The following is a 57031-nucleotide window of genomic DNA, read 5'->3' as shown; positions in this document are numbered from 1 at the left end:
CTCAGCGACAACCTGTTCGTGGTGCAGCAGGCTGCACGCGCCGGGCTGGGCGCAGCGGTGGTCTCGGCCTGGCTGGTGGCCGACGACCTCGCACAAGGACGTCTGGTGCAGCTGCTGCCGGACTGGCAGGCGCCGGCACTGCCGGTGCATGTCGTGTTTCCTGCTGCGCGCCAGCAGCCGCCGCGGCTGCGCGCCTTCATCGATGCGATGAAGGCCGCACTGCCGCAGCTGCATGGCATGCGGCCGGCACCGCGTTAGGCCAACGGCCGTGTCATCCACGCATGGCGTGGATGCCGTCCAACTCCATGGGTCGGATCCCTTCCCACTCGGGAAGGGCTCTGACCCTGTCGATCACTGCGTCTTCGCCGCCTCGGCATTCCACGCCGCGACCTTGGCCTTGGTCTCGGCCAGCATCTTGTCTAGTGCGGCGCGGTCATACACGCTGCCACGCAGGATCACGCTGTCGATCTTCCCGGTGGCGGCGATGTCCTGCAGCGGGTTGGCGGTCAGCAGCACCAGATCGGCGGCCTTGCCCTGTGCGACACCACCGTAGCGGTCCATCTGGCCGAACCAGGCCGGACCGGAACGGGTTGCGGCGGACAGCGCCTGCGGCGCGGTCAGGCCTTCCTTCACGAACAGCTGCAGTTCCTGGTGCAGCGCGATGCCCGGGAAGTTGAACGAATTGAGGAAGCCCGCATCAGTACCGGCGATGATCGTCACGCCCGCCTCCTGCAGCAGCGGCAGCACCGCGGCCACCTGGTGGTACTGCGCGTGGCGCGCTTCAATCTGCGCCGGCGTGGCCTTGGCTGCGCGGTCCACGCGCCACTGGTAGGTCGCGCGCAGGCCAGGGCCGATGTAGGCCAGGTACGGATCGTTGGCGTGGTCATCCTGGTCAAGGAAGTCGAGGATGCGGCCACCGTTGAGGGTCGGGGTCACGAATACGCCGCGCTTTGCGAAATCACGGTAGGCATGCATCGCAGTGTCACGGTCGAAGCTGGCGTCGAGGCGCCGGTTGGCTTCGGCACGGTCGATGCGGCCTGCGCCGAAGTCGGCGGCGATCTGCGCTTCATCCTTGCTGCCGGCCTTGAATGCGTAGTCCAGATGCTCGATCGAAGCCAGGCCGGCATCGACCGCCTGCTCCACGGTCAGTGCCATCGGAATATGCCCCGAGGCTTTGAAGCCGGCCTTTCGCGCAGCGCTGGCCGAGTACAGGAACAGTTCCGGCTTCAGCGTGCTGTCGGTGATCTTCACGAAATCGACCTTGTCATGCTGCAGGCGGGCGATCGCCTTGTCGGCGTCGGCCTCGCTGCCCACTTCGATCGTGCCCTTCCAGACCGGCTTGATGCCTTCGATCTTCGCACCGGAGCTGAGCAGGCGCGGGCCGAACAGCGTGCCCTTGGCGATCTCGCCGCGCCACTGCAGCACCTGCTCGGGCAGGTCGCCGGAGCAGTCACGCACGGTGGTGATGCCGTGCGCGATGTACAACGGCAGCAGCGCCTTGTTCTCTTCGATCAGCGCCGGACCACCACCGAAGTGCACGTGCATGTCCCACAGGCTCGGAATCAGGTACTTGCCCTTGGCATCGATCTGGCGGGCCGCACTCCATTGGCTTCGCAGCTGCGCGTCCGGGCCGACGGCGACGATGTCCTCGCCACGGATCACCACGCTCTGCCCGGCCAGCGTGCTGGCGTGCTCGACATCGACCACGGTGGCATTGCGGATCAGCAGGTCGGCGCGCTCGGCGGCAGACGCCGACAGCGGTGCTACCGCAAGGAGGATGGCAAGGGACAACGGACGGGAACGGAACATGGACAGCATCCTGATGGGCACGCCCAGCGTGCGGGTGGAAGGGGTTTGCATTCAACGCACCGCGCCGTGCTGGCGCAGCAGGGTCTCAATTCCGGTATAGCCGCGCTGGCGCGCGTGCGCCAGCGGCGTCACGCCGTCGCCGTCGGCAAGCTCCGGGTCGGCACCGGCCTCCAGCAGCAGCTGCACGATCTGCACCTGGCGCGCACCGCCATCGCCGAGCAGGATCGCTTCCAGCAGCGCGGTCCAGTGCAGCCGGTTGACATGGTCCACCGCCACACCGGCCCGCAGCAGCGTGCGCACAGTGGCGACGTGACCGCGCTCGGCGGCCGGAATCAGCGCGGTGCCGCCATAGCGGTTGGTGCTGCGCAGATCGGCGCCATGCGCCAGGGTCATCGCCAGGATCTCGTCCAGGCCGCGCGCACCGGCGTACAGGTAGGCGCTGTCCTGCAAAGCGTCCTTGGCGTTGACGTCTGCCCCGGCCTCGATCAGCTCACGCGCGGCATCCACGTTGTTGCCATGCGTGGCCAGCAGCAGCGCGGTGCGGCCCTGGCCATCGCGCGCCTCCAGCGTGGCGCCATCCTCGATCGCCTGTCGCACCGCATCGGCGTCGCCGCGGCTGGCGGCATCCCGCAGGCGCGCGTCTGCGTCGGCCCTGGACGTGGCGGTGCAGGCAGGGGTGACCATGGCCAGCAGGCACAACAGCAGCACGCGCGTGAACGGCGCAGGCCAACCAGCGGAATGATGGACGCGCATGACAGTGTCTCCTCATGTCCGTCGCCACGGAACGCCGTGCGACGGTAGCAACAGCCGGGCGTTGCCGGCCCCTGCCCTGCATGGTAGAAGTCGGCCTGGGTATCCAGAAGTGAAATGTTCAAATGCAAGACAGTGCCAAATCGAATAGAACCCTGTTCGAACTGGACCTGCTGCGGGCGCTGGTGATGGTGGCCGACTGCGGCAGCTTCACCACGGCGGCCACGCGCCTGCATTCGACCCAGTCCACGGTCAGCCAGAAGGTGCGCCGGCTGGAGGAACTGGCCGGGCATCGCCTGCTTGAACGCGGCCATCGCGACGTGCACCCCACTGATGCCGGCCACACCCTGCTCGGCTACGCGCGGCGCATGCTCGACCTGAACGAGGAAATGGCGCAGGCGCTGGCCGGTGCGATGGTGGAGACCGCAGTCCGCATCGGCGTGCCCGAGGATTTCGTCAACGCGCAGACCACGCGCATGCTGGCCGCCTTCAGCCGTCGCCACCCGCAGGTGAAGCTGGAGATCAGCAGCGGCCTCAGCCGCGACCTGGCGCAGGGCTTCGATCATGGCGAGTTGGATCTGGTGCTGGTCAAGCAGCGCCGCAACAGCCGCCAGGCCGTGCACTGCCGCCGCGAGCCGATGCACTGGATCGACAGCCTGCGCAGCAGCTGCCTGCAGCAGGACCCGCTGCCGCTGGTCACCTTCCCCCCGCGCGGGCTGTACCGCGACGAGATGATCCATGCCGTGGAAGCGCTGGGCCTGCGCTGGCGCATCGCCTTCACCAGCTCGTCGCTGAGCGGCATCCAGGGCGCGGTGGCTGATGGCATCGGCATCAGCCTGCTGCCACGCCGCGCGGTCAGCCGCGAGCACCGCATCATCGATGGCGAGCGCGAGCTGCCGGTGATCGACAACTACGAAATCGGCCTGCTGCACCGTGCCGACGCCGACGATGCCGTGCGTGCGCTGGCCAGCGAGCTGTGGCGGCAGGTGCAGCGCGAACCGGACTGACCACGGTAGATCCACGCCATGCGTGGATGCCTTTCGCGCATCACGCATCGAAACATGGTCACTCCGGCCGTATAGCGGGCAACAATCGCCTCGTAGAGTGCCTGTTGTTTCCGTGCCCCACGGCGCCCTGCCATGTCCGACGAAATCCCCACCCGCTTCGATCCCCTGCCCGCTGCCCTGCAGACGCATCTGCAGCACCAGCGCTCGCTGATCGCCGCGCGCGTGGCGGCCGGCTTCCCGACGTTGCCGGTGCAGTGGCCGCTGGCGGCCAGCACACTGCAGCGCGTGATCGATGCCAAGCTGATCGACCGTGCCGACTGCGATGGCTGGGAAGCGCTGGGCGTGGCATTCGGTGACACCCTGGCCCAGCGCGTGCCGGGCCTGGCCTGGATGCAGGTCACCGATGCATGGGGCATCGACGCGGTGCTGCGTTATGCCGACAGCAGCCTGCAGATCGGCGCCAGCACACTGCTGCTCAAGCGCGTCGAACAGGGCGAGATCATCGACATCGCCCACCTGCTTGCGTGGCTTGAGGAATTCGTCGCCACCCGCGCCGACGATTACGCCTGACGGTACATCGGGGTAGATCCACGCCATGCGTGGATGAATGAGACCACGCGATGGCGCATCCACGCCATGACGTGGATCTACAGCCAGCGGCCGTCGACCACCACGCGGCGCTCCACCGGCACCCCGGCCACAGCGGCCGGGCCGTGGTCGGCACGCACGGCCACGAACGTCGCCGGCCGGCCTTCGGCAATACCATGCTGCGGCAGGCCGATCGCCTGCGCGGCGTGGGTGGTGACCATGTCCAGCGCCAGCATCAGGTCGGCATCGGTGTAGAAGCCGGACCGGTAGCCCAGCAACATCGCCCGCTGCAGCAGGTCGCCGTTACCGTACGGCCACCAGCAGTCGCGGATGTTGTCGTTGCCTGCGAACACGCGCACACCGGCATCATGCAGCGCGCGCAGCGGCGGGAAAGGATGATCGCCCGGCGCGTTGCTCATGATCGCCACACCCGCCGTGGCCAGTGCTTCGCCCACCTGCAGCGCGCGCGCCAGCGGCACGTCGCCCAGCGAATAGGCATGGCTGACCGCAACCCGCCCCTGCAGGCCGGCGGCCCGCGTCCGCGCCGCGATGCGCAGCAGCTGGGCCAGGCCGGTTTCGCCGGGCTCGTGCAGATGGATGTCCAGCTGCACGCCGTAACGCTCGGCCAGGCCGAACAGCAGCGCCAGCTGGCCTTCGGCATCACCATCGAGCGTGGTCGGGTCGATGCCGCCGAGCACCTCCACGCCCGCGGCAAGCGCCTGCTCCAGTACGGCGGCGGTGCCGGGACAGGACATCACCCCGGCCTGCGGAAACGCCACCAGCTGGATCCGCATGATGTCGGCGCAGTGCAGTGCCGCCTCGCGCACCGCTTCGAGATGGCCGAGACCGGTGCTGCCGTCGATATCGACATGGCAGCGCATCGCCACCGTACCGAAAGCACTGCATTGGCGGATCAGCGCCTCGGCACGGTCCACCATCGGTGCCGCACCCGCCACCGCCGCCTTCTCCACCGCCAGCCGCTCACGCAGGCTGTTCACCGGCTGGTGCGGGTGCCAACGGTCGCCGACGAAGCTCTTGTCGAGGTGAATGTGGCCGTCGACCAGCCCGGGCAGCACCGCGAAGCCCTGCAGGTCGACGCATTCCGCCGCGTCGGCCGGCGCCGCCTCGCCATTGAGCCCGCTGATGCGGCCATCACGGATATGGAAATGCAGTGGCGCACCGTCGCGGTCGACACCGCCATGGACGAACTGGAGGGTCATCGGGAACTCCCGGAATGCCAAGAATGGCGCCATCGTGCGCCTCGCCGCAGCCATCGGCCAACGAAATATCTGGATGGCACGCATTCACCAGAACGATGACTGCCCTGCGACAACCGGTCGCAGCCACGCCGTGCACACCCCTGAACGGGTAACATGGGCGCCTGTTTCCGCTGTGATGCCGCATGGGCCCGTCCGACCGCCACGATCGTCTCCGCCGCTGGCAGGCCGCGTCCCTGCTTGCCGCCGCCCCGATCGCCAGCCTGTCCGCCACTGATGCGGCGGCCGCTGCGCCGCTGCAGTCGCCGCCGGGTCAGCAGCGCATTGCCCCGGCTGCACTGGTCGAGCGCCTGCACCAGCGCGTGCTGTCCGGGCAGAGCGCCACTGCCACGCTGGAACACTGGTGCGCCGAGCACGGCCTGGCCGAACAGGCGCGGGTGCGTGCAGTGCGCGTACACGGCCAGGACAAGCCTGCCCCCGCCGACGTGCTGCAGGCGCTGGGTGTGAAGTCAGGTGCCGAGCTGCGCTATCGCCGCGTGCAGCTGGTCTGCGGCAGCCGCGTGCTGTCCGAGGCCGACAACTGGTACCTGCCCGGCCATCTCAGCCCGGCCATGAACCAGGTGCTGGACAGCACCGACGAACCGTTCGGTCGCGTGGTCGGCCCGCTCGGTTTCCAGCGCCAGACCTTGGCCGACCAGACGTTCTGGCCGCCGCGGGGCGAAGGCGACCGAGGCGTGATCCTTGAAGTGCGCGCCCTGCTGCGCGACCGCCAGCAGCAGCCTTTCAGCTACGTCATCGAGTCGTACCTGCAACAGGCGCTTCCGTAACGCGCCGTGGCGCCGGTCATCCGCCGGCGCTACGGGCCCGTGATGCCGTTGGCGGCCGGATCCACCGAGAACACGAAGCGCCCGCCATGCTGGTCCCTGCCCCATGTCATCGGCGCCGTGGCCAGGCTGTAGACCGGGGCCACCTTGTCCATGCCGATCGCCTCGGACCAGGCACTGAAATCCTCATCGGTACGGCTGCGGATCTCGCCAACGCACAGGCTGTAGCCGCAGGCAAAAGACACCAGCGTGCCGTCGTTGCCGATGAGCCGGGTCGCGGCCGCCCTGTAGAGCCGGGTCAGGTCCTGCACTTCCAGGTGACCGGCTGCATCGCGCTCGAACTGGCTGATCGCCTGCGCGAAGGCCTTGTCGGAACCCAGCACCGCCTCGCTCTTCTGTGCGGACACCGCACCCTCGTTCAGCAGCATGCGCTCGCCCTCGAGGAAGTGACCCTCCGGTTGCGCGAGCCCAGGGGCAGCCGTCGTGGTACTCGATGCCGTTGGCACGCGCGCTGATACAGCATCGGTCGCGGGGTTGGAAAGGGACGGCGCAGGCGCGGCATTGGCCACCTCCGCGGCATCCTCCACGCTGGCCGCCTGCCTGCCACTGCAACCTGCAATGGCCAGCACGGCAATCACACTCCACCCCCTGACATCCATGCGCATCCTCCTCCGTGTATCGCCCAGCATGCCATGTGCGCGCCGGCAACACGGATGCACTGCACAAAGAAAAGCCCGGCAATGCCGGGCCTTTCGTTCGCCTGCCGGATCAGCGGAACCGGTAGTCCAGCTGCACCCAGTACTGGCGGCCATACGGATCGTAGTTGCCGACCGGATAGAACGGCCAGCCGCCACCGTTCTTGTCCGCCGGCGGGCGGCTGTCACGCAGGTTGTTGACGATCACGCCCACCGACAGGTTCTCGCCGAATTGGCGGAACACGCTGGCGTTGTAGGTCATGTACGGCGCGATGCGGCCACTGCCATCGGTCTTCGGCAGCGAGCCGAAGCGGTTGCCGTACAGCGCGGTGGTCCAGTCACCCTGGTTCCAGGTGATGCTGCCGTTGGCCTTGCTGCGCCACTGGTAGTCATCCAGCGAATTGCGGATGTCACGCTCCGGATCATCGGAGAACTGCCGGTATTTGTGCTCCAGCACCACGGTGTAGGCCAGGCGCGTGGTGAAGCGGCCATAGCGACCGGCATCGAAACGCCAGTTGCCCTTCAGGTCCAGGCCGCGAACCGATTCAGAGGCGGCGTTGATCGGGTTGATCAGCACACGGGTCACCTGGTCCGGCTGCACGGTTGCATTGGACGGGTTGCGGATCACACGCGACAGCGCGTCCTGGCACAGCGGTGAGCCGATGTCACGCGCCTCGCCGCCCAGCGTCTTGCCCAACCGGCAATCGGCCTCGTCGCGCAGGATGCGGCTGGTATCGAGGCTGGTCACCTCGTTGTCGATGCGGATGTCGTAGTAATCGGCACTGAAATCCAGGCCAGCCAGCGGCGACCAGACCACGCCGAAGCCATACGACTTGGCCGACTCCGGCTGCAGCTGCGGGTTGGCACGGTTGCTGTAATCGATCGACAGGCCGTTGTAGTCGCAGTTGTCATACGACTGGCCTGCGGTGCGGCAGCGCCAGTAGTCGGTCATGCCCGGGTTGTAACCACGCGTCTCTGTCGCGAACACGTAGTTCATGTCCGGCGCCCGGAAGCTGGTGGCAGCGGTACCACGGATCAGCAGGCTCTCGATCGGGCGGAACTCGACGCCGAAGCTCCAGGTCGCCTTGCCGATGTGCTCACCACCGGCTCGGTACTGGTCATAGCGCCCGGCCAGGGTGGTGGTGAGCGACTGCAGCAACGGCAGCTGCAGCTCCACGCCGGCAGCATAGCGGTCGCGCTCGCCACCGGCACCAATACCGGCGCTGGTGTTCCAGAATTCACCGGTGCCCAGTCGGGGGTCCGGTCGATTGCGATAGCCCTGGCTGCCAGCCTCGACCACCGCAGCCAGCGCAGCGTCGCCACCGGGCAGTGCGAACAGCCGGCCGTTGACGCTGGCGCTGAAGGTCTGCAGCCACGCCGCGTTGCGGCTCTCCTGGTAGCCGGACAGGCTCTGGTACTCGTTCGGGCTCAGCGGCTGGAACAGGCGCGCGGGATCCGGCGCATAGACCTCTACGCCATTGCGCACGCCCAGCTTCGGGCCCAGCAGGTATTCGTTGATACCGGCCAGCAGCACCGGGCGGCGGGTGCGGTTCTCGTAACGCGAACGGCTGTAGACCGCCTCATAGTCCCAGCCACTGTCGCCGATCTGGCCGCGCGCGCCGACGTTGAATGACCACGAGTTTTCCAGGAAGCGGTTGGCATTGCGCGGCAGGCCACCGATTTCCTCGGGCGCAAACCGGCGGTACCAGCTTTCCAGGTTGCCGGTGGTCTGGTTGTAGAAGTAGTTGCGGGCCGAGGTCCAGGTGGGCGCACGGGTGTTGTTGGTGATGCGTGCGCTGCCCACGGCCAGATCGGCGAACAGGTCGGTGGTCTCGTTGACGTGGAAGGTCAGCAGGCCGTAGCCGTTGAGGTTGCGCTTCTCGGTCTGCACCGTCCAGTAGCTGGCGGCGGCCTCGTTGCTGCCGCAATACCAGCCCTGGCGCGGGTTGAAGGCACGGAACACGCTGCCGCCATAGATATCCGACGCCGCGTCGCAGCCATTGGCGCCCGGATCGATGTTGCGACCGGTCGCGGCGTTGCGGCGATACGCGATCGCGGTCGCCTGCGGCGCCTTGCCGGCGGGGTCATCATCCAGCGAGTCCATGAAATCGCGCTGGCGCGCATGGATCGCCTTGCGCACATCGAACTCGAAGCCGAACAGGGCATCCCAGCGCTCGCCGGAACTGCCACCAACCACCTGCGCGCGCTGGTTGTCGCCACCGCCCTGCTGGGTGCCGCCGGCCCGCACGTTCACGTCCACACCCTCAAAGCGGTCCTTGAGGATGATGTTGACCACACCGGCGATGGCATCGGAGCCATACACCGCCGACGCACCGGCCGCCAAGACCTCGATGCGCTCGATCAGCGCACTGGGAATGTTGGCCAGGTTGACCACGTTCACCGAGCCCTCGTAGGCCAGCGGGTAGTCGGCCTGGCGGCGGCCGTTGACCAGCACCAGCGTGCGGTTCGGGCCCAGCCCGCGCAGGTTGATGGTGTTGGCGGCCGGGGTGAAGGTGTTGCCGAAGTCCTCCCCCTGCACGTTGCCGGTGTTTTCAGTCAGGGCGCTCAGCGCGTCGAACGCGTTGCGGTAGCCCTGCGCGTCGATCTGCTCGCGGCTGATCACGGTCACCGGCGACGGCCCTTCGACACTGGCGCGCGGAATGCGCGAGCCGGTGACCTTCACTTCCTGCAATGAGGTGGGTGCGCTTTCCTGCGCGAAGGCCGGCGACGAGACCAGCATCAGGGACGACAGCGCGAGCACCAGCGGACGCGGGCGCAGCGCCTTGTGGGAGGCAGACATGGGCTTCCTGGGGGAGTTGGACGGGTGGTATGGGACCGGAGGCCTGCGCGGCGCATAACGATCCCGTAACGAAAGTGTCCTGAATGGATGGTTTCAACGGAAATGACCAGCCCTGATGGACTTATGCCTGAACCGAATCAGGCTGCGCCCGGTGATCGTCGCGTTTTTGCAATCTTTTGAATGGTCTGGCGAACCGGGCATTGCCATCGTTCCGGGGATGATGACCCCGTACCCCACATCCCCCCTCCCCCCGCTGCGCCCGGTGTTGCGCCGTCACCTGCTGCAGCTGCAGGCCGCACCGGTCACCCTGCGCCCGTTCCCGCGTACCGACCTGCCGCGCTGGCGCCTGTTCGATGACCGCCGCCGGCGCGGCCGCCGCCATCCGGCCGGTATCGACGAAGAAGCCCGCTTCCTTGCCCACATGCATCGCTCGCGGCTGGAGCAGGACAACGACCAGCTGCTGCTGGGTGTGTTCGATGACGAGCACGGCACTGTCCTGGACCAGCTGCATGTCCGCCTGCAGTCCCTGCATACGCGCTGCGCCGAGCTTCTGTCGCTGCAGCACTGGCACCCGCACGTGGATGCAGCGCTGCGCGCGCTGTGCCCGTTCCTGTTCGAGGATGTGGGCGTGCACCGCCTGTTCGTGATGCTGCCACCGGACTGCAGTGACCCGTTCGCCACTGCGCTGCACGCCTTCGGCTTCGAGCACGAAGGCCTGTTGCGCGACCATCATCTGGATCTGGATGGCTGGCAGGACCGCCAGCTGCTGGCGCTGACTGCACCGGTCTGGCGCAGCCGCCAGCAGCCACCGGGTTAGCGGACCCGCTCTAACGCGTCGCCTGCGCCGGTCAGCACCGAGCAGGCGTGGTCCTGCAGTTCTTCGGCGCTGGCCTCGTTGCCGGTGCCGGCGTCCACCCGGGTCGCCAGCAGGATGAAGCCCGGGGCGCCCTGCACGGCGTCCCGGCCGGCCACGACCAGGCTCCACTGGCCCACGTCGTCCACGCCTGCGAGGTCGTACGCCAGCAGATTGAGCGGATTGGCGGTCAGTTCCGCGCCCGCCAGCAGGCGTGCCTGGTATTGATGGCCGCGCAGCAGCACCGGCAGCGGTGCCCAGCGGCTGCCGAGGGCGGCAGCATGCGTGTCCAGCGCCTGCAGCACGTCGGCACGCAGGCAATCCACGTGGATATGCAGCTGGTGCTGCGAGCGGCCGTGCGGCGAGTTCAACGCCAGGCTGGCGACGTTGCGCGGCAGCGGTTGCCGCAGGGCCTGTTCGGTGTGGCTGCGCGCCTGCCAGGCGGCAGCGAAGTAGTTCGGTGCACCACGCTGGTACAGGCTGCGGCTCTCGATACCGCTCACCTTGTCCAGCGGCATCAGCAGGAACTGATAGTCGCCGTGCGCATCCTTGACCAGCACATCGCGGCGGTCTGCGGTCGTCTCCACGCGCAGGCAGTCGCCGCGTGGACCTTCGGCGCCCCGGCAGTCACGTTCGATCAATCGCCACAATGCATCGGAATGGGCCGGCGGCGGCGGCGCACTGGCACAGGCGGACAACAGCAGCAGGGACGACAGCAGGAAGGGGCGCAGGGACACGGCAACGACTCACGGAGCAGGCACGGCAGACAGCGCCGCGCTGCATTCTAGCCAGTGCGAAGCTGCAATCAGTAGGTGCCGAACGGCACTTCAACCACGATCGGGGCGGCACCCTCGCCGGCCTGCAGGCTGTAGCGGTCCAGCGCCCCATCGTCATCGGCGTGCGGCTGGCGCTGGAAATGCAGCGGGTAGCGGGTGTCCCCCAGGCGCACGGCGCTGCCGTCGGCCTCCAGCGCGGCACCTTCCGGAATCAGCAGCCCTCCCAGGTCACTGTAGGCGCCAGGCACATCGGCGAAGCGGTAGTCGGCCAGCTCGTCCACCCGCTGCATCGCATAGACGTGCGGCACATAGGGACGTGCGGGGCTGCGGCCATTGCTCAGGTCGGTCACCCAGGCCTGCGGCAGGTGGTACTGCTCGCGCAGCGCGGCCACGCCCAGCGAGGGGCTGGCCACCTGCAGGCAGCACACCGTGCGCTTGCCTTCGCGGTCAAGAATGGCGAAACGGTCACCGCGGGTGGCCGCCTGCGGCAGCATGGCGAAGGCCAGGTTACGCTGGGCCGGTGCGTAGCCGGATTCGGTCTGCAGGTTGCGCCAGGCACCGAATACCGGGGTTTCGACCGGCGCGGGTTCCGGATCGGCAGCGGAGGCGGAGGCGGAGGCGGAGGCGGAGGCGGCAAACGCTACGCCCAGCAACGACAACACCAGCGCCGTCATCGTCTTGTCCTTGCCGCGGAAACTGCCTGCCGTCATACCGTATCCCGTATCCAACACCTGCGCCGGAAAGGCCCGGCCTGCCCGCTGGCGTATTGCCAGCCATTGCTCCCACTATGCAATGACCACGCTGTGCCGGCAATGACCGGGATGCTGACGCCTTTCGCACGCTCGGTGCTATCGTTCCCGCCATCTTCCCCTGCGCAGGAGCGCTCGCATGTCTGCATTCCGTCTGTCCCTGTTGCTGCCGGCCTCTGCCCTGCTGCTGTCGGCCTGCGTCAGCACCCCTGGCCCGGAAGTCAAAGGCAGCGGCCGCTGCGACGCCAGCCAGCTGGGCTGGGCGATCGGCCAGCCGGCCAATGAGCCCAACATCCGCCGCCTGTCCCGCGAGAGTGGTGCCGGCCTGGTCAACCCGATCGGCCCCAGCACCATCACCACCAAGGACATCCGCCAGGACCGCCTGCGCGTGTTCGTGGACAAGGACAACATCATCACGTCCACGCGCTGCGAGTAAGCGCCGCCACCGCTTTTGTAGAGTCGAGCTATGCTCGACTGGCTTTTCGCGCCGCCCATCCGAAGACCCGTCGAGCATCGCTCGACTCTACATTTCAGGGTTCGGTATAGCCGGCACAGTCCGGCAGTGCCTGGTCCGGGTGGAACATCCCCGCCCCGAAGCGGAACAGCCGGGTGTAGGTACACGCCGGGTCCTGTTCGATGCGCAGATCCTGCTTCTTCAGCGGCCCCCTGGCCAGCGAATCCTCGAAGCGCGAAACACCGGCCGGGTACCGGGTCGCCACGGTCTGGTAGCGCAGCACCGGCATGCCCTCGGCAACCGTATCCAGCGCCAGCTTCGCCGAGAACCCGTATTCGTCGTGGCAGGCACCGGCGCGCTGCTTGATGTCCTGCTCGCTGAAACAGGCGCGGATCATCGCATTGCCCAGCCATGGCACGGTCAGCACGTCGTCGTCCACCTGGATGTCGTCCTGCAGGTGACGCACGCGTGCCAGCTGCAGCGTGGACGCGTCGGCACCTCCACCGGAGTACATGGTGCTGAACTTGACGATGCCATCCACCAGCACATTCTGGCGGACGCGCTGCTGCGGGTCGGTCACCGGTTCATCGCTGCCCACGCCAGGGGCCAGCCGCACGATCCATGGCCACAGCGACAGCTCGCTTTCCTGCGGCACGTCGATGCTGACGTGGTAGGTGTGCGGCTTGCCCTGGCCCGGTGCCTTCTCAAGCACTTCCAGCACGGTCGGCCGGTTACCCTCCTCGGCAACCGGCTGCACGCGTACGCACCAGTTGCCGTCCCGCGTGCAGTCATAAAGCCCCGACGGTCCAGTCTCACTCGCGATCAGTACCTGTCCCAGCGGCTCCATCACGTTGCCGGCGGCATCGCGCTGCTGCGGCAGGATCGCGCTCTGGGCCAGCGCCAGCAGCGGGGTCGCCAGCAATGCAGTGCACAGCGTGGCGCGGACGGCGGCGGTGGGCATGGATGGCTCCTGCGGATGGGCTTCCGATGGTAACCGTTGCCCGGGCGGCGTCGAGCCATGCTCGTCTGCTGTCTGTCGGCAGGAGCAGCCGAGCATAGGGTCGGCTCTACATCATCCGCAATCGCAGCCACCCCAGCCCTTGGCTTTCGACGTCTGGCCAATGCCCGGATTGAACGTATTGCTCGGGTCCAGCTGCCTGTAGAACCCGGCCAGCGCCGGCTTGGCCGGGTACAGGTGACCGACATTGTGCTCGGCCGGGTACTCGGCACCACGCTGGTCCAGCAATGCCCACATTGCGTGCTCGATCGCCATCGGGTCTTCACCCTTGCGCGCGATGTAGTCCTGGTGGAACACGTGGCACAGGAAGTGCCCGTAATACAGCTTGTGCAGCAGGCGGCCGTCGATATCGGCCGGCAACTGCTCGAACCAATCGGCATCATCTCGGCGCAGGGCAATGTCCAGCGCCACGATGTCCTGCACCTGCCCGCGATGCACTTCGCGGTAGCGCACCGCGGCACCGGCCACGGCGAAGCGATGCAGGAACGCCTTGCGCCCCTCCTCGGCCGTGCAGTGGAAAAAGCCGCCTTCGTGCCCGGCGAAGAAGGCGCGCAACCAGGCCTCGGTTTCCGCAGCGTCCTGGGCAGAGACCTTCAGCAACAGGTGATGCTCGTAGCGCTGGCGGAACTCGCCCATGCGCTTGGGCAGGTGCGAGGGCAGCAGGCCGGTCAGAACCTGCATCACCCGGTCAGTCACCCCACGCAGGCCCAGCCGTTCGAACCAGCCGTCGACGCGGCTCTTCAATGCGAACGCGGCAGGTACACGTGCGGTGCCGAGGCGATCGATCAGCAGGAAGCTGTCCTTGCCGTAGCGCTCGCCGATGTCATAGGCATCGCGGTGGATGTACTCACCGGCAATCGGCACGCGCTCGAAGCCGGTCAGCAGCTCGCGACGGATCGCCGTGAGGCTGTCGGTGCGGTTGCTGCCGATGTAGAAGACTTCGGCGGCCTCCCTTTCGAAGGTATCCAGGCGCACCGCGAACACCGCCAGCTTGCCGGCCGAACCGGCAGCCTCGTAGTGGCGGCTGGGATCAGCATTGAAGCGCGCCGGGGTATCGGCGTCGACCTTGCGCACTTCGTCGGCGTAGCGCGGATCGGAGGCTGCGCGGCCGTCGCCGTCCCCCACATCCGACGCACTGTAGTCGCCGGCCTGCAGGCGCTGCAGGATCTGCTCGGGCGTATCGCCCAGCGCGATGCCGAGATGGTTGACCAGCTGCAGCTGGCCCTGCGCATCGACCCGCGCGTACAGCGCCAGCTCGGTGTAGGCCGGGCCACGGCGCACCAGCGCGCCGCCGGAGTTGTTGCAGATGCCGCCCAGCACCGAGGCGCCGATGCAGGACGAGCCGATCACCGAATGCGGTTCACGGCCCAGCGGTGCCAGCGTCTGCTCCAGGCGGTCGAGCGTGGCACCGGGCAGGCAGAGCACCTGGCGGCCTTCGTTCAACAGCTGGATGCCGGTCAGGCGCAGCGTGCTGACCAGCACGATCGGCCGGCCGTAGTCATCGCCGTCCGGGGTCGAGCCACCGGTCAGCCCGGTATTGGCCGCCTGCAGGATGATCGCCGCCCCACCCTGCACCGCTGCCTGCAGCACGCGCCACAGTTCCAGCAAGGTACCCGGGCGCACCACTGCCAGTACCGGGCCATCGCCGAAGCGGTAGCCGCGACGGAAGCGGCGCGTGGCCTTGTCGCCGGTCAGCACATGGCGGCTGCCGACGGCGTCGCGCAACTGTGCCAGCACGGCATCGTGGCCACTCATGGCAGGCTGACCAGCGAATCGCGGCCGATGTCGGCGATGCGACGCGCGCCGGTCAGTGTCATCGCCACGCGCATTTCCTTGGCGATCAGGTCCAGCAGGTTGGCAACGCCGGCCTCGCCCTGCGCGGCCAGCGCATAGACGAAGGCACGCCCCAGCAGCACGGTATCGGCACCGAGCGCCAGCATGCGCACCACGTCCAGGCCGGTACGGATGCCCGAATCGGCGAGAATCTTCAAATCACCCTGTACCGCGTCGGCAATCGCCGGCAGTGCGCGTGCGGTGGACAGCACGCCGTCCAGCTGGCGGCCACCGTGGTTGGAGACCACGATGCCATCGGCACCGAACCTGACCGCATCACGCGCGTCATCCGGGTCAAGGATGCCCTTGATCACCATCGGGCCCTTCCAGAATTCGCGGATCCACTCCAGGTCCTTCCAGGAAATGGAGGGATCGAAGTTGCTGCCCAGCCAGCCGATGTAATCCTCCAGCCCGGTCGGGTTGCCACGGTAGGTGGAGATGTTGCCCAGATCATGCGGACGGCCGAACAGTCCCACGTCCCACGCCCAGTGCGGATGGGTGATGGCCTGGCCGATACGGCGCAGCGAGGCATTCGGGCCGCTCATGCCGGAGTGTGCATCGCGGTAGCGCGCGCCCGGCACCGGCATGTCAACGGTGAACACCAGCGTGGTCACGCCGGCGGCCTGCGCCCGCTCCAGCGCATTGCGCATGAAGCCACGGTCGCGCAGCACATACAGCTGGAACCACATCGGCCGCTGGATGGCCGGTGCCACTTCCTCGATCGGGCACACCGATACGGTGGACAGGGTGAACGGGATGCCGCGGCTGTCGGCCGCGCGCGCCGCCTGTACTTCACCACGCCGGGCATACATGCCGGTCAGGCCGACCGGCGCCAGCGCCACCGGCATCGCCAGCTTTTCGCCGAACAGCTCGGTTTCCAGGCTCAGGTCGGACATGTTGCGCAGGATGCGCTGGCGCAGCGCGATGTCGGACAGGTCGGAAACGTTGCGCTTCAGCGTGTGCTCGGCATACGCGCCGCCATCGATGTAGTGGAACAGGAACGGCGGCAGCCGCCGTTCGGCAGCAGCACGGTAATCGGTGGAGGCGGAGATGATCATGGGGTCAACCGTGTGGGGAAGGTAGACGCGAGGCCCGCGCACGCCGGGCTTCGTTGTCATCGAGCGTGCGCAGCGTGGTGTGCACGAACTCGAGGTGGGCATGCGCGGCGGCGCGCGCGCGTTCGGGGTCGCCGGCCAGCACCGCGTCCATCATCTCGCGGTGCTGGTCGGACAACGGCGAGAAGGTCCTCGCCGAGGTATAGAGCTTCTCGCGGCTCTGCGAGATGTTGGTCTGCAGCAGCTCGAACAGTCCGCGCATCACCTGCAGCAGCACCAGGTTGTGCGAGGCCTCGGCAATGGACAAGTGGAAGGCCGCGTCGGCCTCCGCTTCACCGGTGGGGTCGTTCTTGCCGTGCGCGTCCATCATGGTCTGGAAGGCCTGCGCGATGCGCGTGCGGTCCTCGTCGGTGGCTCGCAGCGCCGCATGCCAGGCGGTGGCACCTTCCAGCGCGTGGCGGATCTCCAGCACGTCGAAGCGGTATTCCGGGTCGCCCTGGAACAGCGGCAGGTACGGCGCCAGCGGTTCATCCAGCGCCTGCCGCGCGCGCGCCGCCGGTTCGGCCACGTAGGTGCCGCCACCGACCCGTGCGGTCAGCAGGCCCTGGCTGGCCAGCTGCGCGATGGCCTCGCGCAACGCCGTTCGCGAGACCCCCAGCTGCACCGCCAGGGTGCGTTCGGCCGGCAGCCGGTCGCCCGGCTGCAGCCGCTGTTCCTGCACCAGGCCGCGCAGCTGTGCGGCCACCTTGTCCGAGATACGTTGCGTGCTCATGGCGCCATTGTGGCCCGAAGCGCGTAACAGGGGGTCAGGCCGCGCGGCATGGCTCAGGGAATCATCCATGTCAGCCAGTAGGCCTGGGCCAGGGTGATCAGGCCGACCATGGTGGTGAAGACCAGGCTGTGCTTGACCGTGAAACGGAACAGGTCCGATTCCTTGCCGGCCAGGCCAACCGCCGCGCAGGCAATGGCGATCGACTGCGGCGAGATCATCTTGCCGGTGACGCCGCCGGTGGTGTTGGCCGCCACCAGCAGCACGTCGGACACGCCGATCTGCTGTGCGGTGGTCGCCTGCAGCGCCGAGAACAGCGCATTGGACGAGGTGTCCGAGCCGGTCAGGAACACGCCCAGCCAGCCCAGGAACGGCGAGAAGAACGGAAAGGCGTCGCCGGTGTGCGCCAGTGCCAGCGCCAGCGTTGCCGACAGGCCCGAATAGTTGGCGATGAACGCGAAGGCCAGCACCATGCCGATCGAGTAGATCGGCATGCGCAGCTCACGCACGGTTTCACCGAAGGTCTGCAGCGCCGACCGGGCCGGCATGCGCAGCGCGATGATCGCGATCACCGCCGCGAGGATGATCGAGGTGCCGGTGGCCGAGAACCAGTCGAACTTGTAGACCGCCTCATAGCTGAGCGGCGCGTCCACGATCGGTGGCATCTTCTGCACCCTCTGGTCGAGGCCCGGCACCGGGAGCTTCAGCACCCAGCCTTCCAGCGGGCCGCCTGCCGCGAACAGCGACTTGAACGGCTTGATGCTCCACAGCGTGACCATCGCGGTGAGGATCAGGAACGGCGACCACGCCTTGGCGATCTGGCCGACGCTGTAGCGCGGCGCCTCCAGTGCCTGTGCGGCCGCCTCGGCGCTGGTTTCGGTATCGAAGCGGAAGATCCGTACCGGCTTCCAGCGGCGCAGGAACAGGGTCAGGCAGACCAGCGACGCCAGCGAGGCGGTGATGTCCGGCAGTTCCGGACCGATGAAGTTGGAGGTCAGGTACTGCGCGATGGCGAACGAGCCACCGGCCACCAGCACCGCCGGCCAGGTTTCCTTGATGCCACGCCAGCCATCCATGATCGCCATGATCCAGAACAGCACGATGACGGTCAGGAACGGCAGCTGGCGGCCGGCCATCTGGCCGATCTCGAAGGCATCCAGGCCGGTGACCTGCCCGGCCACGATGATCGGAATGCCCATTGCACCGAACGCCACCGGCGCGGTGTTGACGATCAGGCACAGGCCGGCGGCATACAGCGGCTTGAAGCCCAGCCCGACCAGTAGTGCCGCGGTGATCGCCACTGGCGCACCGAAACCGGCCGCGCCTTCCAGGAAGGCACCGAAGGCGAAGCCGACCATCAGCATCTGCAGGCGCTGGTCTTCGGTCACCGACAGGATCGAAGCGCGGATGATGTCGAACTGACCGGTCTTGACCGAGACCTTGTAGAGGAACACCGCGCCGATGATGATCCAGGCAATAGGCCAGAGGCCGTAGACGAAGCCGAAGCCGGCCGCACCCAGCGCCTGGCTCAGCGGCATGCGGTAGAACAGCAGCGCCACGCCAAGCGCGATGGCCACGGTGATCGTGCCGGCCAGCCAGCCCTTCATGCGCAGCACGGCCAGGGCAACGAAGAAGAACGCGATCGGCAGCAGCGCGATCAGGCTGGACAACCACAGGTTGCCGGCGGGGTCGTACAGGTGTTGCCAGGGCTGCATGAAGACTCTCGACTGGATGCGGAAGGTGCCCCACCGCAGGCGGTGGATCGCCGTGGCTATCGATTATTGGTCGTACCAATAATGGTTTCGATCAGACCACTTGCAGCGGATTTAACCGCCACTCCGGCGAGGAACCTATTAGACCATAAGGCTAGATGCCATATTGGTCCGACCATTCAGTCCGCATGGTAGTGCCGGCCGCTGGCCGGCAATTCGAGATTCCCTACGAGATCCTTTTCTCCAACCGCCGCATCACCGCCAGCACCAGCACGCACAGCACGCTCACCCCGATGGCGATCACGTACTTGCTGATCCCCACCGCAATCCCGATGGCCGCTGCCATGATCAGCGAGCTGGCCGTGGTCAGGCCGCTGACCTGGTCCTCGCGTGACCCACGCAGGATGGTGCCAGCGGCAACGAAGCCGACACAGGCCACCACCGCTTCGATCAGGCGTACCGGATCAACCTGCAGCAGGTCGCGGTAGCGCTCCTGCTGGAAATGCTCGGCCACCGAGTCGCCAAGGCCGACGATCAACGCGGCGGCCCCTGCGATCAGCATGTGCGTACGCAGGCCAGCGGCGTGCTTGCCCATCTCGCGCTCGACGCCGAGCACGCCGCCGAACAGCATCGCTGCGGCAACGCGCAGCAGGATCGAGACATCCTGGGTAAGTTCCATGGGAAAGCTCCGGAATTTTCCCGGAGCGTCGCGCGGCGATCGTGGGACGGCGGTGAAGGCGATGGCACGCCTTCTTCACCGCACGCATTCCTCCACGCATGGCGTGGATCTACTGACCGCATTCGCTCACTGCGCCAGGTAGCCACCATCGATGGCGTAGTACGCGCCGGTCGCGAACGACGCATCGTCGCTGGCCAGCCAGGCCACCAGCGCCGCCACTTCCTCGGCCGTACCCAGCCGCTTCAAGGCGTGACGGCCTTCCAGCGTGGCGCGCACCTTCGGGTCCATCTTCTCCAGCAGCGGTGTGCTGATGAAGCCCGGGCCGACCGCGTTGACACGAACGCCATCGGCGGCATGTTCCCAGGCGGCGGTCTGGGTCAGCCCGACCACGCCGTGCTTGGCCGCCGCATAAGCGGTGGAACCGGCATACCCCACCTGGCCCAGGATCGAGGCCATGTTGATGATGCTGCCGCCGCTTCCAGCGGCTCGCATTGCCCGGATCTGCGCACGCTGGCACAGGAACACGCTGGTCAGGTTGACGTCGATGACCCGCTGCCAGCCATCAATCGGATAGTCACCGCTGCTGGCGGCCGGCCCGCCGATACCGGCGTTGTTGACCGCCACATGCAGGCCGTCGAGTTCCTTGATCGTGCGCTGCACCGCCGCCTCCACCGCTGCGTCGTCGGTGACGTCCAGCGCGATGCCAATCGCCTGTGCACCGGCATTGCGCAACTGCGCCACGGTGGCATCCACCGCATCCTGCTTCAGGTCCCAGACCGAGATCCGCGCGCCGGACGCCGCCAGGGTCTGCGCCACGGCCAGACCAATGCCGGACACGCCGCCGGTCACGATCGCGGTCTTGCCGGTGAGTTGGTAATCAATCATCTGCGTTCTCCATCAGTGGGGGTATCGAAGTGGCCTGCAGCAGCCAACTACCCCACCCTACGCGCGTGCCTGTGATGGCCTGGCTGACACCGCGTCTACGGGTGATCGTTCCAGCCATGAAACCTCAACTCAAGTTGATGTATGGAATTACGTACGGATATGCATGCAAAACGCCGGCGTATGCTCGGCGGCATTTTCACTTTGGCCGTAATCGTCAATCGTTTTGACCCTATTGGAATCAAAAGCGCGCGAATCGAGGCGACAATGGGAAACGTTTCCAGTTTCTTCGACACACTCCATTCAACCTGGCGTTTCCCCAGCCATCCAGAGTGCCCACGCCACTGCTTCCCAGCATGCCTGCGCGGGTAACGACCGGATCTGCATCTGCGTTGCAGAGCGCGTGGGCGAGGTAATGCCAGCGTCCACCTCCAAAGTACGTGCCGAGCGATGTCCCGATACTTCACTTTTGCCGATTACCGCCGCTTCGGCCACCGTCATGGCTTCGATTACCGCGCTGACCCGGAACACCTGCGCGACGACCAGTGGGCCGGCCATGGCGAGGTCAACGAGCAGTTCCTGCGCGGCGGCATGAGCCTGATCGCCTCCGACGTCCATAATCGCTTTCCTTATGTAGCGACCGCCCAGCAGAGTCCCGGCCTGGCCATCCGCGTGATGCTGCAGGGCCAGGTCGATGTGCGCATTCCGCGACGCGGTGGTTTCACCCTGCGCGCCGGCACGGCGATGACCGCGCACCACCGCGAGCAGGTCGAGATGACCGGTGCGCATCCCGGCGAAACGCGCATGCGCGGCGTCAGCGTCATGGTGCCCGGCCAGATCGATCCGGATCTGTTCCATCTGCCGCAGCTGGAGACCGCGCTCAACAGCCACCTGGAATGCCGCCACTGGGCCATTCCGCATACCCTGCTGCCGGTACTCGGCCAGTTGTTCGACAGCCCATGGGAAGATGGCATCGACGCCTTGTGGCGCGAGGGCGTTGCTCTGCAGCTGCTGGCCGTTGGCCTGAAGGCCGAGGATCTGCAGACCGACCATGTACGAACGCTGCGGGCCGGCCAGCGCGAGCGCCTGGAGCGCGTGCGTGCCTACCTGCATGACGACCCCAGTCACGCCCACAGCCTGGTCGAGCTGGCCCAGCTGGCCTGCATGAGCCCCAGCTCGCTGCGCCGTCATTTCGCCCAGCAGTACGGCTGCTCGGTGTTCGACTACCTGCACGAGCAGCGCATGCGCTACGCCGAACAGGGCCTGCGCGAGGACGGCTGGACGGTGGAGCAGGCCGCCGCCGCCAGCGGCTACCGTCATCCCAGCAACTTCGCCGCGGCATTCCGCAAGCGTTTCGGCCTGGTCCCCAGCCGCTGGCGCACGGGCCCCTCGAAGGTGGGGTGAGGATCCCCGCTCCGGTAGGTGTCGACCTTGGTCGACACGCTCCCGCGCCATCGCGGATGCCGGCCAGCGGCCGGCACTACCGCAGCCGCCTGAATCGACCTGCCATGGCTCCGCTCTGGTGGGTGTCGACCTTGGCCGATCGGCATGCCATGGCCCAGCCTTGGTAGGTGTCGACCTTGGTCGACACGCTCCTGCACCATCGCGGATGCCGGCCAGCGGCCGGCACTACCGCGTGCTGCCGGGCTATGCCCGGCGTCATCCTCTCCGCCTCAATACACCGGCAGATCGATGTAGCTCGCCTGCGCCGCGCTGTGCCAGACCCGCTGCGTGGCCTTCTGGTAATCGCCTGGCTTGGCCAGGTAGATGTTCGGCACGTAGGTCTGCGGGTTGCGGTCGTACAACGGGAACAGGCTGGACTGCACCTGCACCATCACCCGGTGCCCCTTCTGGAAGGTGTGGTTGGCGTTGGGCAGGTCGAAGCGGTACGGCAGCACCTGGTTGGCGGCCAGCGGCTTCGGATCGCTGAAGCTTTCGCGGTAGCGGCCACGGAAGATCGCCAGCGACACAGGCAGCTCGTAGCCACCCATCTCCGGCGTCGATGCCTCCTGGTCCGGATACACGTCGATCAGCTTCACCACCCAGTCACTGTCGGTGCCACTGGTCGAGGCCTGCAGGTGCACTACCGGCGCGCCGCCGATGCGCAGCGGCGCGGTCAGCGGTTCGGTGATGAAGGTCAGCACGTCCGGGCGACCATCGACAAAGCGCTGGTCCTTGACCAGCCAGGTGGTCCACATGTCGCGGTCACCGAAGCGGACCGGGCGCGGCACGAACGGCACCGGCTTGGCCGGGTCGGACACGTACTCCTCGAAGTCGCCCTCGCCCGCCGCCGGCGCCTGGAATGCCAGCTTGCCGCCGGCCCGCAGGTACAACGGCTTGCTGCTGGCAGCACAGCCCTTGTCGCAGCTGCGCGGCCAACCCTTCAGGCGATCCCAGTGGTTTTCGCCAGTGTTGTAGACCAGCACCGGCGGCGTGTCCGCCTTCGGCGCACCGTCCACCAAATACTGGTCGAAGAACGGCTTGAGCACATCACGGCGGAACTGCAGCGCGGTATCGCCATCGAACTTCAGCGCGCCCAGTTCGCTGCCGCTGTAGTTCACCTGGCTGTGCCGCCACGGCCCCATCACCAGGTAATTGCGGTTGTTGCCGCTGTCGCGCCCTTCCATTGCCTGGTAGGCGTGGTTGGCGCCCCACATGTCCTCTTGGTCCCACAGGCCCTGCAGCCACATGGTCGGCACCTTCAACGGTGTTTTCGCCATCACCGCGTCCAGCGCCTGACCCTGCCAGAAGCCGTCATAGGCCGGGTGCTCGACCAGCTTCTTCCACCAGGTCAGCTGGTCCACGCCGGTGAAGCGCGCGTAGTCGCCAGCCGAACCGATCCGCAGGAAAGTGCTGTAGTCGTCATAGCCGAGGCTGGGCAGCGGCGTACCCTTGCCGCGCTTCTCGGTCTGCATCGCGAAATAGTTGAAGTTGACCTGGCGGAACGCACCGTAGTTGAGCCAGTCGTCGCCCATCCAGCCATCGACCATCGGGCTCTGCGGTGCGGCCACCTTCAGCGCCGGATGCGGGTCGGTCAGCGCCATCACCACGGTGAAGCCCTCGTACGACGAGCCGAGCATGCCGACCTTGCCATTGCTCTCCGGCACGTTCTTCACCAGCCAGTCGATGGTGTCCCAGGCGTCGGTGGAGTGGTCGACTTTGGTGTTGTTCAACGGCCCGCGCAACGGCCGGGTCATCACGTAATCGCCTTCGGAGCCGTACTTGCCACGGATGTCCTGGAACACGCGGATGTAACCGCCGTCGACGAACACCTCGTCGCCCTGCGGCAGCAGGTCGCGCATGCGCGGCGAATCACTGCGGCTGGCGCGGCCAGCGGCATCGTAGGGGGTGCGAGTCAGCAGGATCGGCGCATTGCGGGCGCCCTTGGGCACCACGATCACCGTATACAGCTTGGTGCCATCACGCATCGGCACCATCACCACGCGCTTGTCGTAGTCACGACCGACATCGGGGGCAACGAAGGGCTTGCCGCTGATGTCCGGGGTCATCGGCGGGGTATCGGCGGCCAGCACGGTGCTGGACAGGCAAAGGGCAATGGCTACAGCGACGGCACGCACACGCATGGACAACCCCTCCCGGCAGGAAAGCCTCAAGCCTACTCCTGCCTTGAGCCTTGAGGTGTGGGCGGGCTTTGCATTCTGCGGCGGATGCAGGCAGGACTGATGGCACATGTGCCCGCGGTGCCGCCGCGCTCGCCAACGACCGGTAGTGCCGGCCGCTGGCCGGCAACTTCATGATCCTGGGGCGCGTTACGCGGTTGCCGGCCAGCGGCCGGCACTACCGGTCAGGCCATCGGTACTTCGTGCAACGCAAGCCAACGCCAACGCCCCTGCTCCTGGCGCAGCACCGCCAGCGACTCTCGCCATGTGGGCTGGCCGCAATCGAGCGAATGCCCTTCGCGATAGCGCAGCACCGCCAGCGGCAACGGCGCATCCACTACCTGCACGGCGCCGATGGAAATCTGCAGCCCTGGGCGCGCGCCATGACCACCCGCGAACAGTGCCTGCACGGCACTCCGGTCCAGCCTGCGACCCGCGATGCCGACCATGCTGAAGTCCGCGCAGAAATGCGCCATCAGATCATCCAGCGCATCCGCAGCCACCTCGGCCCGGAACCAGGCCTGCAGTTTGTCGTGCAGGTGGTGGATTTCATGTTCTGCGGTCGTAGCCATCAAGTGTTCTCCGGTTGCGAAAGGGTGATCCTCTGGGGCCGACGCAGCAACGCCATTGGCAGCAGGGTAAGTACGGCGGCCAGACCCAGCGCCACGCCGGTGGAATGGGCCGGCAGCCATTGCATGGCCAGCGCCAGCAACAGCGCAATGGCGGCAGTACCAAGGCAGAAACTGAGCTGACGGTTGAGGTTCCAAAGGGCACTGGCATCGCCCAGCGCTTCACCCTCCACGCCGTGGAAAGCCAGCGTCTGCGCGGTACTGCTGCACAGGCTGCCACCGGCGCCCATCAGCGCGAACAGCAGCCCGGCCAACGCGAAGGCCGGCTGCGGCAGCATCGCCATCAACAGCAGGCCGCTGGCCTGCAGGAGCATGCCCATACGCAGTACCGTGGCCGGGCCGAAGCGCGCCAGCAGGCGCTTGCTGGCCGTGATCGCAATGGCCGAGGCCAGCGCCCAGGGCAGCATCAACCCGCCGATGCGTGCCGCGCTGTAACCGGCCTGGTGCAGCTGGAGCGTACTGACCAGCTGGCTGCCGATGAACACACCGGGCACTGCCAGATAGACCAGCATCGCCAGGCGCAGGCCCCGATGGGACAGCAGCGACCAGCGCAGCAGGGGCTGCGCCTGCTGCCGTGCATGCCGCAGGTGGGCCGCCGCCAACAGCATTGCGATCAACAGCAACACGGCACCTGCGCCGCGATGTCCGGACTCGCCCAGCCAGGTCAGCGCCAGTAGCAACGCGCCCAGCGCCAGCATCGCGGTGGACAGCGCATAGCCCTGCAGGCGTGGCGCACTACGCCCGCCATCGGCCGGCATCCACGCCAGCACCAGTCCAATCGCCACCACGGCCAGTGGCAGGCTGGCCCAGAGCACGCCGCGCCAGGACAACCACTGCACCAGCAGCCCGCCCAACGCGGGCGCCAATGCCGGCACCAGCAGCGCCACCAGCAGGATGCGCCGGGTCAGCGCGCCACGCTGGTCGGACGTGCATTGTCGGTACGCTGCCGCCTGTGCCACCGGAATCAGCAGGCCACCGGCCAGCCCCTGCAGCAGGCGCCAGCCCAGCAGCCAGCCGATACCCGGTGCGGCGCCGGCCAGCACAGCGGCAACCGCGAACAACAGCAACGCCACCAGCAGCAGGCGACGCTCACCACAGCGCGCGGCCAACCAGGGCGCCAGCGGAATCACCACGCTCAGGCCCAGCATGTAGGCGGTGCCCACCCAGGCCAGGGTACCGACATCAGCGTGCAGTTCCGCTGCCAGTGCCGGATAGGCCACCGTGGCGATGAACATGTTGACCAGATCCAGGGCGAACACCAGCAGGAAGATCGCCTCATGGCGCAGGCGGGGGGACGGCATCGGCGGCGCTCCAGCAGGGAAGCGGCCAGCATGCCGTGCGGGCCTTGTTGGAAAAACACGACAGCAACTGCAACACTGTCAAATCCACTTTGACAATGAATTGCCATGGTCAGCCTCGATCGCTTCGACATCTTCCGCGCCGTGGTCGAGGCCGGCAGCCTCACCGCAGCAGCCGATCGGCTCGGCCTCAGCCGTGCGGTGGTCAGCTTCAACCTGAAGCGGCTGGAGCAGGAGCTGGGCGTGACCCTGCTGTTGCGCAGTACCCGCCACCTGGCCCTGACGGACGCTGGCGAGCAGTTCCTGCAGCACTGCGTGCAGGCGCTGGATGCCGCACAGGCAGCGATCGATGCCGCGCGCCGCGACCAGCACCAGCTTCAGGGCGTGCTGCGCCTGACCACCACCCCGGAGTACGCGCAGCTACGCTTGATTCCTGCGCTGGAGGCGTTCCGTGCGCGGCACCCGGCGCTGCAGCTGCACCTGTCCACGTCTCCCGCGCCGGCGGACCTGATTCCCGAGCGCTTCGACCTGGCGATCCGTCTTGGCCGTCTGCCCGATTCGGGCCTGCACGCCAGCGAACTGGAACGCCATCCACTGTGCCCCGTGGCGGCTCCGTCCCTACTGGCACGCCTGCCCTCTGCCGATGCTGCCGATGACCCCGTGCAGCTGGGCACCCTGCCCCGCCTGGGCTACCCACGCCTGGCCGACGTGCCGGTGGTGGCGCCGGATGGCAGCGACGCCCTGTTTGCCACCAACCCGGGCAATGCGGTGGTGCGCGTAGATGGTGCCAGCAGCCTGCGTGCCTTCGCCGTGGCCGGCGCCGGGGTCACCGTGCTGCCACGCTGGCTGATCGAGGACGACCTGGCCCAGGACCGGCTGCGCCCGGTGCTGCGCCAGCACCGCTTCCCGCAGCAGAGCGTATACGCGGTCTACCCGCACAGCACGCAGCCCTCACCGAAGGTGCGGCAGCTGATCGATTTCCTGCGCGGGTGGTTTGGCAAATGAAAAAAGGGGACGGAGGGGATTAAGTCGTTTGTGCATAAGCGACTTAATCCCCTCCGTCCCCTTTTTCAGACACGGCCCTGTGCGGGCCGTGTCTTCAGGCATCAGCGCAGCACCTGCTCCACCAGCCGCACGTCCACCGTCTGCAGCGGCTCGGCGGCGTTGCGCGACAGCTGCACCTGGTAGGTGCCGCCGTCGATCTTCCACTGGCGCGCCTGTGCATCGTAGTGGGCCAGGGTCTTCGGCTCGGCTTCGATGCGGATGCGGCGCTGTTCGCCCGGCTGCAGGTTCACCTTGTCATAGCCGATCAGGCGGATCGGCGTGGTGCTGCCAGCCGGAAGCTTCAGGTACAGCTGGGCCACGTCGGCACCGGCACGCTTGCCGGTGTTGCGGATGTCGACGCTGGCGACCAGGCGCGAGCCCTCCACGCTCACCTTCAGATTTTCATAGGTGAACGAGGTGTAGGACAGCCCGTGGCCGAAGGCGAAGGTCGGGGTCAGGCCCTTGGCCGCCATCCACTTGTAGCCGACGTTGGCGCCTTCGATATCGAAATCGAACACATCACCAAACGGCTTGGCCGGCTTGAAGCCGAGGCCGTCGATGTGCGGGCGTGGCAGCTGCGATTCGTCCGTCACCCAGGTCACCGGCAGGCGGCCCGACGGATTGACCTGGCCGGTCAGCAGCGCGGCGATGCCTTCGCCACCGCGGATGCCCGGGTACCAGGCCTGCAGCATCGCCGGCACCTGCGCCAGCCACGGCGTGCGCACCGGGCCATTGGTTTCCAGCACCAGCACGGTCTTCGGGTTGGCCTTGGCCACTGCCGAGATCAGGGCATCCTGGTTGTCCGGCAGCTGCATGTCCGGCAGGTCCACCGATTCGGCGGCCCACTGGGTGGCGAACACGATGGCCACGTCAGCCTGCGCGGCGGCCTTGGCCGCAGCGGCGGCATTGGTCCCGTCCACATACTCGATGGTCGCGTCCGGGCGCGCGGCGCGCAGCGATTCCAGCGGCGAGGACGGGTGGAAGATCACCGGGCCCGGCCAGGTGGTCGGCATCACGCCCGGCACCGCATTGGTGCCCTTTGCGGTCACGCCCACCATCGACGAACCACCGCCACCGACCACGCCCTTGTCGGCATGGCCACCGATGATGACGATGCGCTTCACGCTGTCGGCCAGCGGCAGCAGGTTGCCCTCATTGCGCAGCAGCACGCTGCCCTCTTCCACCGTGCGCTGGGCAACGGCGAAGCCGGCCTCGGCATCGACCTTCTGGTGCTGCGGCGGGTTGTCGAAGTTGCCATGCAGGAACATCGTGCGCAGGATGCGCGCCACCATGTCGTTCAGGCGCGCCTGCGGCACCACGCCACCGTGCACGGCCAGGCGCAGCGGTTCGTCGAAGAACACCGCCGCGTCGAACACTTCACCGGCCGACTGCTGATCGAGGCCAGCCAGCGCCGCCTTCGAACCACTGTGCACGCCGCCCCAGTCGGACATCACGAAACCGGGGAACTTCCATTCCTGCTTCAGCACCTGGTTCATCAGGTAGCCGTTCTCGCAGCCGTAGGTGCCGTTGATCTTGTTGTACGAGCACATCGCCACGCCGGGGCGACCGGCTTCAAGCGCGATCTCGAAGGCCAGCAGGTCCGACTCGTGCATGGCCTGTTCGCCGATGCGCACGTCGTGAAAGTTGCGGCGGGTCTCCATGTCGTTCAGCGCGAAGTGCTTCATCGAGGAGATCACGTGCTGGCTCTGCACGCCCTGGATCAGCGCGCCAACCATCGAGCCGGCCAGCAGCGGATCTTCACCGGCATATTCGAAGTTGCGGCCGTTGCGCGGGTCGCGCTGCAGGTTGACGCTGCCCGACAGCAGGATGTTGAAGCGCTGCTGCCATGCCTCGCGGCCCATCGTGGCGCCACCGGCGAAGGCGACTTCACGGTTCCAGCTCGATGCGGTGGACGGGCCCGACGGCATCGCCGTGGCGAAATCGCCCGGGCGGATGCCACCCGGATTGGTCACGCCGACGCCGGCATCGGCCGATTGCTGCGACGGAATGCCCAGCCGCGCCACGCCCGGCACGAAACCGGCCGAACCGACTGCGCCTTCCGGCAGCGGGCCACCGTCCTTGCCCAGCCCGAAGTAGCTGTGCAGCATCTGGAACTTCTCATCCTCGGTCATCGCCTTCAGCAGCAGCGCAGCGCGCGCGTCGGCGTTGAGGGTGGTGTCCATCCACGGCCTGTCGCCATGCGTGTCGTCGGCGTAGGCCAGGGTCAGCAGGGTGGCGCGCAGGGTACTGCCTTCCACCTTGAACGGCGCACTGCTGGCGGCCTGGAAGCCATCGCTGAAATAGCTGGCATCGGCTTCCAGCGCGACACGCGCCGGATCGAAGCCTGCGGCCTTGGCCGATTCACCGGCCACCGCGCCGAGCAGCACCGCCGGTGCACCCAGCCGCGAACGGGTGACCAGCGCCGGCAGCTGCGCCGCACCTGCACCGGCATCGGTATAGACCGCCACGGTGTGGCGGCCGTCGTCCAGGCGCAGGTAGTTCAGGCCCGGCTGGTCGGGGCCGGATTCAGCAGCGATCGGCAGCCGGGTCAGCACGGCCTGGCCGCGCTGGGTCTGGCCATCATCCTTGCCGGCAGCAATGAAGCGGTACGCGTAGCCCAGGCCATCGGCCAGCACCTGCAGCGGATCGACCTGGCCGATGCCGCGCTGCACCTGGCGCACGCTCACCGCGTCCACCTGCAGGGTCTTCAGCTGGGCGGCCAGGGCCGGCATCGCCTCGACGGTCGGGGCCTGTTCCAGGGTCAGCACAGTGAACGCGGCAGGGTCGGCCCAGGCCGGGGCGGCCAGTGCGGCAGACAGGGCCAGGGACAGTGCAAGCGGCTTTGTAAACGTTTTCATCGGCAGGCGTAATTCCGTTGCCAAGGCAATCGGTCCAGGGAAAGTGCCGCCGAAGGGTGCAGCGTTCATGCCGCGCAGGGGTTGCCAGGCAACGTCCCGCAGGCCGATGGACGAGCCGGTCTGCGCGCGGGACCCTCCTCCCGGCGTGACAACCTGCCTGCCCGGGCCGCGCAGGGCGACCCAATCCTGTGAAGATTGTGCGAGGGCGTTCACACCTGTCAACAGGACCTAAGTCACAGGGGCAACCCGGCCAGCGGTTATCAGGCCATCACCGGCGGTCATCAGCGCGCCGCGCGAGGCTGCCGATAATGAGGGTCCCTGGCCACGAACCGAGCCCATGACCGTCCATCGCGACTTCGACCATCTCTGGCGCGACCGCTGTGACACCTCCAGCCAGCGCGCGCCGCGCGTGTTGATCCGGGTGTTCGTGGCCCCGGGGGAGTTGGAGCGCAGCGTGGCGTTCTACGAGCAGCTGCAGGGTGTGGTGGCCGATGCGGGGTTCCCGTTTCCGGAGGTCGGGCTGCGTCTGGCGATGGTCGGTGCGTTCCTGTTGATCGAGGGCAGCGAGACGGCGCTGGCGCCGTTCACTTCGACCACGGGGACACTGCTGGTCGATGACGTTCGGCCCTATCACGACAAACTGGTCGCGGCTGGCGCCGAGATCATCTTCCCGTTGCAGGTGGTACCCACCGGGGCGGCGTTCAACGCGGTGCATCCCGATGGCACGGTGGTCGAGTACGTGCATCACCGGCCGGATCCGCACGGCCGGTGAGGGTGCGCCCGGCACCCGCGGTAGTGCCGGCCGCTGGCCGGCAACCTCAGAAGCAACAGCCGAAGCAAAAGCGGGCTTCCTGTGGGATGGCGGGGTGGATCCGGCTGCGGGGGACGCTGCAAGTACGTCCATGTAAGCTCGGTCGCGCCATCCATGGCGCTCACGCCCCCGCCAACGGACCCACCCCGCCTTCGACAATTTCTCGCAACCTGCAGTAGATCCACGCCATGCGTGGATGCTCTTCGTTTCATTGTCGAATTACTCGATTTCGATGGAGATTCATCCACGCATGGCGTGGATCTACAATCCCTCCATGTCCTCCCCCGCCCTACCTTGGAATGGCACGTTGCTGCTGGATGCTCACGTGGCCGTGCTGCAGGGCCATGCCGGTGGCAGCGCCTCGCATGCGCACTACGCCCATCAACTGCTGTTGAGCGACGGTACGCCCTGGCAGGTCGAAGTCGATGGCGTACGGCAGCAGGGCCAACGGCTGTGGCTGCCGTCCTTCCAGCCGCACGCAATCCTGTCGGCACCGGAAGCGGGCTGTACGGTGTTCCTTGAGCCGGCGCATGCCGACCTCGAACAGATCCAGCAGCACCTGCACTCGCTGCCCGGCACTGCGATGGAACTGCACGACTGGCTGCCACGGTTGAGCCGCCCACAGCCGCTGGACCGCCGCGTGCAGGCGGCGTTGGCCCGTATTGCCCAGCACCTGCCCGGCCCGGTGCCGGCTGCCGACATTGCCGAAGCCGCGCACCTCTCGACCAGCCAGCTGCACCGGCGTTTCCAGTCCGAGCTGGCGGTGACCCTGCGCGGCTGGGTGCTGTGGCAACGGTTGCGCCGCGCGCTGATGCATCATCTGAGCGGTCACAACCTGACCGACAGTGCGCATGCCGCTGGATTCGCCGATCTGGCCCATCTCTCGCGCAGCCTGCGCCGCATGTTCGGCATCGGTGCCGCGCAGCTGCAGGGCCTGCAGCTGCACGCGGCCTGACATGTTCAATCATTCGCGCCTGCGCAGGCCTTCCGGCAACTCCGGCACCTCGCCATGCGGCAGTTCGCGGAACGGCGCCAGCAGCTGCCCGGGATAATCGCGCGGATAGTCCGGCTGGCTGCCGATGCCAAGGTCGCGTTGCTGCAGCCGATAACCCGGCGCATTGAAGGCGGTCCCCAGCAGATGGTCCCAGACGGTCAGGAACAGGCCGAAGTTGACGTCGCCCGCGGTGCCGTAACGCATGTGGTGGAAGCGGTGCAGCGGCGCCCAGGCCATCACCCGGCCGAGCACGCCGGGACGCATGTCCACGTTGGAGTGCTGCAGCAGCAGCTGGATGGCAATGGCGAAAGCCAGCACCGCAGCCACCGGCATCGGCAGGCCCAACAGCAGCAGCGGCAGCACGCCGCCCACCGCTTCGGCCGCCTGATGCAGCGGGTGTTTCATCAGCCCGTTGAAGCCGTACATGCGGGTGACGCTGTGGTGCACCGCATGCAGCCGCCACAACCAGCCGATGCGATGGCTGGCGTAGTGCACCAGGGTGATGCCCAGATCAGCGCAGACGATGGCCAGCAGCACCTGCAGCGCGAATGGCCACTGCACCGGCCACAACTGCCACGGAATGATTGCCGCCAGCAGCGGCACCGCCGCGATCGACAGCAGGTTCAGGCTTTCGTTGACCAGTGCATGCAGGCTGTCACGCAGGCTGTCGCCGTGGTCGTGGTTGAACGCGGGGTCGTACGGCCAGGCACGCTCGGCGGCGAACGAGACCGCGATGGCGGCCGCCAGCAAGGCCAGCAGCCACAACGGATCACCGTGGCAATGGCCGACCCAGACGACGGCAGTGGCAACGAAGCCCAGCAGGAACAGCGGGGCATACAGGCGGAGCATCCAGTGCTTCATGGGCAACCCGGAAAGTGAGGGGCCTGCATGCTGGCGCCGCGTATGGGGTGCTGGCTTGAACAAACAGCGCAACCCGCACGCACCGGGTAGACGCCGACCTTGGTCGGCGCCGCGTTTCCCACATCCACGCATGGCGCGGCTCTACAATGGCGCCCTCATCGCGCCCGGGGCCGGCATGGATTCCTTCAACCTGATGCGTGCCTTCCGCCGCATCGTCGAACGCGGCGGGCTGGCCCGCGCTGCCGAAGACCTCGGCATGTCGCCCGCCGGCCTGAGCAAACAGCTGCGCACGCTGGAAGCGCATCTGGGCGTGGTACTGCTGCAGCGGACCACGCGGCGCATGAGCCTGACCGAGACCGGCCACGCCTATTACCGCGAATGCTGCCGCCTGCTCGACGAACTGGAGGCGCTGGAACGCGGCATCGCCGAACAGCGCGGCGACGTGGCCGGGCGCCTGCGCGTGAACGCGCCGCAGTCGTTCGCACTGAGCACGCTGTCGCCGCTGCTGCCACGCTTCCTGCAGCAGCATCCGCAGCTGTCGTTGGATCTGGTGATGGAAGATCGCCTGCTCGATGCAGTCGGTGAGGGTTTCGATGTATCGCTGCGGCTGCGTGCCGAGCTGGATGATTCACGCCTGGTGGCGCGCCGGCTGGCGTCGCTGCAGCAGGTGCTGTGCGCGGCCCCGTCCTACCTGCGGCAGCATCCGGCACCGCAGGCGGTGGACGATCTGCAGGCGCACAGCGTGCTGGCCTACAGCCTGTCCGACTCGCCCGGCAGCTGGCCGCTGCTCGGCCCCGATGGCCAGGTGACGATCACCCTGCCGGCGCGCGTCACCGTCAACAACAGCCTGCTGCTGCGCGACCTGCTGGTGGCCGGCATGGGCATCGGCGCCCTGCCCTCGTTCCTGGCGGCACCGGCACTGGCCCGTGGCGAACTGCAGCAGGTGCTGCCCGACCACCGCTATCCGCCACGCTTCGTGCATGCGGTCTACCCCACCTCGCGCCACCTGCAGCCCAAGGTGCGTGCCTTCATCGATTTCCTGCACGCCGAGCTGCCCGGCTGCGCCGGCCTGGATTCGTAACCGCCAGCGAAAACTGAGCTGCCCGCAGCGTGCTGTTTCGGCCACGCCGCGCTGCCTACTCTGCCGCCTCCCCTCTCACCGATGGCAGGCAGATGTCTTCCGTTCCTTCCCCCGCCACCGCCGCGCCGGTGGTCGATTTCTTCCACGACGTGGTCTGCGGCTGGTGCTTCGTGCTGGCCCCGCGCCTGCAGCAGGTCTCGGCCGAACTCGGCATCCAGGTGCGCCACCGCAGCTTCGTGCTGCAGGACTCGCGCGCGCAGATGGTCGAGGTGTTCGGCTCGATGGAGCGCGCCAAGGCGATCATCCTGCGCCACTGGACCGATTGCGCCGCGCATGAAGACACTGCGCGCATCGATATCGAAGGCATGCGCGCACAGGACTTCGAGTATCCGTCCGGCTGGCTCGGCGCACTGGCCTGCCAGGCCGCCGGCATGCTCGGTGGCAACGACGCCCATGGCGCGATGTTTGATGCCGTGCAATGGGCGCACCTGCACCAGCACCGCAACATCGGCGACGCCGAAGTACTGCTGGATATCGCCGAATCGCTGGGCCATCCACGTGGCGCCTTCGCTGACCACATGCGCAGCGACGCAGTACGCCAGCGCGTGCAGGCCGATCGTGCCGAAGCCGCTGCCCTCGGCATCCGTTCCATACCCACCGTGATCGGCGGCAACGGCCTGCGCCTGCAGACCCTGCCGCTGCCACACCTGCGCCAGGCCCTGGCGCCTTTGGTCGCGGCCTGAGCCGCACCCTCCCCCACCCTGCAAGGAGATTCCCCATGACCCCACGTACCCTGGCCACCGCGCTGGCCCTGCTGCTGGCCGGCACCGCCGCGTCCACCACCGTGTCCGCACACGAACGCGTTCCCTCCGGCCAGCAGGTCGGCACCAGCCCCTGGGGGCCGAAGGACGAGATCGGCCGCCTCAACCTGATCACCGAAGCCTCGCGTGCGGCGATCCTGTCACGGGTCAGTGGCGGCAAGGCCTATGACCTGGCCACCGAATACTACGTCGGCATGCCCAGCTGGCAGGATGCCGGCGACCCGCACTACCAGTTCTGGATGACCCACACCCCGCGCGGCACGGTGATGGACGACCCGATGGGCGTGGGCGAAACCATGAACCTCACCCGCAGCTACACCGGCACCGCATTCTCGATGTACAGCCACACCGGCACCCACATCGATGCGCTGAACCACTTCGGCATCCACGGGAAGATCTGGAACGGCTTCGAGGCCGACAAGCACCTCGGCGATCGTGGCTGGAATGTCACCGGCATCGAGAAGTTCCCGCCGCTGATCGCGCGTGGCGTGCTGATCGACGTGGCCGCCGCCAAGGGCGTGGACATGCTGCCTGACAGCTACCGCGTCACCCGCCAGGACCTGAAGGATGCGCTGGCACGCCAGAAGGTGAAACTGCAGCAGGGCGACGTGGTGCTGATCCGCACCGGCCGCATGCGCCTGTTCGAACAGCCCAAGGCCTACATGGCCAACCCGCCGGGCATGGGTCTGGACGCGGCACGCTTCCTGGTCGAGGACAGCGGCGCGATGATCGTCGGTGCCGACAACCTCAGCTTCGAGACCTTCCCCTCGGAGGTGTCCGACGACTACGTGCCGCTGCACACCTACCTGCTGGCCCAGCAGGGCGCGCCGATCATCGAGCTGGTGGCGCTGGACGAACTGGCCCGCGACAAGGTCTACGAGTTCGCCTTCATCGGCGGCCCGCTGAAGATCCGCGGCGGCGATGCCGCGCCGCTGCGCCCGGTGGCGCTGCCGGTACGCCCGTAACCAGGGCCTGTGGGTGCCGACCTTGGTCGGCACTCCTTTACCCCTTCAGCAACCTGAAACCGGACCCTCCGATTTCATTAGTAATTCTACTCACAAGACGAGTAGCATGTCTGGTCTCAGCCCCTGATACCGGCCCGTCGATACTCGCGCCATGCCCGCTGTTTCCGCCCGTTCCTGCCGTTTCCAGCCCGCCCGGCGCCTCCCCTGGAGGGCCGGCTGATGGGTGCCGTCGTCGCCCTCGACCGGCTGCTGGACGGGCGCCAGCTGTGGCGCGGCCCGGCCCGCCAGGGGCCGGCCAGCGACCACCTGGCCAGCGGCCACCCGGCACTGGACGCACGCCTGCCCGGCGGTGGCTGGCCCACCAGCGGGCTGTGCGAGGTACTGCAGGCGGCGCCCGGGGTGGGTGAGCTGGCGCTGGTCTGGCCGGCGCTGGCCAAGCTGAGCCTGCGCGACCGCCCGATCGTGCTGGTCGCCCCGCCCTATCGCCCGCATGCCCCGGCCTGGGCGGCAGCCGGGCTGGACCTGGCCCAGCTGCAGATCATCCACGCAGCGCCGAAACAGGCGCTCTGGGCCACCGAGCAGTGCCTGCGCTCTGCCGCCTGCGCGGCGGTGCTGTGCTGGCCGCACCAGGCCGACGACCGCGCCCTGCGCCGCCTGCAGGTGGCCGCCGACAGCGGCCAGTGCCTGGGCTTCGTGTTCCGCGAGGCGCAGGCGGCGCGCAATCCCTCTCCGGCCAGCCTGCGCCTGCAGCTCGACCACGGCCAGGTGCGGGTGCTGAAGTGCCGAGGCGGCCTGCCGCCGGCGCAGCCGTTGCCGCTGGCCATCGCCCACTGAGGCCGCGCCATGCACTGGGCCTGCCTGTTGTTGCCGCAGCTGGCGCTGGACAGCGTGCTGCGCCTGCAGCCGGATCCGCAGCGCCCACTGGTGCTGCTGCAGGGGCCGGCACAGCGTCGCGTACTGCGTGCGGTCAGCCCGTCGGCACGCGCAGCGGGGCTGCGCCCGGGCATGCTGCTGTCGGCTGCGCAGGTGCTGGTGCAGGACATGCACCTGCACGATTACGATCCCAACGCCGAACAGCACACCCGGCAGCTGCTGGCCAGCTGGGCCTACGCCTACAGCTCGCAGGTCAGCCTCGATTTCCCGCATGCACTGGTGCTGGAGATCGGCGCCAGCCGCGCCCTGTTCGGTGACTGGCTGACGATCCAGCAGCGGCTGCGCAACGAACTGCACGAACTCGGCTTCCGTCACCGTCTGGTGGCCGCACCTACCCCACATGCCGCGCGCGTGCTGGCCAACGTCCACGATGGCCTCGGCATCGATGCACAGCAACTGCCGGCGGCGCTGGCGCAGTTGCCCCTGCCGCGCTGCGGCCTGCCCAACGAAGCGGTGACGGTGCTCGGCCGCTCCGGCCTGCGCACGCTGGGCGCAGTGCTCGAGCTGCCGCGCGACAGCCTGGCCCGGCGCTTTGCCCCCGAGGTCCTGCAGCAGCTGGATGCACTGCGTGGGCTACCCACCGCGCCACTGCGCTACTACCAGCCACCGGACCGTTTCGATGCACGCATCGAATTTGAGTACGAAATCGAATCCAGCCAGGCCCTGTTGTTTCCGCTGCGTCGCTTGCTGCTGGACCTGGCCGCGTTCCTGTGTTCGCGCGATGGCGGCGTGCAGCGCTTCGACCTGCATTTCGAGCACGACCTGCTGCCGGCCAGCGTGCTGACCATCGGCCTGCTGGCACCGGAACGCGATCCCGCGTTGCTGTTCGAGATCGCGCGCAACCGCATGGAAGCGTTCGCCCTGCCGGCCGGCAGCCGCGCACTGCGCCTGCAGGCCGAACAGCTGCCACCGTTCGTGCCCGCCGCGCGCGACCTGTTCGATACCCGGCCGGCACAGGCGATGCCCTGGAACCAGCTGCGCGAGCGCCTGCGCGCGCGGCTGGGCGATGACGCCGTGCAGCCGCTGGCGGTGCAGGCCGACCATCGCCCCGAACGCGCCAGTGGCAGCCAGCCCGCGGCCAAGCCTCCGTCGTACTGGCCGCTGCGCCCTGGCTGGTTGCTGGACACCCCGCAACCGCTGCGTGATCCGCGGCTGCGCATCGTCACCGGGCCGGAGCGGATCGAATCGGGCTGGTGGGACCAGGCCGACGCACGCCGCGACTACTACGTGGTGGAAACCGCACACGGCCAGCGCGGCTGGGCTTTCCGTGAGCGCAACGATCCGCATGCGCCGTGGATGCTGCACGGCTGGTTCGGCTGAGCCGCCATGCACAGCGAACTGCCCGGCTACGCCGAACTGCACTGCCTGTCGGCCTTCAGTTTCCAGCGTGGTGCTTCGATCGCCGAAGAGCTGTTCGCGCGCGCCGCCGGCCAGGGCTACCGCGCGTTGGCGATCACCGACGAATGCTCGCTGGCCGGCATCGTGCGTGCCTGGCAGGCGGCGAAGGCGCATGGCGTGGCGCTGATCGTCGGCGCCGAATTCCAGGTCGAGGACGGACCCAAGCTGGCCCTGCTGTGCACCGACCAGGCCGCCTATGCCGGGCTGTGCCAGTTGATCACTACCTGCCGGCGGCGCGCGGCCAAGGGCGAGTACCGTTGCCTGCGCGAGGACCTGCTCGGCCTGCCCGACGGCCTGCTGTGCCTGTGGCTGGACCGGCAACCGGCCGCCACCGACCTGGAACTGCTGCGCGCCGGCTTCAATGATCGGCTGTGGCTGGCGGTGGAACTGCACCACGAACACGACGACGCACGCCGCCTGCAGCAGCTGCAGGCCTTCGGCGAACGCCACCGCCTGCCGCTGGTCGCCAGTGGCGATGTGCACATGCACGTGCGACGCCGCCGCGCCCTGCAGGACACGCTGACCGCGATCCGCCATCGTTGCAGCGTGGCCGAAGCCGGCTGGCGCCTGTTTCCCAACGGCGAGCGCCACCTGCGCCCGCGCACCGCGCTGGCCCAGCTGTATCCCGCCGAACTGCTGGCCGAGACCCTGCGCATCGCCGAACGCTGCCACTTCACGCTGGAGCAGCTGCAGTACACCTATCCGCGCGAGCTGGTGCCGGAGGGGCATGACCCGGACAGCTGGCTGCGCGAGCTGGTCGAAGAAAAGATTCCCTGGCGTTGGCCAGAAGGCATCAAGGACGCACAGCGCAAGCAGATCGAACATGAGCTGGCGTTGATCCGGGAGAAAAACTACGCCTCCTACTTCCTTACCGTGCATGACATCGTGCGCTTCGCCCGCAGCCAGGACATCCTCTGCCAAGGGCGTGGCTCGGCGGCCAATTCGACGGTGTGCTTTGTGCTGGGCGTGACCGAGATCGATCCTGCGCGCAGCAATCTGTTGTTTGAACGCTTCATCTCCGCCGAGCGCAATGAGCCGCCGGACATCGACATCGACTTCGAGCACGAGCGCCGCGAGGAAGTGCTGCAGTACGTGTTCAAGCGCTATGGCCGAGAGCGCGCCGCACTGACCGCAGTAGCAATCAGCTACCGTGGCCGCAGCGCGATCCGCGACGTCGCCCGTGCGCTCGGCCTGCCGATGGACCAGGTCAACGAACTGGGCGCGGCAATGGATCATTGGGGCGGCAACATCCCATTGCCGGAAACCCTCCGCGAGCGCGGCTTCGACCCGGACACGCCGCTGATGCGGCGGCTGCTGTCACTGACCAATGAACTGATCGACTTCCCGCGCCACCTGTCTCAGCATCCGGGTGGTTTCGTCATCTCCGAGCATCCGCTGTCGACCCTGGTGCCGGTGGAAAACGCGGCGATGGCCGACCGCACCGTCATCCAGTGGGACAAGGACGATCTGGATGCCACCGGCCTGATGAAGGTCGACTGCCTGGCGCTGGGCATGCTCACCGCCATCCGCAAATGCCTGGCGATGTTGAAGCAGCACGGCCTGCATGAAGGACGCATGGATGCGATCCCGCCCAAGGATGCAAAGACCTTCGACATGATCTGCGCCGCCGATACCATCGGCGTGTTCCAGATCGAATCGCGCGCACAGATGGCGATGCTGCCGCGCATGCAGCCACGCACGTTCTATGACCTGGTGATCGAGGTGGCGATCGTGCGCCCTGGCCCGATCCAGGGCGACATGGTGCACCCCTATCTGGAGCGGCGCCGGATCCTGCGCGAACAGGGACCGGACGCGTTGAACGACCCGGACAACCCGCTCTACCCACCGCAGCTGGAACGCGTATTCGCACGCACGCTGGGCGTGCCGCTGTTCCAGGAACAGGTGATGCAGCTGGCGGTGGAAGCGGCCGGCTACACGCCGGGCCAGGCCGATGCCCTGCGCCGCTCGATGGCGGCATGGAAGCGCCGTGGCGGCCTGGAACCGCATCGCGAGAAGCTGCTGGCCGGCATGCTCAATAACGGCTTCAGCCGCGAGTACGGCGAGCATCTGTTCGAGCAGATCAAGGGCTTCGGTGATTACGGTTTCCCGGAAAGCCACGCCGCCAGCTTCGCCCTGCTGACCTATAACAGCTGCTGGCTGAAGTGCCATCACCCGGCCGCGTTCACCGCCAGCCTGATCAACAGCCAGCCGCTGGGCTTCTACAGCCCCGACCAGCTGCTGCAGGACGCGCGCCGGCATGGCATCCGCGTGCTGCCGGTGGACGTGCGCCACAGCGACTGGGACTGCACCCTGGATTTCAGCAGGGGCGCGGCCGCGATCCGGCTCGGCCTGCGCCTGGTCGATGGCTGCAACGAGCCCGCCGTGCAGGCCATCATGCGCGAACGTGCGCGGCGCCCGTTCGACGATGTCGGCGACCTGTGCCAGCGCACCGCCCTGGACCGCCGCCAGCAGGGCCTGCTGGCCGATGCCGGTGCGTTGCGTGGGCTCAGTGGCCATCGCCATCGTGCACGCTGGGATATCTCCGGCGTGGAAAACCGGCTGCCGCTGTTCGACCAGGCCCGCGCCACCGCCGAAGCCCGCGTGCCATTGCCGCTGCCCAGCGCATGGGAGGACATGCAGGCCGATTACCGCAGCACCGGCACCACCCTTGGCCGCCACCCGATCTCGTTCCTGCGTGCGCAGCTGCGCAGCCGTGGCTGTCTGGACGCTGCACAACTGGCCGGGCATGGCCATGGCCGTCGCGTGCGCATCGCCGGCCTGGTACGCATGCGCCAGCGCCCACAGACCGCCAGCGGTGTCACCTTCCTCACGCTCGAAGATGAGACCGGCATGGTCAACGCCGTGGTCTGGCGGCACCTGGCCGATCGCCAGCACCGGGTGCTGGTCGATACCCAGCTGATGCAGATCGATGGTCGCCTGGAACGCGTCGATGGCGTCCAGCACGTCATCGTGCAACGTATGCACTGCCTGGATGAACTGCTGCAGGGACTGCGCAGCCACAGCCGCGATTTCCATTGACGCCGGGAATCACCGCGTAACAGCCACTGGGTGATGTCGAGCAGGTAGAGGTAGAGTCGACTGTCAGTCGACTTGCACGCGCCAGCGCGGGAATCTCCGTGATCTGATCGAACAGCAGTCGACTGACAGTCGACTCTACCCATCCCCTTTTGCATCCGCTATCGTCGGCACATCCAAGGAAGGACCACCCGATGCCCCGTGCGCTGCTGCTGACCACACTGGTGGTCTCCACCCTCGCCCTGCTTGTTTCCGGCTGGACCGCCTGGAACCTGCATCGCAGCCAATCGCCACAGCGCATCATCGAAGCACGCGGCCTGGTCATCCACGATGCAAGCGGCCAGCCGCGGGTCATCCTCGGCGCACCGGTCCCCGACCCGCTCAGCCAGGGCCGCACCCAGGGGCCGCGTGCCACGGCACTGTCTGGCCTGATCCTGCTTGGCCCCGACGGTTCCGAGCGTGGTGGTTATGGCACCAGCGACCGCGGCGGCGAAGCCCTGCTCACCCTCGACGATGCCACCGGCACTACCGAAGTATTCAAGGTCGTCGCCAACCCGGATCGCGGCGCCAGCCTGATGGTCAAGCACCAGAACAACACCGGCGCCATGCTCACCTCCTGGCAGGGCAAGCCGGAGCTGATGTTCGTCGATGACAGCGGCCAGTCCTACTACGTGCGCCCTGGCGCCAACGCCGCGCCCTGATCGGCTTCTGTAGCGTCGAGCCATGCTCGACGCTACACCCCGCACACGGCCGCCAGGTCATCGGCCAGCTGCCGCAGCTGCGTCGTCCCCAGCGCCGCACAGGTGATGCGCAGGCCATGTCCCGGCGCCGCCACCGCGAACACTTCGCCCGCCCGCACATGCCATCCGCGCGAAGCCAGTGCCAGCACCTGAGGATGGCTGTCAGCCGACAACGGCAGCCACAGGTTCAATCCCTCCATTGGCAGCGGCGTCGGCATGCCACGCGCGCGCAGCAACTCCTGCAGCGACTGCAGGCGCTGCTGGTAACGCTCACCTGCCGAGGCGATCTTCGCCCGCTGCGTTGCCGACGCCAGCACCGACGTCGCCGCATCCTGCAGCAGATGACTGACCCAGCCGGTGCCGGACGCCAATCGCAGCCGCAACCGCATCGCGGTTTCTTCATCGCAGGCCAACCAGGCCAGGCGCAGATCCGGGCCGAGCGGTTTGGACAACGAACGCAACAGCGCCCAGCGCCGGCCATCCAGCGGCAGCACCGAGTGATAGGCCTGCTGCGAGAGCAGCGCATAGTGATCGTCGATCAACACCGCCACCTGCGGGTAGGCCGCCAGCAGCTGGCGCAACGCCCGTGCCCGCTTCGCATCCAGGCTGGCCCCGGTCGGGTTGTGCGCACGCGGGGTCAGCAGCACCGCACGTGCACCGGCCTCCAGCGCCTGCCGAAGTGATTCGACCTGCATGCCATGCGCGTCCACCGCCACCGGCAACGGCGCGTGGCCCACGGCATTGAGCACATTGAGGCTGCCGAGGAAGCACGGATCCTCCACCGCGATGCGATCCCCCGGCAGCAGCCAGGCCGCCAGCAGGCGTTCAATGCCATCGACCGCGCCATGGGTCAGCTCCAGCGCATAACCCGCCGGGCAGTCCGCATCCAGCGAGGCGCGCGCCAGCGCCTGCAACCTCGGGTCGACCGTGCCCACGCCATACAGCCGCGGTGCGGCCGGGGCCAGGCGCAGGTTCGGCAGCAGGCGCGGATCCGGATTGCCACCGGCCAGGTCCTGCAGCGCCAGCCCGGGCGTACTGCCCTCGCGCGCCAGCGGCGGCGGCAGGCCACGCACCACCGTGCCGCGGCGGCCCGCCGTGCTGGCCAGGCCCGCCGCATCCAGGCGCTTGTAGGCAGCGGCCACGGTGTTGCGGTTCACGCCCAGCTGCTCGGCCAGTTCACGCACCGGCGGCAGCACGCTGCCGGCCGGCAAGCGGCCCTCGCCGATGCCCTCACGGATGCTGTCGAAGATCGACTCGGCACTGTGCCCGGTGATTTTCATTTTGTCCTATGCCAAAATATCTCTTGTCCTGTGCCAGTGTATCCCACCCTGGCCGCCCTGCATTGGAGGTGCCCGCATGCCCCTTGCCGCCGCCGACTGGCCCGTCGCCCAGTCCGTTGAACAGATCGCCGCCAACCTGGTCACGGTGCGCCAACGCATCGCCGATGCCTGCGCCCGCGTCGGCCGGGACCCGGCCAGCGTGCGCCTGCTGCCGGTCAGCAAGACCGTCGATGAAGCCCGCATCCGCATGGCGGTGGCCGCAGGCTGCCACGAACTTGGCGAGAACAAGGTGCAGGAGGCACAACGCAAGGCCGAAGCGATGGCCGACCTGGGCGTGCACTGGTCGGTGATCGGCCATCTGCAGACCAACAAGGCGCGCTACGTGGCACGCTTTGCCAGCGAGTTCCAGGCGCTGGACAGCCTGCGCGTAGCCGAGGCCCTGCAGCAGCGCCTGCAACTGGAAGAGCGCACCCTGGACGTGTTCGTGCAGGTCAACACCTCGGCCGAACCCAGCAAGTACGGACTGGAACCCGACGCGGTCGAGGCCTTCGTGCAACAGCTGCCAGCCTTCGATCGCCTGCGCGTGCGCGGCCTGATGACCCTGGCCATCTTCACCCCCGACGTCGAGCGCGTGCGCGCCTGCTTCGTGCGCCTGCGCGAACTGCGCGACCAGCTGCAACGCACCGCCCCGCCCGACCTGGACCTGTCGCAGCTGTCGATGGGCATGTCCGGTGATTTCGAAGTGGCCATCGAGGAAGGTGCCACCGTGGTCCGCGTCGGCCAGGCCATTTTCGGCGCCCGCGCCACCCCGGACAGCTTCTACTGGCCGAACAGCGGAGCCCCGGCATGAAGCACGCGGTTGTCCTGCAGCACGTTGGCTTTGAAGACCTCGGCACCCTGCAGCCACTGCTGTTGGCGCAAGGCTGGCAGCTGCAGCTGCTGCAGGCCGGCGTCGATGCGCTCGATGACGCCGAAACCGCCGACCTGCTGGTCGTGCTGGGCGGTCCCATCAGTGCCAATGACACAGGGACCTACCCCTCCGTCAACGACAGCATTGCCTGCTGCAGCGCCGGCTGCAGCGGCAGCGGCCGACCCTGGGCATCTGCCTGGGTGCACAGCTGATGGCGCGGGCACTCGGTGCCAGCGTCGCTCCCAGTGGTGGCAAGGAAATCGGCTTTGCGCCACTGCTGCTGACCGATGAAGGCCAGCGTTCTCCGCTGCAGTCCCTGCAGGGCATTCCGGTACTGCATTGGCATGGTGAGGCGTTCGAACTTCCGGCCGGTGCACGCCGCCTGGCCAGCACGCCGGCCTGCCGTCACCAGGCCTTCGCCATCGGCAGCCACGCACTGGCCCTGCAATGCCATCCGGAACTGGACGCCCGCCAGTTCGAGCGCTGGCTGATCGGCCACACGCTGGAGCTGGCCCAGGCCGGCATCGATCCCAACGACCTGCGCGCACAGGCGCGTCGCTATGGCGCACCGCTGGCAGCGGCCGCCACCGCGATGTTCGACCATTGGCTGCAGGACCTGCCGGAGACACCGCAATGAACTACCGATTGCAGATCCACCGCGATGGCGCCCACTGGGGCCACTTCGACTGCAGCGGCCCCGATGCCCTGCAACGCATGGACGCCATTGCCGCACAGCTGCCTGCCGATCAGGGCTTCCAGCTGAAACGGCAGAAAGGTGTCGGCGAAGAGCGCATCCTGTCCAGCAATGCCGATGGCCTGCGGGTACTGGCTTCGCAGATCCAGTACCGCGACATCTGACCCGATGGTAGTGCCGGCCGCTGGCCGGCATCCGGATCTTCCGGCCAGCGGCCGGCACTACCGCGGCTGTTCGCCCGCGTGCGAAGCTTCACGCATGTTGACCCTGCATCGCGGCAACCACCACGGACTGCTCATCGCCCCGCGCTGGCCCTCCACCCGCATCCAACTGGAAGAAGAGGTACTGCAACGCCTGCTCGACGCGCAGGCGATGCTGCCTGCCGGGTTGCGCCTGCTGCTCACCCGTGGCTTCGAACCCGGCCACAGCCGTCTCGGTGGCTTCCGCCGCGCGGTACGACGGCTCGGCATCGCAGCATTCCGCACCTGCTACCCGCAACGCCGCGATGAGATCGATGCCATCTTCGGTGCCAACGGGCACGACATCGATGGCCGTCATGTCGATGTCTCACTGGTACTGCACGGCAAGCGGCTGCGGCTGCTGCCCCTGGGCGTGTTCACCCCACTGCGCTGGCAGGATCGTCGCGTTGCCCGTCATTCCGAAGCCGTCGTGCAGGTGAAGCGCAGCCTGCAGCAGTGCGGCTTCGAGCTGCATCACAACGCCACCGAAGCCCTGCAGATCCACTGCGACTATCGTCCGCGCTGACGCCGCGGTGACCCATGCGTGCCGTGCCTCGCGCCATGGATGCAAATGATTCTCTTTTGCTGTAAGGTGCAGCCGCTGCCCTTGCCGCCGCGGGCTGTTCCCTTTCCCAGTTGTCGCCCGCCCCGTGTCCACGCCTGTCGAACCGACGGATGTCGCGCAGCTGTGCGCGGCCCATTACCGGCCGCTGCACGCCCATGTCCGCCGCAAACTCCCGCAACGCAGCGACGCCGATGACGTCGTCCAGGAAACCTGGCTGCGTGTCGTCAAAGTCGCCTCCAGCGGCCTGCTGAGCAACGGCCGCGCCTATCTGTACCGCGTCGCCCACAACCTGATCGCGGATCACTACCGGCAGCGCCAGCGCCGTCGCGAAGAGGTACTGGATGACACGCAGTTGCAGGCCATCGCCGATCCTGCACCACTGCCCGAGCAGCGACTGCTCGACGCCGAACAGCTGCGCCACCTCGACGCGATCGTCGCCGCGCTGCCACCGCGCTCGCGCCAGGTGTTCCTGCTGGCGCGGGTTGAACAATTGGCGCTGGCTGAGATCGGGCGCCAGCTCGGCATCAGCCGGCAGACCGCGCACGGCCATCTGCTGCGCGCCCTCGTCGCTCTGCAGCAGGTGCCCGGCGCATGAGCCAGGACGCGATCGCGCGCGAAGCCGCACGCTGGTGGCTGGATGGACACGATGGCACCCGCGACGAGAACGCGTTCGACCAGTGGTGCCAGGCCGATTCGCGCCATGTTGCGCAGTACCAGCATCTGCAGCACCTGTGGCAGGCAGGCGCGACGCTCCCCAGCCTGCAGCGGCAACAGCAGCGCAGGCAACGCCGTCGCCTGCGCGAAGCCGGCATTGCGGTTCTGTTGCTGTGTGCGCTGGGTTTCTACAGCCGCCATGCCTCGCCGCCGGTGGCGCAGGTACTGCGTACGGCCGCTGGCGAGATCCGCGAGGAGACCCTTCCGGATGGTTCGCATGTCCTGCTGTCACCCGGCAGCGAAGTGAAGGTGCGCATCGATGGGCAGCGCCGCCAGCTCCAGTTGCAGCGTGGCCAGGCCTGGTTCCAGGTCGCCGCCGATGCCGACTGGCCCTTCCAGGTGCACACCCCGCAGGGCACCGTCACTGCACTGGGGACCGCATTCGATCTTGCCGTGCAGGGCAACAGCAGCGTGGTCACCGTTACCGAGCATCGCGTGCGCGTGGACAGCGGCAACGCCAGCATGCTGGCCAACGACGGCGAGCAGCTGCGCTTCGATGGGCAGTCTACAGCCCATGCAACAACCAACGCCCCCGGAACACTGGCCTGGCGCGAACGGCGCCTGCACTGGGTCTCGGCCCCGCTGGCCGACGTCACGCAGGGCCTGGACCGCTGGCACGGCGGGCACACGTGGGTCGTCGGCGAGCAGCTGCGCCAGCAGCCGGTCACCCTGCTTGGCAGTGCCGACGGTGCAGCCAGCAACCGCGACCAGTTGGCCACTCAGTTGCAGGTGCGCGTGCTGCGCCTCGGCGACGGCATACAGGTGTGGCTGCCGCCACGCAGGGAACAGCGTGATGGGCCCTGACATCCGGCCTGCGGCTGCGTCTACCCAGGATGACGACGCTCTGCGTCAGCCCCTGGAGCCCCCGATGCTGTGCCCCCGCCCCCTTGTCCTCGCCCTGTCGCTGGCCTGCGCCAGCACCGTTCCACTGCTGCCAAACAGCGCCCACGCGCAGGCCGCCACTCGAAGCTACGATCTGCCCGCCCAGCCACTGGCGGCCGCGCTGGACGCCTACAGCCGGCTGACCGGTGTCGATCTGGTGATCGGCGCGGCGCTTCCCGCTGGCCATGCCGCGCCCGCCCTTCGCGGTGACTTCGACGATGCGCAGGCCCTGACGCGCCTGCTGGCGGGCAGCGGCCTGCGCCCGCGCTTCATCGATGCGCGCCGCGCCACTCTGGAGCCGGCGCCGGCCGAGCGCGGCGATGGCAGCCGCCGCACCGGGCCCTTGCGGGTGCAGGGCAATACCGCGCACGGCCATTCCCCCGGTGCAGGTGCCAGCCAGTATGTACCAGCCACCCGCGATGGCTTTGCGCCTTCGATCGGCAGCGAGCGCGTGGCGATGGCTGAACGCCAGGAAGGCAACAGCCTGCTGCGCTCGATGCCTGGCACCCACAGCTTCCATTCGCGCAGCCAGCCGGGCCTGCAGGTCAACATCCGCGGCATGACCGGTGCTGGCCGGGTCAACACCATGATCGACGGTGTCACCCAGACCTTCCGCAACAATGCCGGGCATGGCTCGGGTGGTCCGTTCGCCTATGTCGATCCTTTCCTGCTGGCCGGCTTGGACGTGCAACGCGGTGCGGTCGCCGGTGGTGATGGTGCGGGTACGCTGGCCGGCAGTGCCAACTTCCGCACGCTGGATATCGACGATCTGCTTGGTGAGGGCCGTGACTGGGGCCTGCGTGCAGGCTATCGCCACGGCAACAACGGCTACGGCAGCGGCCGTACCTTCGCCGGTGCCTGGCGCCACAGTGAAGAGGGTGGCGACCGCCAGTTCGGCCTGCTGGCGGCTGCCAGCAGCAGCCGCAGCAGCGAATACGCAACCGCGCGTGGGCAGAAGAACAACGCCGACCCGGGCAGCCAGCAGCCCAGCAGCTGGCTGTTGAAAGCACGCCTGCAGCCCAGCGACCAGCACCGGCTGAACCTGAGCCACATGCGTTACGAAAACGACTTCTACCACAACTATCCGTGGCAGATTTCAGCGCGCAACCAGCGCGCCAGCTACCACTACACGCCCTATTCGCCGTGGATCGACCTGCGTGCAACCTTCGCCGGCAACAAGACCCGGCTGTTCTATCCGCCAGTGGAGGATTCCAGCTACATCGGTCGCCGCACCCACAGCAGCCTGAGCAGCTGGACCGTGGACAACACCAGCCGCTTCGACATCGGGGCACTGCAGGCACGATGGAACACCGGCATCAAGCACCAGTCGGACATCTATTTGGCCGACACCCCCGTCCTGCGCGGTGCCAACCCGCAAGGTCGCAGCCAGCTGGACAGCGTGTTCAGCACGCTGGAGCTGCAGCACGACATCTACGCGCTGACCGCCGGCCTGCGCCAGGACCGCTTCGGCATCCGTGGCCACATCCCGGTGTGCTCGGATGTGCCCGGCCAGTGCGCGGAGATCAACGGTGGCGGCATCGACGTGCGCCATACCCAGCGCGCACTCAGCCCCAGCCTGGCGGTATCGTGGCAGCCCACCGACTGGCTGCAGCTGTTCGCAGAAGCCTCGCGTACTTCCCGCCCGCCTCGGGTGCAGGAGATGTTCTTCGAGAAGATCCCGCTGGAAGGCATGAGCGATGCCGATGGCGTGGGCGCCAACCCGTTCCTGCGCCGCGAGCGCTCGCGCAACCTGCAGTTCGGTGCCAACCTCAGCACCGACTCGCTGCTGGTCGACGGTGACCTGGCACAGCTGCGGATCACCCGCTTCGACAACCGCATCCGCGACTACATCAAGCCGCAGTATCTGCTGATCGTGCATCCGCCGGAAGTGGAACCGTTCGTGGTGCCGATCGACAGCGATCCGCAACTCACTGCCTGGACCGATGCGCTGGACGTGGACGACTTCAGCACCACCACGCGCTGGATGAACCACCCCGGCGTGGTGCGCATGCGCGGTATCGAACTGGAAGCGCATTACGCCAGCGAGCACTACCACGCCACGCTGAGCTGGACCCGCTCGCACACCAGTGCGCCGGCCATCGAGTTCGTCAACCTGGAAGACATCACCGCCCTGCCCGACCGCTACTGGACGCTGGACGTGGGCGGCCGCTGGTGGCAGCAGCGCGTGCAGGCCGGCCTGCGCGCCGAGTACTCCGGGCCGACCGAGGAAGGCTACGACTTCTTCCAGACCCGCAAGACCGGCGGCACCGGCGTGCTGCTCGACTTCTACGCCAGCTTCAAGCCCCAGGCCAACACCACGCTGTGGCTGAACATCGAAAACCTGCAGAACAAGGCCTATGACAACAATGCCTCGATCGACAGCATCTTCAGCCCGATCCTGGACCGCGGCAACGGCCGTGGCCGTACCGTCTCGATGGGCGTCAATGTGGCGTTCTAGCCGTCGCTGGCTGCCCGTATGCCTGCTCGCGCTGGCGACCGTGGCCAGCGCGCAGTCGATGCCTGGCTCAGTGATCGACCTGGCCAACGGCCGGCACCTGGACGAAGCCGCGTTCGTGGCGCGTGCGGCGGACGCCCGGAGGCTGATGCTGGGTGAGCGCCATGACCTCGCCGGAGACCACGCCGCCCAGCGCTGGCTGCTGCAGGCGCTGCAGCGGCGGCGCCCGCAGGGTTCGCTGGTGCTGGAAATGATCGCCAGCGAGCGCCAGCCACGCCTGCAGCGGGTGCAGCGCTGGCTGGCCAAGGGCAACCAGGCCGAAGGTGCACGCCTGCAGGAACTGCTGGAATGGGATACGCGTTGGCCGTGGGCCGCGTATGGCGGGCTGGTACAGGATGCTGCCGATGCAGGCACGCCGCTGTTCGGCGGCAACCTGTCGCGTGCCGAGGTCAACGCGCTGCTCGCGTCCACCAAGGGCGTACGGTTCCCGGTGGCCGCTGCCCGCCAGCGCCTGTCGGCGGTGGTGCTGGCCCAGCACGCAGACGCAGCACCGATGCTGGAAGGGATGCTGGCCGTGCAACAGGCTCGCGACACACGCATGGCACAGGTGCTGCTCGATGCGCCCGCGCCGGCGCTCCTGGTAGCGGGGCGCTGGCATGTACTGCGCGGTACCGGGGTACCGGGCTACCTGTCACCGGCTACGCCTGCGCTGGTGATCGCATTGGCTTCGCCGGGTGAAACCGTGGATGCGGCGGATGCCGATCTGCTGTGGGTGCTGGACGATGAGTGAGCGCGGCCAACACTGGCAGGCGATCGCGATCACCGCCGTCCTGCACCTGCTGCCCTTGCTGCTGTTGGTGCACTGGGTGGCAGCGCCGCCGATGCTGCCGCCGCCGGAGCAGGACGTGCGCATCAGCCTGCGCCTGCTGGCGCCGGCCACGCCGCCACAGCCCGTAGAGGAGCGCCAGGCCGACACCCCCAGCCAGGCGCAGCAGGCGCGCGCATCGCAACCGGCAAAGTCGCCCTCGCCACCGAAACCCACCGCCGCGCGCGAGGGCGAGTTGGCCGCCAGCGAAACGGGCGGGACGGGTCGAACGCCGCTGCCGGTCGCCCCGCCGGCGGCCGCGACCGATGCCAGTCCCGCACCGGCATCGATCACGGCCGCTCCGCCCGCTCCAGACGCGCCACCGGCGGACTTCCAGGCCGGCGCCGCCAGCGACCAGTGGGAAGCCCGCCTGATGGCGCGGCTGGAGCGTTACCGCTATTACCCTGCCGCCGCACGCTCGCGCCGGCAGCAGGGCACTGCCTGGGTCAGGGCCAGCATCGACCGCGAAGGCCGCCTGCTGGCTCTGCGGCTGGAACAGTCCAGTGGCCAGCCGATGCTCGATGACGCTGCGCTGCAGACCTTCCGTCGCGCGCAGCCGCTACCGCCCATTCCCGATGAACTGAAGGCACCACAGGAACTGGTGGTGCCGGTGGAGTACTACCTGCGCTAGGCGGCGTAGGCCTCCGCCTCGATCTCGAACAGCATGCCGTCCAGCGCCAGTCGCGGCACCGGGATCAGCGTGCAGGTGGGCGCCGCACGGTTCGGCCAGCGTCGCCGCACCTGGTGGGCAATGATGCCCAGCCGGTCCTCATCGTGGCCGACCACCAGGATGCGCAACCGCGCCACATCAACCAGGCTTGCCTGCGCCGAGCGCAGCGCGGTCTGCAGGTTGTCCAGCGCCTGCCCGACCTGGTCTTCGAAGCTGGGCGAGAGACGGCCCTGCGCATCTTCACCGCCCTGCCCGGCCACGTGGATCACCCGTGCCGGCAGGCGCACCACCGCCACGTGTGAGTAGCCGTTGGCCGAAGGATCGTAGAGGCCCGGTGGATTGAACAGCTCCAGCAGGCCATGGCTGAAGTCCGGTGTGGTCAGCAGGTTCATGCCGCGCGCCTCGTGGGGGTTGCCGGCAGTCTGTGACCTCAACCCCGGTTGAGGTCAAACGGATCCGGTGCAACAGACCGGTCTGCCACGCGCAACGATCACGCGATCCCGTGGAATCGAGCCTGCTCGACTTCCGCTGACGAAAAGCAGTCGAGCTATCTCGACTCTACAGAAGCGTGGTCACGTCCACGCCGGATCTGCGGTGAAATCGATGGTCAGCCAGAACGTGCTGCCCCGAGCATCCAGCCTGACCGCGATCTCATCACGCATCGCATCGACCTCGCCCACCGAGCCCAAGGGCGTAGCCGGATCGGCCAGCACATGGATCTCGATGAAGCGCATCCGCCCCATCTTCGCCACGTGGCTGGTGAAACCGGCATAGCCACGCTCGGCCACGAATGCCTGCATGACCTGCTGCACGCGCCGGTCCAGATCATCCGGCGCCACCTGGAGTACTTCGCGCATGGCCTTCCACGCACTGCGCGCCGGTACCGGCAGTACCGCCAGGCTGATCAATGCCAGCACGATCGAATCCAGGTACGGCACCCAGTGGTGCCACTCACCGCCATGCAGGACCAGGGCCAGTACGAAGGCCAGCACTACCGCCAGGCTCATCAAGCCACCCAGCAGCCAGCCCCGTACATCCAGCCACAACAGCGCCGAGCGCAGGCGCCGCGCCCGCTGGGCGACGAACGCCGCCATCGCCAGGTTGCTGGCACTCAGCAGCGCCGCCCACCACAGCGCGGGCCCGAATTTCACCTCGTGTCCGCCCGTGGTCAAACCGATCACCGCGTTGGCCAGCGCATACACGCAGGCCAGCGACAGGATCACACCGCCCAGCGCCTCGACCATCGGCTCCAGGTGCCAGTAGCCGTACTGGAAGCGCGGGCTCTGTTCCCGCGCCACCAGCCGCAGCACCGACAACGACACCAGGGTCAGGGCAACGTCGACCAGGCTGTACACTCCGTCGAACAGGATGGCCTGCGATCCCACCAGCAGGCCACCGCTGAAGCCGACCACGCTGACCGCGATGGTGAACCCGATCGAGAACTTCAGGATGCGTTGCTCGCGCGCGGTATCCATCGTTCGCCGAAGGGCCGACCGTCGCCGGTCAGGCCTTCAGTACCTCCACCTTGTACGAGGTCACATCGCCGTCGTTCTCGATGATGAGCCCGTGCACGTCCGACTCGAAGCCCGGGAAGCGGGCATTCTGCTCACGGGCGATGCGCAGCGACTGGATGATCGGCTCATCGCTGTCGCCAAAGCGCTCGCCCGGCATGATGGTCGGAATGCCCGGCGGGTACGGCACCAGCATGGTCGCGGCGATGCGACCACTGACCTGCTCGATGTCGACCCGCTCGATCTCGCCCTTCACCAGGTGGTTGTAGGCATCGGCCGGGGTCATCACCGGGGTTGGCAGATCCACGTACATCTCGCGCATCACCTTGGCCACCGCGAATTCCTGGTTGAACGCATGCAGCGCGTCGCACAGGTCACGCAGGCCCCAACCGGCGTAGGCATTCGGATAGTCGGCGGCCAGCGTCGGCAGTGCCTGGCTGAGCGGCGCATTGCGGTCGTACAGTTCCTTGAACGCCATCAGTTCGGTGACCAGGGTGCTCCACTTGCCCTTGGTGATGCCCATCGAGAACAGGAACAGCACCGAGTACAGGTTGGTCTTCTCCACGGTGATGCCGCGGCCCCACAGGAACTTGCTCAGCACTGCCGCCGGAATGCCCAGCTTGCCCATGCTGCCGTCCATCGCCAGGCCCGGGGTCAGCAGGGTCACCTTGATCGGGTCGATCAGAACATAGTCATCCACCAGGTTCTCGAAGCCGTGCCAGTGCGCATCCGGCTGCAGGTACCACTCCTCGCGCTTGGCCACCATCGGTGCCGGCGTATCGCCCTTGTCCAGACTGCGCTCGACCTGGGTCGGCTGCCACACGCTGAACCACCAGTCGTCGCGGCCGAGATCATCGCGGACATGCAGCATCGCGCGGCGGAAGGCGATCGCCTCGTCATGCATTTCCTGCACCAGCGAACGGCCGGCGTCGCCTTCCATCATCTTCGACGCCACATCACAGGCCGCGATCACTCCGTAATGCGGGCTGGTCGAGGTGTGCATCATGAACGACTCGTTGAAGCGCTCGGCATCCAGGTTGCGCTGCGCCGAGTTGCGCACGTGGATCATCGAGGCCTGCGAGAACGCGGCCAGCAGCTTGTGCGTGGAATGCGTGGTGAAGATGATCGCATCCTGCTCGCGCGGCTTGCCCTTGGCCATGCCGTAGTGGTTCTCGTAGAACGGATGGAACGCAGCGTAGGCGTACCAGGCTTCGTCGAAATGCAGGAAGTCCACCGCGCTGCCGATCTCGTCGGCGATCTTCTCGGCGTTGTAGCACAGGCCATCGTAGGTGGAGTTGGTCACCACTGCGATGCGCGGCTTGGAGCCGGCCTTGTAGGCCTTGCTGGCCAGCGGGTTGGCGGCGTTACGCTGCTGCAGCGACTCGGGCGTGAACTGGTCCAAGCTGATCGGGCCGATGATGCCATGCGCGTTGCGGCTGGGGGTGAAGTACACCGGCACCGCGCCGGTCATGATCAGCGCGTGCAGCAGCGACTTGTGGCAGTTGCGGTCGACGAACACCACGTCGCCGCGGGCCACTGTGCCGTGCCAGACGATCTTGTTGGCGGTGGAGGTGCCGTTGGTGACGAAGAAGGTATGGTCGGCACCGAAGTTGCGTGCCGCCTCGTTCTCGGCGTCCTTGATCGGACCAGTATGGTCAAGCAGCGAACCCAGTTCCGGCACCGAGATCGACAGATCGCTGCGCAGCGTGTTCTCGCCATAGAACTGATGGAACGCGCGGCCGACCGGCGATTTGGTGAACGCCACGCCGCCCGCATGGCCAGGCGTATGCCAGGAATAGTTCGACTCGGCCGCGTGATGGATCAGCGCCTTGAAGAACGGCGGCAGCAGGTTCTTCATGTAGTCTTCGGCCGCGCGCATCACCTGTCGCGAGATGAAGCTCTTGGTGTCTTCGAACAGGAAGATGAAGCCGTGAATGTACTTGAGCAGCTTGCTCGGCACCTTCTCGATGGTGCGGCGCTCGCCGTACAGGAACACCGGCAGGTTGGCGCGGCGCGCGCTCTGCTCGCGCAGGAAGGCGGTCAGGCGCTGGAACTCGCCATCCACCTCTTCGCTGCCATCGATCGAGATCAGCACCGCCGACGCCGCCACGTAGGTGCGGGCACCGGCACGGGCATCATCCAGGTTCAGGCCGCACAGCACGCGCTGGTCGTTGCTGCGCAGCTCTTCCACCAGGGCGCGGATCAGGATGCCGCCGATGCGCGGCGACTCGTAGTCGTTGTCGATGACAATGACCGGGTAGTCCAGGGACTTGAAGTACACGTTGATTCTCCTTGTCTAACTCAGGAACGCTGGGCGCCGGCGCTGATCGCCGAGGCCTCGCGGGCGCGCTGCCGCTGCTGGCGGCGCTCCTCGCTGAAGAAGGGATAGAACACGGTGATGAACAGCACGAACAGGAACGCGTACTGCACGATGGTTCCCGACGAGCCGTAGATCGCCCACAGGCAGTAAACGACGGTCAGGCTGGTCAGGGTCCAGAACGCACCGGTGTGGACCAGGGTGTGCGAGCGCTCGACCACGAAGTAGCAGGCCACGCACGAGTAGATGTAGGGCAGCAGGGTCAGCACCACCGCCGCCGATGTGATCACGTCGAACTGTGCCGACGCGGTTTCCGAGGTGGAAGTGACCAGCACCGCCAGGGTCATCAGCACGGCCACGATCAGCACGCCCTTGACCGGTACGTCGTCCTTGTTGGTCTTGCTGAAGATGCTCGGGAACAGGCCGTCATCGGAGGCCGCCTTGGCGCTCTGTGCGGTCAGCAGGATCCAGCCGCCCAGCGAACCTGCAGCGCCGATGAAGGCACACAGGCTGACCAGCGCACCGCCCCAGCCACCGACGGCCTTGGCCGCGGCCAGCGCGAACGGCGCATCGGAGGTCTGCAGTTCGCCATTGGGCACCATGCCCATGATCACCGAGGAGCTGGCGATATAGGCGATGGCGGCCAGGAACACGCCCGCCAGGGTGGCGCGGGCCACGTTCTTTTCCGGGTTCTCGACCACACCAGCGGTGACCGAGGCCGACTCGACGCCAATGAAGGCCCACAGCGTCAGCGCCGCGGCGCTGGAGATCGCGCCGAAGTTCGATTCGCCGGACACGTTGTAGGCGCCCTTGAAAATGTCGGCATCGAAGAAGAACCAGCCGAAGATGGCGATGCCCAGGATCGGCACCAGCGCAAAACTGGTGGTGACGGTCTGCACCCGGCTGACGAACGCCGGACCGATCACGTTGGCGAAACTCAGCGCCCACACCAGGATCAGCACCGCGATGCAGCGCACCAGCGGCTCGGACAGGATCGGGAAGAAGTAGCTGAAATAGCCCACTGCCGCGATCGGAATGGCGACGTTGCCGATCCAGTTGGCGAACCAGTAGATGGTGTTGGTCTGGAAGCCCATGTAGGGCCCGAACCAGTCGCGCGCATAGGCGTACGGGCCGCCCGCCTTGGGTGCCAGCTTGCCCAGCTTGGCGAACACGAAGGCCAGCAACAGCGCACCGGCGGTGGTGATCAACCAGCCCCAGATCGAGGCGGTACCAATCTTGGCCAGGCTCGATGGCAGCAGGAACACGCCTGAGCCCATCATGTTGCCGGCGACGAGGAAGGTGGCTCCGACCACCCCGATTTTCTTTGCTTCTGCCATGACAATCTCCTGTACTGGCATGAGCCCGGTACAACCGGGCGTGGGGACGGTTACGCTGGCGTACGACCGCTGGCGCTTATTTGATGAAGTTGTATTGCAGGCTGCCCTGCACCCGGACCGTGTCGCCGCGTGCGCCGCCCTGCTGTTCCAGGCGGCCGTACAACAGCTCCATGCCCATCGTCCAGGACGGCGCGGGGCTCCAGATCAGGTTGAATACGCCGTACCGGCTCTGTCGGAAGGCATCGGCCGCCAGTGCGGCGTTCCGCTCCAGGGTCAGCTGGCCGAAGATCAGGTTCGATCGCCACAACTCGGACCAGTAGTGGGTATAGCCGACGAAGCCGCCGTGCAGGTCCAACGCGTCGAGGCGGCCATCGGCACCGACCACCGCGTCCAGCCCGGAGCCGGTCAGGTCGGCGGTATAGCGGCTGAGGCCGCGTCCTCCCAGCGCACCGAACAGCAGCAGGTCGCGCTCGCCCACCGAGGCCGAGCCACTCAGCTGCAGGCCGCCGGCCATTCGCCGGTCGCGCTCGCCATCGCCGTCATAGGCCAGGCTGCGCGCCACCGCGCCCACCTGCAGGTGGCCCCAGTCGCGCTCCATGCGCGCGGTCACGGTTACGTCCGGCAGACGGTTCACCGCAGCCCGCTCATCATTGGCACCGGCAAGTTCAGTCTTCGGGTCTTCGGCCGCCACGGTCAGCGTGTTGCCCTTGCCCATCGTGAAGCTGTGGTGGATGCCGGCCACCAGCAGATAGCCGGCGCCGCCCGGCCCGGCGAAGTCCAGCGTGTCGGGCAGGCTGTCCGGGTCCATGAAGCTGGAGTAGCCGTAGCCGGCGTAGGTATTGCCCAGCTGGCCATAGGCATGGCGCAGGCGGAATTCGTAGCCGTCACTGCTGCCGAAGAAGTCGTTCTCCAGGTAGAAGCGCAGGTTGCCGTGCGTGGTCGGGCGCCGCGCCTCGAAGCTGAAGCGGGTCTGTTTGGCGTGGATGTTGAAGTTGGAGACATCGCGGTGGCTGCCGCCCACCGGCATCGACGA

At 67.5% G+C, this 57031-nt stretch carries 50 protein-coding genes and 1 pseudogene (2 of these 51 only partly in view); 26 read left to right on the top strand and 25 right to left on the bottom strand.

Features of this window, described 5'->3' with window-relative positions:
• Positions 1–258 carry the 3' portion of a LysR family transcriptional regulator gene (locus AC5P9N_RS04555; RefSeq protein ID WP_043035217.1) on the top strand. It extends 672 nt beyond the left edge of the window, so the window shows 258 of its 930 coding nt (coding positions 673–930); the start codon falls outside the window, past its left edge; it ends in the stop codon at positions 256–258.
• A 93-nt stretch (positions 259–351) separates the two neighbouring features.
• Here AC5P9N_RS04555 and AC5P9N_RS04550 read toward each other — a convergent pair whose 3' ends face one another.
• Together AC5P9N_RS04550 and AC5P9N_RS04545 are read right to left on the bottom strand one after the other, a co-directional pair.
• Positions 352–1809 (bottom strand): amidohydrolase family protein, encoded by a 1458-nt coding sequence (locus tag AC5P9N_RS04550; protein WP_099484292.1) that lies wholly within the window; start codon positions 1807–1809, stop codon positions 352–354.
• A 51-nt stretch (positions 1810–1860) separates the two neighbouring features.
• The gene (locus AC5P9N_RS04545; protein ID WP_005410019.1) at positions 1861–2562 is read right to left on the bottom strand and encodes an ankyrin repeat domain-containing protein; all 702 of its coding nucleotides are present in this window, start codon (positions 2560–2562) and stop codon (positions 1861–1863) included.
• A gap of 122 nt (positions 2563–2684) precedes the next feature.
• Between AC5P9N_RS04545 and AC5P9N_RS04540 the strand changes: the two genes are divergently transcribed.
• Complete coding sequence (locus AC5P9N_RS04540) at positions 2685–3566, top strand: LysR substrate-binding domain-containing protein (RefSeq protein ID WP_012480566.1); 882 nt, start codon at positions 2685–2687, stop codon at positions 3564–3566.
• A gap of 132 nt (positions 3567–3698) precedes the next feature.
• Positions 3699–4136: a DUF3806 domain-containing protein gene (locus AC5P9N_RS04535; RefSeq protein ID WP_012480567.1), complete on the top strand. Its 438-nt coding sequence runs from the start codon at positions 3699–3701 to the stop codon at positions 4134–4136.
• A gap of 77 nt (positions 4137–4213) precedes the next feature.
• Here the strand turns inward: AC5P9N_RS04535 and AC5P9N_RS04530 are convergent, their stop codons facing one another.
• A complete protein-coding gene (locus tag AC5P9N_RS04530; RefSeq protein ID WP_099484289.1) occupies positions 4214–5374 on the bottom strand; it encodes an amidohydrolase family protein in 1161 nt (386 codons plus the stop codon).
• Between the two features lie 182 nt (positions 5375–5556).
• Between AC5P9N_RS04530 and AC5P9N_RS04525 the strand changes: the two genes are divergently transcribed.
• A complete protein-coding gene (locus AC5P9N_RS04525) occupies positions 5557–6198 on the top strand; it encodes a hypothetical protein (protein ID WP_099484290.1) in 642 nt (213 codons plus the stop codon).
• Positions 6199–6227: 29 nt separating this feature from the next.
• Here AC5P9N_RS04525 and AC5P9N_RS04520 read toward each other — a convergent pair whose 3' ends face one another.
• A complete protein-coding gene (locus AC5P9N_RS04520) occupies positions 6228–6854 on the bottom strand; it encodes a hypothetical protein (RefSeq protein ID WP_043035213.1) in 627 nt (208 codons plus the stop codon).
• 109 nt (positions 6855–6963) lie between these two features.
• A complete protein-coding gene (locus AC5P9N_RS04515) occupies positions 6964–9690 on the bottom strand; it encodes a TonB-dependent receptor plug domain-containing protein (protein WP_099484291.1) in 2727 nt (908 codons plus the stop codon).
• 217 nt (positions 9691–9907) lie between these two features.
• Between AC5P9N_RS04515 and AC5P9N_RS04510 the strand changes: the two genes are divergently transcribed.
• Positions 9908–10507 (top strand): GNAT family N-acetyltransferase, encoded by a 600-nt coding sequence (locus AC5P9N_RS04510; protein ID WP_369479430.1) that lies wholly within the window; start codon positions 9908–9910, stop codon positions 10505–10507.
• On the opposite strand, the gene AC5P9N_RS04505 is transcribed toward AC5P9N_RS04510, so the two are convergent.
• Together AC5P9N_RS04505 and AC5P9N_RS04500 are read right to left on the bottom strand one after the other, a co-directional pair.
• Positions 10504–11280, bottom strand: coding sequence for a CDP-diacylglycerol diphosphatase (locus AC5P9N_RS04505; protein WP_099483926.1), 777 nt, complete (start codon positions 11278–11280; stop codon positions 10504–10506). The genes AC5P9N_RS04510 and AC5P9N_RS04505 overlap by 4 nt on opposite strands.
• 68 nt (positions 11281–11348) lie before the next feature.
• On the bottom strand, positions 11349–12029 hold the full coding sequence (locus tag AC5P9N_RS04500; protein ID WP_049469547.1) for a hypothetical protein: 681 nt from the start codon (positions 12027–12029) through the stop codon (positions 11349–11351).
• Between the two features lie 178 nt (positions 12030–12207).
• Between AC5P9N_RS04500 and AC5P9N_RS04495 the strand changes: the two genes are divergently transcribed.
• A complete protein-coding gene (locus AC5P9N_RS04495; protein WP_005413768.1) occupies positions 12208–12504 on the top strand; it encodes a hypothetical protein in 297 nt (98 codons plus the stop codon).
• 94 nt (positions 12505–12598) lie between these two features.
• Here the strand turns inward: AC5P9N_RS04495 and AC5P9N_RS04490 are convergent, their stop codons facing one another.
• From AC5P9N_RS04490 to AC5P9N_RS04460, 7 genes are all read right to left on the bottom strand, one after another.
• A complete protein-coding gene (locus AC5P9N_RS04490) occupies positions 12599–13483 on the bottom strand; it encodes a hypothetical protein (protein ID WP_154329485.1) in 885 nt (294 codons plus the stop codon).
• Between the two features lie 111 nt (positions 13484–13594).
• Positions 13595–15295, bottom strand: coding sequence for a D-lactate dehydrogenase (gene dld, locus AC5P9N_RS04485; RefSeq protein ID WP_049475964.1), 1701 nt, complete (start codon positions 15293–15295; stop codon positions 13595–13597).
• Entirely contained in the window at positions 15292–16431 is a 1140-nt protein-coding gene (lldD, locus tag AC5P9N_RS04480) for an FMN-dependent L-lactate dehydrogenase LldD (RefSeq protein WP_059034693.1), read from the bottom strand. The genes dld and lldD overlap by 4 nt, the downstream gene beginning before the upstream one ends.
• Before the next feature lie 4 nt (positions 16432–16435).
• The gene (gene lldR, locus AC5P9N_RS04475; protein ID WP_005410034.1) at positions 16436–17200 is read right to left on the bottom strand and encodes a transcriptional regulator LldR; all 765 of its coding nucleotides are present in this window, start codon (positions 17198–17200) and stop codon (positions 16436–16438) included.
• A 53-nt stretch (positions 17201–17253) separates the two neighbouring features.
• Complete coding sequence (gene lldP / locus AC5P9N_RS04470; RefSeq protein ID WP_033833904.1) at positions 17254–18912, bottom strand: L-lactate permease; 1659 nt, start codon at positions 18910–18912, stop codon at positions 17254–17256.
• 223 nt (positions 18913–19135) lie between these two features.
• The gene (locus AC5P9N_RS04465; protein WP_005413774.1) at positions 19136–19588 is read right to left on the bottom strand and encodes an MgtC/SapB family protein; all 453 of its coding nucleotides are present in this window, start codon (positions 19586–19588) and stop codon (positions 19136–19138) included.
• A 126-nt stretch (positions 19589–19714) separates the two neighbouring features.
• Positions 19715–20473: an SDR family NAD(P)-dependent oxidoreductase gene (locus AC5P9N_RS04460; RefSeq protein WP_060380112.1), complete on the bottom strand. Its 759-nt coding sequence runs from the start codon at positions 20471–20473 to the stop codon at positions 19715–19717.
• Positions 20474–20920: 447 nt separating this feature from the next.
• Between AC5P9N_RS04460 and AC5P9N_RS04455 the strand changes: the two genes are divergently transcribed.
• The gene (locus AC5P9N_RS04455; protein WP_049471404.1) at positions 20921–21874 is read left to right on the top strand and encodes a helix-turn-helix transcriptional regulator; all 954 of its coding nucleotides are present in this window, start codon (positions 20921–20923) and stop codon (positions 21872–21874) included.
• 269 nt (positions 21875–22143) lie between these two features.
• On the opposite strand, the gene AC5P9N_RS04450 is transcribed toward AC5P9N_RS04455, so the two are convergent.
• The 3 genes from AC5P9N_RS04450 to AC5P9N_RS04440 all read right to left on the bottom strand — a co-directional run bounded on the left by AC5P9N_RS04450 (position 22144) and on the right by AC5P9N_RS04440 (position 26020).
• The gene (locus AC5P9N_RS04450; protein ID WP_049451822.1) at positions 22144–24054 is read right to left on the bottom strand and encodes a CocE/NonD family hydrolase; all 1911 of its coding nucleotides are present in this window, start codon (positions 24052–24054) and stop codon (positions 22144–22146) included.
• A 221-nt stretch (positions 24055–24275) separates the two neighbouring features.
• Positions 24276–24662 carry a DUF4440 domain-containing protein gene (locus tag AC5P9N_RS04445; protein WP_005410040.1) on the bottom strand — a complete coding sequence of 129 codons (387 nt, stop codon included), beginning with the start codon at positions 24660–24662 and terminating at the stop codon, positions 24276–24278.
• Positions 24662–26020: an MFS transporter gene (locus AC5P9N_RS04440; protein WP_099484868.1), complete on the bottom strand. Its 1359-nt coding sequence runs from the start codon at positions 26018–26020 to the stop codon at positions 24662–24664. The genes AC5P9N_RS04445 and AC5P9N_RS04440 overlap by 1 nt, the downstream gene beginning before the upstream one ends.
• 105 nt (positions 26021–26125) lie before the next feature.
• Here AC5P9N_RS04440 and AC5P9N_RS04435 point away from each other — a divergent pair, with 105 nt between their 5' ends.
• Positions 26126–27022 (top strand): LysR family transcriptional regulator, encoded by an 897-nt coding sequence (locus AC5P9N_RS04435; RefSeq protein ID WP_062607268.1) that lies wholly within the window; start codon positions 26126–26128, stop codon positions 27020–27022.
• A gap of 101 nt (positions 27023–27123) precedes the next feature.
• On the opposite strand, the gene AC5P9N_RS04430 is transcribed toward AC5P9N_RS04435, so the two are convergent.
• Entirely contained in the window at positions 27124–29919 is a 2796-nt protein-coding gene (locus tag AC5P9N_RS04430) for a beta-glucosidase family protein (RefSeq protein ID WP_099484867.1), read from the bottom strand.
• A 337-nt stretch (positions 29920–30256) separates the two neighbouring features.
• On the opposite strand from AC5P9N_RS04430, the gene AC5P9N_RS04425 reads away from it, so the two are divergent.
• Entirely contained in the window at positions 30257–30691 is a 435-nt protein-coding gene (locus AC5P9N_RS04425; RefSeq protein WP_099484866.1) for a VOC family protein, read from the top strand.
• Between the two features lie 289 nt (positions 30692–30980).
• Complete coding sequence (locus AC5P9N_RS04420; RefSeq protein ID WP_049460414.1) at positions 30981–31685, top strand: AraC family transcriptional regulator; 705 nt, start codon at positions 30981–30983, stop codon at positions 31683–31685.
• 9 nt (positions 31686–31694) lie between these two features.
• On the opposite strand, the gene AC5P9N_RS04415 is transcribed toward AC5P9N_RS04420, so the two are convergent.
• A complete protein-coding gene (locus AC5P9N_RS04415; RefSeq protein ID WP_224481911.1) occupies positions 31695–32573 on the bottom strand; it encodes a sterol desaturase family protein in 879 nt (292 codons plus the stop codon).
• A gap of 142 nt (positions 32574–32715) precedes the next feature.
• On the opposite strand from AC5P9N_RS04415, the gene AC5P9N_RS04410 reads away from it, so the two are divergent.
• From AC5P9N_RS04410 to AC5P9N_RS04380, 7 genes are all read left to right on the top strand, one after another.
• A complete protein-coding gene (locus AC5P9N_RS04410) occupies positions 32716–33666 on the top strand; it encodes a LysR family transcriptional regulator (RefSeq protein WP_197572955.1) in 951 nt (316 codons plus the stop codon).
• 92 nt (positions 33667–33758) lie between these two features.
• On the top strand, positions 33759–34409 hold the full coding sequence (locus AC5P9N_RS04405) for a DsbA family oxidoreductase (RefSeq protein WP_012480588.1): 651 nt from the start codon (positions 33759–33761) through the stop codon (positions 34407–34409).
• A 35-nt stretch (positions 34410–34444) separates the two neighbouring features.
• Positions 34445–35452: a cyclase family protein gene (locus tag AC5P9N_RS04400; RefSeq protein WP_005410050.1), complete on the top strand. Its 1008-nt coding sequence runs from the start codon at positions 34445–34447 to the stop codon at positions 35450–35452.
• Between the two features lie 219 nt (positions 35453–35671).
• The gene (imuA, locus tag AC5P9N_RS04395; RefSeq protein WP_005413787.1) at positions 35672–36286 is read left to right on the top strand and encodes a translesion DNA synthesis-associated protein ImuA; all 615 of its coding nucleotides are present in this window, start codon (positions 35672–35674) and stop codon (positions 36284–36286) included.
• Between the two features lie 9 nt (positions 36287–36295).
• Entirely contained in the window at positions 36296–37705 is a 1410-nt protein-coding gene (locus AC5P9N_RS04390) for a Y-family DNA polymerase (protein WP_005413788.1), read from the top strand.
• A gap of 6 nt (positions 37706–37711) precedes the next feature.
• Positions 37712–40822, top strand: a complete 3111-nt coding sequence (locus tag AC5P9N_RS04385) for an error-prone DNA polymerase (protein ID WP_099484865.1) — start codon at positions 37712–37714, stop codon at positions 40820–40822.
• 191 nt (positions 40823–41013) lie between these two features.
• A complete protein-coding gene (locus AC5P9N_RS04380; RefSeq protein WP_005410054.1) occupies positions 41014–41520 on the top strand; it encodes a hypothetical protein in 507 nt (168 codons plus the stop codon).
• Between the two features lie 32 nt (positions 41521–41552).
• On the opposite strand, the gene ptsJ is transcribed toward AC5P9N_RS04380, so the two are convergent.
• Positions 41553–42839 (bottom strand): MocR-like B6 salvage transcription factor PtsJ, encoded by a 1287-nt coding sequence (gene ptsJ / locus AC5P9N_RS04375; RefSeq protein WP_059034701.1) that lies wholly within the window; start codon positions 42837–42839, stop codon positions 41553–41555.
• 76 nt (positions 42840–42915) lie between these two features.
• Between ptsJ and AC5P9N_RS04370 the strand changes: the two genes are divergently transcribed.
• The 9 genes and pseudogenes from AC5P9N_RS04370 to AC5P9N_RS04330 all read left to right on the top strand — a co-directional run bounded on the left by AC5P9N_RS04370 (position 42916) and on the right by AC5P9N_RS04330 (position 50794).
• Positions 42916–43689 (top strand): YggS family pyridoxal phosphate-dependent enzyme, encoded by a 774-nt coding sequence (locus tag AC5P9N_RS04370; RefSeq protein WP_005413791.1) that lies wholly within the window; start codon positions 42916–42918, stop codon positions 43687–43689.
• Positions 43686–44386, top strand: a pseudogene (locus AC5P9N_RS04365) (glutamine amidotransferase). The gene AC5P9N_RS04370 and the pseudogene AC5P9N_RS04365 overlap by 4 nt, the downstream one beginning before the upstream one ends.
• Positions 44383–44607: a hypothetical protein gene (locus AC5P9N_RS04360; protein ID WP_005410058.1), complete on the top strand. Its 225-nt coding sequence runs from the start codon at positions 44383–44385 to the stop codon at positions 44605–44607. The pseudogene AC5P9N_RS04365 and the gene AC5P9N_RS04360 overlap by 4 nt, the downstream one beginning before the upstream one ends.
• Before the next feature lie 94 nt (positions 44608–44701).
• Entirely contained in the window at positions 44702–45208 is a 507-nt protein-coding gene (locus AC5P9N_RS04355; RefSeq protein ID WP_059034713.1) for a hypothetical protein, read from the top strand.
• A gap of 124 nt (positions 45209–45332) precedes the next feature.
• Positions 45333–45842, top strand: a complete 510-nt coding sequence (locus AC5P9N_RS04350; protein WP_099484864.1) for an RNA polymerase sigma factor — start codon at positions 45333–45335, stop codon at positions 45840–45842.
• On the top strand, positions 45839–46765 hold the full coding sequence (locus AC5P9N_RS04345) for a FecR family protein (protein ID WP_099484863.1): 927 nt from the start codon (positions 45839–45841) through the stop codon (positions 46763–46765). Before AC5P9N_RS04350 ends, AC5P9N_RS04345 begins: the two co-directional genes overlap by 4 nt.
• Positions 46766–46829: 64 nt before the next feature.
• Complete coding sequence (locus AC5P9N_RS04340; RefSeq protein ID WP_049460407.1) at positions 46830–49301, top strand: TonB-dependent receptor; 2472 nt, start codon at positions 46830–46832, stop codon at positions 49299–49301.
• Positions 49288–50088, top strand: coding sequence for a ChaN family lipoprotein (locus tag AC5P9N_RS04335; protein ID WP_024957824.1), 801 nt, complete (start codon positions 49288–49290; stop codon positions 50086–50088). The genes AC5P9N_RS04340 and AC5P9N_RS04335 overlap by 14 nt, the downstream gene beginning before the upstream one ends.
• Positions 50081–50794 (top strand): energy transducer TonB family protein, encoded by a 714-nt coding sequence (locus tag AC5P9N_RS04330; protein ID WP_049395905.1) that lies wholly within the window; start codon positions 50081–50083, stop codon positions 50792–50794. The genes AC5P9N_RS04335 and AC5P9N_RS04330 overlap by 8 nt, the downstream gene beginning before the upstream one ends.
• Here the strand turns inward: AC5P9N_RS04330 and AC5P9N_RS04325 are convergent.
• From AC5P9N_RS04325 to AC5P9N_RS04305, 5 genes are all read right to left on the bottom strand, one after another.
• Positions 50791–51225: a RidA family protein gene (locus AC5P9N_RS04325; RefSeq protein WP_005410065.1), complete on the bottom strand. Its 435-nt coding sequence runs from the start codon at positions 51223–51225 to the stop codon at positions 50791–50793. The genes AC5P9N_RS04330 and AC5P9N_RS04325 overlap by 4 nt on opposite strands.
• Positions 51226–51405: 180 nt before the next feature.
• Entirely contained in the window at positions 51406–52308 is a 903-nt protein-coding gene (locus AC5P9N_RS04320) for a cation diffusion facilitator family transporter (protein ID WP_005410066.1), read from the bottom strand.
• 28 nt (positions 52309–52336) lie between these two features.
• Entirely contained in the window at positions 52337–54625 is a 2289-nt protein-coding gene (locus AC5P9N_RS04315; protein ID WP_099485018.1) for an Orn/Lys/Arg family decarboxylase, read from the bottom strand.
• A 20-nt stretch (positions 54626–54645) separates the two neighbouring features.
• Positions 54646–55998: an arginine/agmatine antiporter gene (gene adiC, locus AC5P9N_RS04310; protein ID WP_005410068.1), complete on the bottom strand. Its 1353-nt coding sequence runs from the start codon at positions 55996–55998 to the stop codon at positions 54646–54648.
• A gap of 76 nt (positions 55999–56074) precedes the next feature.
• Positions 56075–57031, bottom strand: the 3' portion of a protein-coding gene (locus AC5P9N_RS04305) for a DcaP family trimeric outer membrane transporter (protein ID WP_099485019.1). 477 nt of this gene lie beyond the right edge of the window; the window shows 957 of its 1434 coding nt (coding positions 478–1434); its start codon lies off the right edge, out of view; its stop codon occupies positions 56075–56077.

The sequence above is a fragment of the Stenotrophomonas sp. YJH_SMC_6 genome, assembly GCF_059371335.1.
Note: the sequence above shows the minus strand (reverse complement) of the source record. Positions and strands in the feature narration are given on the sequence as shown.

Bases quoted from the DNA above. Each gene is read 5' to 3' on its own strand.
- AC5P9N_RS04325 (WP_005410065.1), bottom strand. From the start codon at position 51,225: ATGAACCTGCTGACCACACCGGACTTCAGCCATGGCCTGCTGGAGCTG.
- AC5P9N_RS04370 (WP_005413791.1), top strand. From the start codon at position 42,916: ATGCCCCTTGCCGCCGCCGACTGGCCCGTCGCCCAGTCCGTTGAACAG.
- AC5P9N_RS04425 (WP_099484866.1), top strand. From the start codon at position 30,257: ATGACCGTCCATCGCGACTTCGACCATCTCTGGCGCGACCGCTGTGAC.
- AC5P9N_RS04430 (WP_099484867.1), bottom strand. From the start codon at position 29,919: ATGAAAACGTTTACAAAGCCGCTTGCACTGTCCCTGGCCCTGTCTGCC.
- AC5P9N_RS04445 (WP_005410040.1), bottom strand. From the start codon at position 24,662: ATGGCTACGACCGCAGAACATGAAATCCACCACCTGCACGACAAACTG.
- AC5P9N_RS04530 (WP_099484289.1), bottom strand. From the start codon at position 5,374: ATGACCCTCCAGTTCGTCCATGGCGGTGTCGACCGCGACGGTGCGCCA.
- AC5P9N_RS04345 (WP_099484863.1), top strand. From the start codon at position 45,839: ATGAGCCAGGACGCGATCGCGCGCGAAGCCGCACGCTGGTGGCTGGAT.
- imuA (WP_005413787.1), top strand. From the start codon at position 35,672: ATGGGTGCCGTCGTCGCCCTCGACCGGCTGCTGGACGGGCGCCAGCTG.
- dld (WP_049475964.1), bottom strand. From the start codon at position 15,295: ATGAGTGGCCACGATGCCGTGCTGGCACAGTTGCGCGACGCCGTCGGC.
- AC5P9N_RS04355 (WP_059034713.1), top strand. From the start codon at position 44,702: ATGTTGACCCTGCATCGCGGCAACCACCACGGACTGCTCATCGCCCCG.
- AC5P9N_RS04440 (WP_099484868.1), bottom strand. From the start codon at position 26,020: ATGCCGTCCCCCCGCCTGCGCCATGAGGCGATCTTCCTGCTGGTGTTC.
- AC5P9N_RS04320 (WP_005410066.1), bottom strand. From the start codon at position 52,308: ATGGATACCGCGCGCGAGCAACGCATCCTGAAGTTCTCGATCGGGTTC.
- AC5P9N_RS04460 (WP_060380112.1), bottom strand. From the start codon at position 20,473: ATGATTGATTACCAACTCACCGGCAAGACCGCGATCGTGACCGGCGGC.
- lldP (WP_033833904.1), bottom strand. From the start codon at position 18,912: ATGCAGCCCTGGCAACACCTGTACGACCCCGCCGGCAACCTGTGGTTG.
- AC5P9N_RS04360 (WP_005410058.1), top strand. From the start codon at position 44,383: ATGAACTACCGATTGCAGATCCACCGCGATGGCGCCCACTGGGGCCAC.
- AC5P9N_RS04415 (WP_224481911.1), bottom strand. From the start codon at position 32,573: ATGCTCCGCCTGTATGCCCCGCTGTTCCTGCTGGGCTTCGTTGCCACT.
- ptsJ (WP_059034701.1), bottom strand. From the start codon at position 42,839: ATGAAAATCACCGGGCACAGTGCCGAGTCGATCTTCGACAGCATCCGT.
- AC5P9N_RS04380 (WP_005410054.1), top strand. From the start codon at position 41,014: ATGCCCCGTGCGCTGCTGCTGACCACACTGGTGGTCTCCACCCTCGCC.
- AC5P9N_RS04500 (WP_049469547.1), bottom strand. From the start codon at position 12,029: ATGACGGCAGGCAGTTTCCGCGGCAAGGACAAGACGATGACGGCGCTG.
- AC5P9N_RS04435 (WP_062607268.1), top strand. From the start codon at position 26,126: ATGGTCAGCCTCGATCGCTTCGACATCTTCCGCGCCGTGGTCGAGGCC.
- AC5P9N_RS04400 (WP_005410050.1), top strand. From the start codon at position 34,445: ATGACCCCACGTACCCTGGCCACCGCGCTGGCCCTGCTGCTGGCCGGC.
- AC5P9N_RS04545 (WP_005410019.1), bottom strand. From the start codon at position 2,562: ATGCGCGTCCATCATTCCGCTGGTTGGCCTGCGCCGTTCACGCGCGTG.
- AC5P9N_RS04490 (WP_154329485.1), bottom strand. From the start codon at position 13,483: ATGCCCACCGCCGCCGTCCGCGCCACGCTGTGCACTGCATTGCTGGCG.
- AC5P9N_RS04390 (WP_005413788.1), top strand. From the start codon at position 36,296: ATGCACTGGGCCTGCCTGTTGTTGCCGCAGCTGGCGCTGGACAGCGTG.
- AC5P9N_RS04495 (WP_005413768.1), top strand. From the start codon at position 12,208: ATGTCTGCATTCCGTCTGTCCCTGTTGCTGCCGGCCTCTGCCCTGCTG.
- AC5P9N_RS04335 (WP_024957824.1), top strand. From the start codon at position 49,288: ATGTGGCGTTCTAGCCGTCGCTGGCTGCCCGTATGCCTGCTCGCGCTG.
- AC5P9N_RS04535 (WP_012480567.1), top strand. From the start codon at position 3,699: ATGTCCGACGAAATCCCCACCCGCTTCGATCCCCTGCCCGCTGCCCTG.
- adiC (WP_005410068.1), bottom strand. From the start codon at position 55,998: ATGGCAGAAGCAAAGAAAATCGGGGTGGTCGGAGCCACCTTCCTCGTC.
- AC5P9N_RS04510 (WP_369479430.1), top strand. From the start codon at position 9,908: ATGATGACCCCGTACCCCACATCCCCCCTCCCCCCGCTGCGCCCGGTG.
- AC5P9N_RS04465 (WP_005413774.1), bottom strand. From the start codon at position 19,588: ATGGAACTTACCCAGGATGTCTCGATCCTGCTGCGCGTTGCCGCAGCG.
- AC5P9N_RS04540 (WP_012480566.1), top strand. From the start codon at position 2,685: ATGCAAGACAGTGCCAAATCGAATAGAACCCTGTTCGAACTGGACCTG.
- AC5P9N_RS04340 (WP_049460407.1), top strand. From the start codon at position 46,830: ATGCTGTGCCCCCGCCCCCTTGTCCTCGCCCTGTCGCTGGCCTGCGCC.
- AC5P9N_RS04385 (WP_099484865.1), top strand. From the start codon at position 37,712: ATGCACAGCGAACTGCCCGGCTACGCCGAACTGCACTGCCTGTCGGCC.
- AC5P9N_RS04330 (WP_049395905.1), top strand. From the start codon at position 50,081: ATGAGTGAGCGCGGCCAACACTGGCAGGCGATCGCGATCACCGCCGTC.
- AC5P9N_RS04450 (WP_049451822.1), bottom strand. From the start codon at position 24,054: ATGCGTGTGCGTGCCGTCGCTGTAGCCATTGCCCTTTGCCTGTCCAGC.
- AC5P9N_RS04520 (WP_043035213.1), bottom strand. From the start codon at position 6,854: ATGGATGTCAGGGGGTGGAGTGTGATTGCCGTGCTGGCCATTGCAGGT.
- AC5P9N_RS04420 (WP_049460414.1), top strand. From the start codon at position 30,981: ATGGCGTGGATCTACAATCCCTCCATGTCCTCCCCCGCCCTACCTTGG.
- AC5P9N_RS04455 (WP_049471404.1), top strand. From the start codon at position 20,921: ATGTCCCGATACTTCACTTTTGCCGATTACCGCCGCTTCGGCCACCGT.
- AC5P9N_RS04410 (WP_197572955.1), top strand. From the start codon at position 32,716: ATGGCGCGGCTCTACAATGGCGCCCTCATCGCGCCCGGGGCCGGCATG.
- lldR (WP_005410034.1), bottom strand. From the start codon at position 17,200: ATGAGCACGCAACGTATCTCGGACAAGGTGGCCGCACAGCTGCGCGGC.
- AC5P9N_RS04550 (WP_099484292.1), bottom strand. From the start codon at position 1,809: ATGTTCCGTTCCCGTCCGTTGTCCCTTGCCATCCTCCTTGCGGTAGCA.
- AC5P9N_RS04405 (WP_012480588.1), top strand. From the start codon at position 33,759: ATGTCTTCCGTTCCTTCCCCCGCCACCGCCGCGCCGGTGGTCGATTTC.
- AC5P9N_RS04525 (WP_099484290.1), top strand. From the start codon at position 5,557: ATGGGCCCGTCCGACCGCCACGATCGTCTCCGCCGCTGGCAGGCCGCG.
- AC5P9N_RS04515 (WP_099484291.1), bottom strand. From the start codon at position 9,690: ATGTCTGCCTCCCACAAGGCGCTGCGCCCGCGTCCGCTGGTGCTCGCG.
- lldD (WP_059034693.1), bottom strand. From the start codon at position 16,431: ATGATCATCTCCGCCTCCACCGATTACCGTGCTGCTGCCGAACGGCGG.